General features: G+C 48.5%; 59 protein-coding genes (1 of these 59 running past the window's edge). 22 read left to right on the forward strand and 37 right to left on the reverse strand.

Going from position 1 to position 57,530, the window contains the following annotated elements:
• Positions 1-175: 175 nt before the first annotated feature.
• From XMD564_RS10580 to XMD564_RS10620, 9 genes are all read right to left on the reverse strand, one after another.
• Positions 176-688, reverse strand: coding sequence for a retropepsin-like aspartic protease (locus XMD564_RS10580; RefSeq protein ID WP_173483224.1), 513 nt, complete (start codon positions 686-688; stop codon positions 176-178).
• An 11-nt stretch (positions 689-699) separates the two neighbouring features.
• A complete protein-coding gene (locus XMD564_RS10585) occupies positions 700-3,036 on the reverse strand; it encodes a DNA polymerase II (RefSeq protein WP_371740272.1) in 2,337 nt (778 codons plus the stop codon).
• Positions 3,029-4,024: a diphosphomevalonate decarboxylase gene (gene mvaD, locus XMD564_RS10590; protein WP_371731727.1), complete on the reverse strand. Its 996-nt coding sequence runs from the start codon at positions 4,022-4,024 to the stop codon at positions 3,029-3,031. The genes XMD564_RS10585 and mvaD overlap by 8 nt, the downstream gene beginning before the upstream one ends.
• The gene (gene mvk / locus XMD564_RS10595; RefSeq protein ID WP_173489081.1) at positions 4,021-4,944 is read right to left on the reverse strand and encodes a mevalonate kinase; all 924 of its coding nucleotides are present in this window, start codon (positions 4,942-4,944) and stop codon (positions 4,021-4,023) included. The genes mvaD and mvk overlap by 4 nt, the downstream gene beginning before the upstream one ends.
• Complete coding sequence (locus XMD564_RS10600; protein ID WP_173484698.1) at positions 4,941-5,948, reverse strand: mevalonate kinase; 1,008 nt, start codon at positions 5,946-5,948, stop codon at positions 4,941-4,943. The genes mvk and XMD564_RS10600 overlap by 4 nt, the downstream gene beginning before the upstream one ends.
• A gap of 2 nt (positions 5,949-5,950) precedes the next feature.
• On the reverse strand, positions 5,951-7,117 hold the full coding sequence (locus XMD564_RS10605) for a hydroxymethylglutaryl-CoA synthase (protein ID WP_173483227.1): 1,167 nt from the start codon (positions 7,115-7,117) through the stop codon (positions 5,951-5,953).
• Positions 7,118-7,132: 15 nt separating this feature from the next.
• On the reverse strand, positions 7,133-8,158 hold the full coding sequence (gene fni, locus XMD564_RS10610) for a type 2 isopentenyl-diphosphate Delta-isomerase (RefSeq protein WP_173483228.1): 1,026 nt from the start codon (positions 8,156-8,158) through the stop codon (positions 7,133-7,135).
• On the reverse strand, positions 8,155-9,195 hold the full coding sequence (locus XMD564_RS10615; RefSeq protein ID WP_173483229.1) for a hydroxymethylglutaryl-CoA reductase: 1,041 nt from the start codon (positions 9,193-9,195) through the stop codon (positions 8,155-8,157). Before XMD564_RS10615 ends, fni begins: the two co-directional genes overlap by 4 nt.
• A gap of 203 nt (positions 9,196-9,398) precedes the next feature.
• Complete coding sequence (locus tag XMD564_RS10620) at positions 9,399-10,619, reverse strand: argininosuccinate synthase (RefSeq protein WP_173483230.1); 1,221 nt, start codon at positions 10,617-10,619, stop codon at positions 9,399-9,401.
• Between the two features lie 231 nt (positions 10,620-10,850).
• Between XMD564_RS10620 and rnt the strand changes: the two genes are divergently transcribed.
• The gene (gene rnt, locus XMD564_RS10625) at positions 10,851-11,486 is read left to right on the forward strand and encodes a ribonuclease T (RefSeq protein ID WP_173483279.1); all 636 of its coding nucleotides are present in this window, start codon (positions 10,851-10,853) and stop codon (positions 11,484-11,486) included.
• A 16-nt stretch (positions 11,487-11,502) separates the two neighbouring features.
• Here rnt and grxD read toward each other — a convergent pair whose 3' ends face one another.
• Positions 11,503-11,844 carry a Grx4 family monothiol glutaredoxin gene (gene grxD, locus XMD564_RS10630; RefSeq protein ID WP_173483231.1) on the reverse strand — a complete coding sequence of 114 codons (342 nt, stop codon included), beginning with the start codon at positions 11,842-11,844 and terminating at the stop codon, positions 11,503-11,505.
• Positions 11,845-12,013: 169 nt separating this feature from the next.
• On the opposite strand from grxD, the gene XMD564_RS10635 reads away from it, so the two are divergent.
• From XMD564_RS10635 to XMD564_RS10670, 8 genes are all read left to right on the forward strand, one after another.
• On the forward strand, positions 12,014-13,195 hold the full coding sequence (locus XMD564_RS10635) for an aspartate aminotransferase family protein (RefSeq protein ID WP_217363555.1): 1,182 nt from the start codon (positions 12,014-12,016) through the stop codon (positions 13,193-13,195).
• Positions 13,196-13,255: 60 nt separating this feature from the next.
• Positions 13,256-14,164, forward strand: a complete 909-nt coding sequence (gene argF, locus XMD564_RS10640; RefSeq protein ID WP_173483232.1) for an ornithine carbamoyltransferase — start codon at positions 13,256-13,258, stop codon at positions 14,162-14,164.
• 78 nt (positions 14,165-14,242) lie between these two features.
• Positions 14,243-15,184: a LysR family transcriptional regulator gene (locus tag XMD564_RS10645; protein ID WP_173484701.1), complete on the forward strand. Its 942-nt coding sequence runs from the start codon at positions 14,243-14,245 to the stop codon at positions 15,182-15,184.
• Positions 15,177-15,506, forward strand: a complete 330-nt coding sequence (locus tag XMD564_RS10650; RefSeq protein WP_173506362.1) for a YqcC family protein — start codon at positions 15,177-15,179, stop codon at positions 15,504-15,506. Before XMD564_RS10645 ends, XMD564_RS10650 begins: the two co-directional genes overlap by 8 nt.
• Positions 15,499-17,481 (forward strand): monovalent cation:proton antiporter family protein, encoded by a 1,983-nt coding sequence (locus XMD564_RS10655; RefSeq protein ID WP_173495626.1) that lies wholly within the window; start codon positions 15,499-15,501, stop codon positions 17,479-17,481. Before XMD564_RS10650 ends, XMD564_RS10655 begins: the two co-directional genes overlap by 8 nt.
• Before the next feature lie 49 nt (positions 17,482-17,530).
• Entirely contained in the window at positions 17,531-18,583 is a 1,053-nt protein-coding gene (locus XMD564_RS10660; protein WP_173508310.1) for a DUF3549 family protein, read from the forward strand.
• 9 nt (positions 18,584-18,592) lie between these two features.
• A complete protein-coding gene (locus tag XMD564_RS10665; protein ID WP_173508311.1) occupies positions 18,593-19,594 on the forward strand; it encodes a nucleoid-associated protein in 1,002 nt (333 codons plus the stop codon).
• Positions 19,595-19,597: 3 nt separating this feature from the next.
• Positions 19,598-19,864 (forward strand): hypothetical protein, encoded by a 267-nt coding sequence (locus tag XMD564_RS10670; RefSeq protein WP_173481997.1) that lies wholly within the window; start codon positions 19,598-19,600, stop codon positions 19,862-19,864.
• A 15-nt stretch (positions 19,865-19,879) separates the two neighbouring features.
• Here XMD564_RS10670 and XMD564_RS10675 read toward each other — a convergent pair whose 3' ends face one another.
• Both XMD564_RS10675 and XMD564_RS10680 read right to left on the reverse strand, forming a co-directional pair.
• Positions 19,880-20,686, reverse strand: coding sequence for a replication protein P (locus XMD564_RS10675; RefSeq protein ID WP_173483238.1), 807 nt, complete (start codon positions 20,684-20,686; stop codon positions 19,880-19,882).
• Entirely contained in the window at positions 20,604-21,398 is a 795-nt protein-coding gene (locus XMD564_RS10680; protein WP_173483239.1) for a DnaT-like ssDNA-binding domain-containing protein, read from the reverse strand. The genes XMD564_RS10675 and XMD564_RS10680 overlap by 83 nt, the downstream gene beginning before the upstream one ends.
• A gap of 141 nt (positions 21,399-21,539) precedes the next feature.
• On the opposite strand from XMD564_RS10680, the gene XMD564_RS10685 reads away from it, so the two are divergent.
• Genes XMD564_RS10685 through XMD564_RS10695 form a run of 3 tightly spaced genes read left to right on the forward strand, consistent with a single transcriptional unit; the run spans position 21,540 to position 24,521 of the window.
• Positions 21,540-23,048 (forward strand): thymidine phosphorylase family protein, encoded by a 1,509-nt coding sequence (locus tag XMD564_RS10685; RefSeq protein ID WP_173483240.1) that lies wholly within the window; start codon positions 21,540-21,542, stop codon positions 23,046-23,048.
• 7 nt (positions 23,049-23,055) lie between these two features.
• On the forward strand, positions 23,056-23,946 hold the full coding sequence (locus tag XMD564_RS10690; protein ID WP_173508312.1) for a ribose-phosphate diphosphokinase: 891 nt from the start codon (positions 23,056-23,058) through the stop codon (positions 23,944-23,946).
• On the forward strand, positions 23,946-24,521 hold the full coding sequence (locus XMD564_RS10695; RefSeq protein ID WP_173484710.1) for an alpha-ketoglutarate-dependent dioxygenase AlkB: 576 nt from the start codon (positions 23,946-23,948) through the stop codon (positions 24,519-24,521). The genes XMD564_RS10690 and XMD564_RS10695 overlap by 1 nt, the downstream gene beginning before the upstream one ends.
• Here the strand turns inward: XMD564_RS10695 and XMD564_RS10700 are convergent.
• Positions 24,501-24,935 (reverse strand): flavodoxin domain-containing protein, encoded by a 435-nt coding sequence (locus tag XMD564_RS10700; protein ID WP_173482003.1) that lies wholly within the window; start codon positions 24,933-24,935, stop codon positions 24,501-24,503. The genes XMD564_RS10695 and XMD564_RS10700 overlap by 21 nt on opposite strands.
• Positions 24,936-25,103: 168 nt before the next feature.
• Here XMD564_RS10700 and XMD564_RS10705 point away from each other — a divergent pair, with 168 nt between their 5' ends.
• The 3 genes from XMD564_RS10705 (at position 25,104) to ppiC (ending at position 27,319) form a co-directional block, all read left to right on the forward strand.
• On the forward strand, positions 25,104-25,775 hold the full coding sequence (locus XMD564_RS10705; RefSeq protein WP_173483244.1) for a DUF4395 family protein: 672 nt from the start codon (positions 25,104-25,106) through the stop codon (positions 25,773-25,775).
• Positions 25,776-25,848: 73 nt separating this feature from the next.
• Positions 25,849-27,000, forward strand: coding sequence for a SulP family inorganic anion transporter (locus XMD564_RS10710; RefSeq protein WP_173508313.1), 1,152 nt, complete (start codon positions 25,849-25,851; stop codon positions 26,998-27,000).
• 40 nt (positions 27,001-27,040) lie between these two features.
• Entirely contained in the window at positions 27,041-27,319 is a 279-nt protein-coding gene (ppiC, locus tag XMD564_RS10715; protein WP_173483246.1) for a peptidylprolyl isomerase PpiC, read from the forward strand.
• 2 nt (positions 27,320-27,321) lie between these two features.
• Here ppiC and XMD564_RS10720 read toward each other — a convergent pair whose 3' ends face one another.
• Positions 27,322-28,110 carry a DUF3530 family protein gene (locus tag XMD564_RS10720; RefSeq protein ID WP_173508314.1) on the reverse strand — a complete coding sequence of 263 codons (789 nt, stop codon included), beginning with the start codon at positions 28,108-28,110 and terminating at the stop codon, positions 27,322-27,324.
• Between the two features lie 234 nt (positions 28,111-28,344).
• On the opposite strand from XMD564_RS10720, the gene XMD564_RS10725 reads away from it, so the two are divergent.
• Complete coding sequence (locus tag XMD564_RS10725; protein ID WP_173482008.1) at positions 28,345-28,704, forward strand: hypothetical protein; 360 nt, start codon at positions 28,345-28,347, stop codon at positions 28,702-28,704.
• A gap of 9 nt (positions 28,705-28,713) precedes the next feature.
• Here the strand turns inward: XMD564_RS10725 and XMD564_RS10730 are convergent, their stop codons facing one another.
• Positions 28,714-29,256, reverse strand: a complete 543-nt coding sequence (locus XMD564_RS10730) for a hypothetical protein (RefSeq protein WP_173508315.1) — start codon at positions 29,254-29,256, stop codon at positions 28,714-28,716.
• Between the two features lie 152 nt (positions 29,257-29,408).
• On the opposite strand from XMD564_RS10730, the gene XMD564_RS10735 reads away from it, so the two are divergent.
• On the forward strand, positions 29,409-29,984 hold the full coding sequence (locus XMD564_RS10735) for a rhodanese-like domain-containing protein (protein WP_173508316.1): 576 nt from the start codon (positions 29,409-29,411) through the stop codon (positions 29,982-29,984).
• Positions 29,985-30,086: 102 nt separating this feature from the next.
• Entirely contained in the window at positions 30,087-30,617 is a 531-nt protein-coding gene (locus XMD564_RS10740; protein ID WP_173482011.1) for a hypothetical protein, read from the forward strand.
• Here XMD564_RS10740 and XMD564_RS10745 read toward each other — a convergent pair.
• Genes XMD564_RS10745 through XMD564_RS10760 form a run of 4 tightly spaced genes read right to left on the reverse strand, consistent with a single transcriptional unit; the run spans position 30,614 to position 33,419 of the window.
• On the reverse strand, positions 30,614-31,414 hold the full coding sequence (locus tag XMD564_RS10745; RefSeq protein WP_173482012.1) for an amidohydrolase: 801 nt from the start codon (positions 31,412-31,414) through the stop codon (positions 30,614-30,616). The genes XMD564_RS10740 and XMD564_RS10745 overlap by 4 nt on opposite strands.
• The gene (locus XMD564_RS10750) at positions 31,402-32,553 is read right to left on the reverse strand and encodes a methionine aminotransferase (protein WP_371740273.1); all 1,152 of its coding nucleotides are present in this window, start codon (positions 32,551-32,553) and stop codon (positions 31,402-31,404) included. The genes XMD564_RS10745 and XMD564_RS10750 overlap by 13 nt, the downstream gene beginning before the upstream one ends.
• Before the next feature lie 9 nt (positions 32,554-32,562).
• Complete coding sequence (locus XMD564_RS10755) at positions 32,563-32,937, reverse strand: hypothetical protein (protein WP_173506372.1); 375 nt, start codon at positions 32,935-32,937, stop codon at positions 32,563-32,565.
• Positions 32,937-33,419, reverse strand: coding sequence for a DUF2489 domain-containing protein (locus tag XMD564_RS10760; RefSeq protein ID WP_173484714.1), 483 nt, complete (start codon positions 33,417-33,419; stop codon positions 32,937-32,939). Before XMD564_RS10760 ends, XMD564_RS10755 begins: the two co-directional genes overlap by 1 nt.
• Before the next feature lie 341 nt (positions 33,420-33,760).
• Here XMD564_RS10760 and XMD564_RS10765 point away from each other — a divergent pair, with 341 nt between their 5' ends.
• Positions 33,761-35,239 carry a SulP family inorganic anion transporter gene (locus tag XMD564_RS10765; protein WP_173482016.1) on the forward strand — a complete coding sequence of 493 codons (1,479 nt, stop codon included), beginning with the start codon at positions 33,761-33,763 and terminating at the stop codon, positions 35,237-35,239.
• A gap of 9 nt (positions 35,240-35,248) precedes the next feature.
• The gene (locus tag XMD564_RS10770) at positions 35,249-36,094 is read left to right on the forward strand and encodes a universal stress protein (protein WP_173508317.1); all 846 of its coding nucleotides are present in this window, start codon (positions 35,249-35,251) and stop codon (positions 36,092-36,094) included.
• 62 nt (positions 36,095-36,156) lie between these two features.
• Here XMD564_RS10770 and XMD564_RS10775 read toward each other — a convergent pair whose 3' ends face one another.
• The 5 genes from XMD564_RS10775 to XMD564_RS10795 form a co-directional block, all read right to left on the reverse strand.
• On the reverse strand, positions 36,157-36,495 hold the full coding sequence (locus XMD564_RS10775) for a carboxymuconolactone decarboxylase family protein (protein WP_173482018.1): 339 nt from the start codon (positions 36,493-36,495) through the stop codon (positions 36,157-36,159).
• An 83-nt stretch (positions 36,496-36,578) separates the two neighbouring features.
• Positions 36,579-37,367 (reverse strand): sulfite exporter TauE/SafE family protein, encoded by a 789-nt coding sequence (locus XMD564_RS10780; RefSeq protein ID WP_173482019.1) that lies wholly within the window; start codon positions 37,365-37,367, stop codon positions 36,579-36,581.
• A 28-nt stretch (positions 37,368-37,395) separates the two neighbouring features.
• Positions 37,396-38,712, reverse strand: coding sequence for a sulfatase (locus XMD564_RS10785; protein ID WP_173508318.1), 1,317 nt, complete (start codon positions 38,710-38,712; stop codon positions 37,396-37,398).
• Positions 38,709-40,646 (reverse strand): TRAP transporter fused permease subunit, encoded by a 1,938-nt coding sequence (locus tag XMD564_RS10790; RefSeq protein ID WP_173482021.1) that lies wholly within the window; start codon positions 40,644-40,646, stop codon positions 38,709-38,711. The genes XMD564_RS10785 and XMD564_RS10790 overlap by 4 nt, the downstream gene beginning before the upstream one ends.
• A 64-nt stretch (positions 40,647-40,710) precedes the next feature.
• Entirely contained in the window at positions 40,711-41,691 is a 981-nt protein-coding gene (locus XMD564_RS10795) for a TAXI family TRAP transporter solute-binding subunit (RefSeq protein WP_254442903.1), read from the reverse strand.
• Between the two features lie 99 nt (positions 41,692-41,790).
• Here XMD564_RS10795 and XMD564_RS10800 point away from each other — a divergent pair, with 99 nt between their 5' ends.
• On the forward strand, positions 41,791-42,711 hold the full coding sequence (locus XMD564_RS10800) for a LysR family transcriptional regulator (RefSeq protein ID WP_173508319.1): 921 nt from the start codon (positions 41,791-41,793) through the stop codon (positions 42,709-42,711).
• Between the two features lie 6 nt (positions 42,712-42,717).
• On the opposite strand, the gene lipA is transcribed toward XMD564_RS10800, so the two are convergent.
• The 12 genes from lipA to XMD564_RS10860 form a co-directional block, all read right to left on the reverse strand.
• A complete protein-coding gene (gene lipA / locus XMD564_RS10805; RefSeq protein WP_173482025.1) occupies positions 42,718-43,695 on the reverse strand; it encodes a lipoyl synthase in 978 nt (325 codons plus the stop codon).
• Positions 43,692-44,282 carry a lipoyl(octanoyl) transferase LipB gene (lipB, locus tag XMD564_RS10810; RefSeq protein ID WP_254442908.1) on the reverse strand — a complete coding sequence of 197 codons (591 nt, stop codon included), beginning with the start codon at positions 44,280-44,282 and terminating at the stop codon, positions 43,692-43,694. The genes lipA and lipB overlap by 4 nt, the downstream gene beginning before the upstream one ends.
• A gap of 68 nt (positions 44,283-44,350) precedes the next feature.
• Positions 44,351-44,623, reverse strand: a complete 273-nt coding sequence (locus tag XMD564_RS10815) for a YbeD family protein (protein WP_173482027.1) — start codon at positions 44,621-44,623, stop codon at positions 44,351-44,353.
• A 40-nt stretch (positions 44,624-44,663) separates the two neighbouring features.
• Complete coding sequence (locus tag XMD564_RS10820; RefSeq protein ID WP_173482028.1) at positions 44,664-45,812, reverse strand: D-alanyl-D-alanine carboxypeptidase family protein; 1,149 nt, start codon at positions 45,810-45,812, stop codon at positions 44,664-44,666.
• A gap of 30 nt (positions 45,813-45,842) precedes the next feature.
• Positions 45,843-46,709, reverse strand: a complete 867-nt coding sequence (locus XMD564_RS10825) for a septal ring lytic transglycosylase RlpA family protein (RefSeq protein ID WP_371739866.1) — start codon at positions 46,707-46,709, stop codon at positions 45,843-45,845.
• A 3-nt stretch (positions 46,710-46,712) separates the two neighbouring features.
• Entirely contained in the window at positions 46,713-47,696 is a 984-nt protein-coding gene (gene mltB, locus XMD564_RS10830) for a lytic murein transglycosylase B (protein ID WP_173484716.1), read from the reverse strand.
• 29 nt (positions 47,697-47,725) lie between these two features.
• A complete protein-coding gene (rodA, locus tag XMD564_RS10835; protein WP_173508320.1) occupies positions 47,726-48,865 on the reverse strand; it encodes a rod shape-determining protein RodA in 1,140 nt (379 codons plus the stop codon).
• Positions 48,865-50,754 carry a penicillin-binding protein 2 gene (gene mrdA / locus XMD564_RS10840; protein WP_173482031.1) on the reverse strand — a complete coding sequence of 630 codons (1,890 nt, stop codon included), beginning with the start codon at positions 50,752-50,754 and terminating at the stop codon, positions 48,865-48,867. The genes rodA and mrdA overlap by 1 nt, the downstream gene beginning before the upstream one ends.
• Before the next feature lie 5 nt (positions 50,755-50,759).
• The gene (rlmH, locus tag XMD564_RS10845) at positions 50,760-51,227 is read right to left on the reverse strand and encodes a 23S rRNA (pseudouridine(1915)-N(3))-methyltransferase RlmH (protein WP_173482032.1); all 468 of its coding nucleotides are present in this window, start codon (positions 51,225-51,227) and stop codon (positions 50,760-50,762) included.
• Positions 51,228-51,232: 5 nt separating this feature from the next.
• Positions 51,233-51,562, reverse strand: coding sequence for a ribosome silencing factor (rsfS, locus tag XMD564_RS10850; protein ID WP_173482044.1), 330 nt, complete (start codon positions 51,560-51,562; stop codon positions 51,233-51,235).
• A 10-nt stretch (positions 51,563-51,572) separates the two neighbouring features.
• On the reverse strand, positions 51,573-52,226 hold the full coding sequence (gene nadD / locus XMD564_RS10855) for a nicotinate-nucleotide adenylyltransferase (protein ID WP_173483268.1): 654 nt from the start codon (positions 52,224-52,226) through the stop codon (positions 51,573-51,575).
• Entirely contained in the window at positions 52,226-53,479 is a 1,254-nt protein-coding gene (locus tag XMD564_RS10860) for a glutamate-5-semialdehyde dehydrogenase (RefSeq protein WP_173484717.1), read from the reverse strand. The genes nadD and XMD564_RS10860 overlap by 1 nt, the downstream gene beginning before the upstream one ends.
• A 201-nt stretch (positions 53,480-53,680) precedes the next feature.
• Between XMD564_RS10860 and XMD564_RS10865 the strand changes: the two genes are divergently transcribed.
• Complete coding sequence (locus tag XMD564_RS10865) at positions 53,681-55,501, forward strand: hypothetical protein (RefSeq protein ID WP_173508321.1); 1,821 nt, start codon at positions 53,681-53,683, stop codon at positions 55,499-55,501.
• A gap of 73 nt (positions 55,502-55,574) precedes the next feature.
• On the opposite strand, the gene parC is transcribed toward XMD564_RS10865, so the two are convergent.
• Positions 55,575-57,530 carry the 3' portion of a DNA topoisomerase IV subunit A gene (parC, locus tag XMD564_RS10870; protein WP_371731451.1) on the reverse strand. The gene runs 285 nt beyond the window's last position, so only the last 1,956 of its 2,241 coding nucleotides appear in the window; its start codon lies beyond the right edge, outside the window; its stop codon occupies positions 55,575-55,577.

A 57,530-nucleotide genomic window follows, 5' to 3' on the forward strand; every position in this document is an offset into this window, starting at 1 on the left:
CGCACATTAATCCAGTGCATCTAATAAGTTACTCAAGTGTACTGCGTCTGCTATACCTGGCTAAGAGGGGCAGTTATAGCTACTTTTCAGGCCACCTAGCAAGGCGTTAATGTCAGCTTTGGGTCGTGAGCCGACGTCAGACATGAACCGAAACCAGCCAAAAAAGCATTACCACTTACGGAACACGAAGCTCCAGCTTTCCGTCGCTTTGAACAAGGTCTAGGTGTTTTAGAAAACTCATCCCTAACAGAACAATCTGACTATCTAGCTCAGGCACAATCATTGCAGGTACGTTACCCATGGAGAGCCCCCCTAAGCTAACCTCCTCTAACTGAGTTAAATCAACGGGTACTCGTCCATTAGCGGTTATCGCAAAGCTTTTGCCCTGACGGGGTAACGAGAGCTCATTGGCCAGGGCATCAGAAAGTGACACATAGGTCGCACCGGTATCAACCACAAAAGAGACGGGGTAACCATTGATGGTACCTGGTGCTCGATACTGCCCTTTTTGATCGGCAATAAGGCGAACCTGATCGGTGCCGTTCGCCAAAGATAGTTGTGAATTGGGATTGTCGCGCTGTTCAAGATAGGCGTTAAAGCCATAGGTAAGCATCACCAGAATAAGAATCCAGGTCATATGCGCAGAAAAACGGGCCATTTTTCGCTGTGTACTCGGAACCTTATTCACACAAAACCTCTCTAGAAAAGCGCTCTCTGTTTATCTATCAGATCATTAAAGCTGGCACCAAGAAAGGGTAATACTGTGTCAGCGACCGGCTCTAACTGTTTAGAGACATAGTGTTGATAATCAATGATTGAACTACGACAGATGGTTGGTTCTGGACCGTTAACTGTTATGACGTACTCAATAGGGTCCCCTCGCCCTAGACGCAGGTTTAACCCCTGCTTCTCTAGGTATGATTGCATTTTTTTGGCCGCTTTCACATGCGGTGGATTACTGGCCTGATAGGCATCTAGAGGTCGTCTTAGTCGACGACGATAGGTCAATAGGTGATCCGCGTTGCCGCTGAGTAGTTGCTCAGTGGTTTCGACGACTAGGTCACGCCAAGACTCGTCATTGAATATTCTGGACAACAACTCTGTCTGGAATCTTTTCGCCAAAGGTGTCCAATCGGACCGAACCGTCTCCAACCCTTTAAAGAGCAATTGATCTTCACCACCCGATCTCTTAAGACCCGCATAGCGTTTCTTAGTGCCCTTCTCAGAGTGGCGCATGGTTGGCATCAAAAAGCGTTTGAAATGACTCTCATATTGCAGCTCAAGAGCACTCTCTACACCGTATTGCTGTTTAAGGTGATCTCGTAGCCAGTGGTTGGCTTGATTAGCCAGTTCAGTGCCGTACTGCGCTATATCACTCTGTTGGCAATCATCGCCCAACCAGACAAAGACTGAATCGGTATCACCATAAATCACCTGATGACCCTGTTCAGATTCAAACCATTGTGCGGTTTTTTGCAGGAGCTCATGGCCCCTCAATGTAATTGCTCCCGATAGGTTCTGATCATAGAAGCGACACACATTGGACCCTAATACCCCGTAGCAGGCATTCATCTGTATTTTGATCGCTTGTGACAACGCAGAGTTACCTTGCGCCTTAGCTCGATCTCGGGCTAACCAAAGCTCTTTGATGATCGCGGGAAGAATCGCCACATCAGAGTTGAACTGCGCACCAAAAAAGCCCGGTACTAATGACGCCTCTGAGGCCTCACCCGCCAGAGCGAGTGCTAAAGGGTCCACTGAGAAGGTACGAATGATACTGGGATAGAGGCTCTTAAAATCGAACACTAACACATCACGATAGAGACCGGGTTTAGACTCCATGACAAACCCACCAGGCACAGAGAGGTCACTGCGACCAGAGGCATAAGGAGGTGCAACATAGCCTGCGCGATGCAGCTTAGGCAGATAGAGATTATCGAATGCCGCTTGGGAACCACCCACTTTGTCCAAGGCCAAACCTGTAAGACGAGTGCGTTCGATCAAATACTCAAGCAACTCAGCTTTTTTGAAGATCTCTAACACCAATCGACAATCTTCAATGTTATAGGTTGCTAATGCTTGTTTATCCTCTCTAAAGAGCTGCTGAATCTTCTCGCCACGATCATAGGGGTTATCAATCGCTTTACCACGCCCCAAGAGTGACTGAGCGACACTCTCCAGGCTGAAACTATCAAATTGCCAGGTGGCCCCTTTTAAAGTCTCAATGCCGTCGATGGCAACACGACCAGCAATACGACTGAACCAACGACCATTTTGACCAACATCGACCTGCATTTCACTGCTATCGCGTCCAAGCTTGAGCCCTACACGATTGGCCTTAGCTCGCCGAGCGAGCACGCGCAAATCAAAGCCAATCAAATTCCAGCCGACGATCAAATCAGGATCCCACTCTGCCACTATCTCGACAAAACGCTGAAGCAGAGCTCGCTCATCCGAGCAGCCTTCACACCAGGTCAGATCGGGCGCCTCACCATTAAACAGCACGAGACTCTGATCGCCCTGCTGCAAGCCAATCGAGAGCAACTGATTAGCATTTAACGTGGTTTCAATATCTAATGAGAGAAGCTTTAAATCAGGTGTAAAGTCACAGGGGCGCAACTCTAGCCCTTTAACACTTTCTACCTGAACAGCCCCGGTGCGAATAAACCGTTCCATCAAATAGCGATCAACCGGCCTGATATCCTCTTCCATGAGAGCAATCTGCACCGCCTCGAGTCGCTTTAACACTTCCCAGTAAACTTTTAGGCTTTGGCAGTAGAGACCCATGACAGGTTTTAAGGAGAGGGATTTCAGTTCTAAATGACGCAGCGTCCAACCCGATATATCTTTCAGACAGGACTCAATAGCAGCTTGATCAGTGGCAAACACAAAACAGACCGCCTCTGCATTCGAGACAGTAACCGCATGAGCACCCTCCACCCCAGTCAACCAGAAGGTGTATTCAATGCCCTGCGGGCCATCGCGCTGGGTTCGGGTGAGAGGGAAGCCAGTGGTTGGCATAACCGCGCTAGACACCGAAAGGGGTGACTACCTCCAGTTCAGGGAAGTGAGTCAATAGGTCAGTTAAAGACTCTTTCTGGAAAAGAAGCTTCAAGTTAGGGCCTGCATCCATGGTGAAATAGACCTCCAACCCCTGCTCACGAAGGTGCCATACCTTGTGCATCGCCTCTAACGACTCTGGCTGCCAATAGACTAGCGGAGGCCAGCTCGAAGCAAAGGTGGCATGCATCGACATGGCGTTATGCTCCGCAGTAGAACCCAACAGGGTAAAGTCTTTATCTGAGATCGCCTGATGCAGTTTCGACAGATCGGCATTCGCTTGTGCAGGCCAACTGTTATAAAGGTGAGAGGTCTCTTTGGTGCGCTGCATCCCAGATCGGCTATCAACGGACTTCTCGCCGATATCCACTTTGACCAGACCGATTCGAAGATCATCCCAGGTCGCATCAATTGGATGAGCATGACTGTCCAAACCATCTTCGCGATGCCCCATATGCCACTCTACAAATCCATTAAAGATGGATCGACAGGCACTGCCACTTCCCATACGAGCAATCATTGATAGCGCTTCATTGGAAAGCTGCAGTGATAGTGCATCGTTCAGCGCCAACGTCAGTGCAGCAAAGCCGGAGGCTGAGGAAGCAAGACCTGCTGCAGTAGGAATGTTATTTCGAGTCTCCACTCTGAAAGCGAGGGACTTGCTACCACGAAAGAGATCGATGAACTGACTAACGCGACCTGCAAACTGTGAATCCTGGTGCATCTGTTGGCCGTTTAACCAAACCTCATCAATCGGCTGATCAATTGGCGTCACTCGAGTTCTAGAACCCAAATCATTCAATGAGACAGAGAGGGATGGGTTGATCGGCAAATTAAGCTCAGCATCACGCTTGCCCCAGTACTTACACAGAGCGATGTTACTCGGAGCAAAGTGTTCCGATGATGCAGAAACAGCCCCCAACTCGGGTAGCACTTTAGTCAGCACTTCTTGCTTAGTAATCACATTGACTCCTGTTTCAGACCTTCACTGTGTATCGAGACGGGCAGATGTTGATAAGGGATCTCTGAAGGATTGGTCAAACCTAACGAGATAACAGAGTCACCCAAACCAGACCCTGAAATCTTAGCACCCAGAACACCAGACTGCTGACGCATTCTAAATTGCAGGTCTGCCAAATTAGCATCACACACGCCTAGCGCATCCATTAGGCCTGAGTATTGATCCATCAATTGCCCTACTCGGATCCACTCTTGTGACTCTATCGCCTCTTCTGCTGCGCGAGTCACCTGCCCCATCAATTGATAGATCGAGGCGTATATAGCGGGATCGGCCTCAGCTCGCTGATTAACCAAGGCAATCACATCAGGCGTTTTCATCTTGTAACCGACATAAAAGAGATCAATGTCAGGAGTGCCTTTCAGTGGACGAACCTTGGCACCGTTCATTTCATAGGCGATCAAACCACCCCATATTGAAGCGGCCAAATCAGTGCCGGAACCACGACCAAATTGAACCCTGTGAACAGCCTCTAGAGCCAGCTTGAATACCTGATCATTGGTAACCGGCTCACCACAGAAGTTTAACAGACAAGCAAGGGTTGAAGCCGTGACTGCGGCAGATGAACCCAAACCAACTTGGTCAGAAAACTGGCTGGAGACTTTTAAATCAAACCCCTGTTTTAACTTCGACTGACACAGCTGAATTGCAGCGACCATAAAGCTAAACGTTGAATCGTCTGTTAACTCACTCAAAGCGCTCTGATAACGACCCAGTTCCGACTCGATAGTGACGACCTCATCCACTCGCGGGATCAAAGAGACAGACAGCCTGTTACCAACGGCCAGTGCAATAGCAGGTTGGCCATGCAAGATGGCATGCTCGCCCATTAACATCAGGTTACCGGGTGCCGAATAACAGATCATACATCGTCTCCGAGAGTGACACCCAAACCATCCGACTCAACTCGCCCCCAGCGCATCAAAGTCGGTAACTTCAAAGCATCCGGTGTTTGATTGGGCAGATACGCCAGCACAAGCCCACCGGTATCACCCGACACCGCACCAGCACCTGCGATTTTAGCCGCACCGCCTAACCTCTCGATCTGCTCAATCAATGCGGTGACTCGGGCGGGCACCACCCCGATACGGTTTAATAGGCGGTGGTTATCTTGAATCGCAGAGAAGAGCTGATCGAGATCGGTTTGAGCCGTTTCGATGCGGTTCGTCACCGCAGCAAACTCGCTCCATATATCCGACTGCTCAAACTGGGCGCGGACACGCTCGACACAGACACCGGTACTTGTAGCGGGAGTTCCAGTGAATATCCAATACCAATCCTGATTAAATATTTCCGGTAATTCCCCTAATCGACTCGCTTGATCTTGCTCGACTTTGACCAAACCACCCATAGTAACTGTAGCCGCATCAATCAAACTGCCACGACCGTGTTGTAACCGTTCACAGTGTCGCACTTGCTCAATCAAGGTTGGCAAATCTTCGTGTTTGGAGAAGAGTTTCAAAAGCGCCGCAAGCAGAGCGGCAGATGAGCCCATGCCCGCACCAACAGGAATATCCGATTGAATATCAAATTTGCCGCGTGGAATGCGTTCAAGGTTACCTAGTATGCGAGCCACATCAACGGTGTAGAAAATCAACTCTGCCGGTCGAGAGAAGATCTCGCTGATGGAGCGCTCACCTCGAAGGTAGCCATCAAACGCTGCGTCCAATTTGTGACGAAGAGTGGACAACTTCTCCAGCGCCATCTCATGTGCTCTGTCTGGAGCAAACCAGCTAAGACGCGGCAGTAGATCGGGAGTGAAGTTAACGGTTAAACGCTGTTTTACCGAGAATGCGAGAGCTGGGGCACCGTACACAACAGAGTGCTCACCACTTAAAATGATCTTTCCGGGAGCACTCGCAACCGACATGACTAGCGTTCTACGTACTCACGTTTGTGATCGCTAATCGCCGCCAAACGGAAGCGACCCTGTGTATCGGGCTCAATCACATGTTGCCCACCATCACGTGGATCTGGGTAACGGTAAAGGGTGAGATACTCTTCGTAGCTCAACTCAGTCCGATCCTTTAACAGTTCAGCGTGGCGGCCTGTATTCAACGCCGATTGGTAGCCAGACACCACCTTAGCGGTAAAGAACTCACTGACTGAACCCGATCCATAACTGAACAGCCCGATGCGTTTATCGGTTAAATCTTCGTTGAGTTGCTCAAGAAGGGAGCAGAGCCCAATATACATTGACGCTGTGTAACAGTTACCGATCAAACGGTTGTAGATGAGTGTTGGTTCAATCTGAGCAGCAAGCTCTTCCGGAGTTTGACCCGTCTTATTGACACGAGCTAACTGTGAGTGAGCTTTCTGTGCCATCTTGCCGAACGGCAGGTGGTAACAGAAATAGTCGATATCACCGTAGCGAACTGAACTCTCTTCACAGAAGTTTTCCCAGCTACGTTTTAACGATGTTAGGTAAATTTTGGTCGAGTATTTGCCATCAACCAGCGCCGTTGTTCGGTAGTTGGGACGCCAAAAATCCATCACATCTTCAGTATGAGTACCCGATTCTGGTTCAATCTCTAGAACTCTTGGATTTGCTTTAATCAGCATTGCAACCGCACCACAACCCTGGGTGGCTTCACCTGGAGAGTCCAGATCGTAACGGGCCACATCGGAGGCGATCACAAGCACCTGTTTACTTGGGTTACGAGCAACCAGTGCACAGGCCATTTGAACGGCCGCTGTTGCACTGTAACAAGCGTGTTTGAGCTCAACGACGCGGCAACGACTGTTCAATCCCAACAGACGATGTACATAGACTCCCGCCGCTTTGGATTGATCAATACCGGTTTCAGTCGCAAACAGAATCGTTGAGATAGCATCGGTTCCAATGCGCTCAACAATGGGAAGTGCAGCGTTCGCAGCAAGCGTGACGATATCCTCATCATGCGCCGCCATCGCCATCTTCTCTTGACCAATACCATCGTAATACTTGTTAGGATCAGTGCCTTGACGTTCAGCCAGCGTGCGCAAATCGAGGTAGTAGCTCGATGTATAAAAGCTGATTTCGTCGATACCTACGGACATACTTTGATCAAATCCTTAAAACTGTTCGATGATAAGCGCTCGCTGACCCTTAAGCGCTGTCGTACTGGGCACACCTAAAAGAAACAGTGCCGTTACATATTCACGTTTGATACGTTCAATTACGTCGACAACCGCTTCAGCGGATTGCATTGCCGGTTGCAGTAGAGGCGCTGCAAATCCCCCCAGCGAGGCGCCGAGTATAACAGACTTAGCTAGATCAATCCCATTGCGTAGACCACCACTGGCAATCAACGTACTCTTATCCTGCCAAGGCTGACATTGATCTAACGCCACTGGAGTTGGTAATCCCCAATCTTGAAATAACAGCCCAAGATCATCCTGATCACGACGATGATGTTCGATTCGACTCCAAGAGGTTCCACCACTGCCTGCCACATCGAAATAGCGAACACCTGCTCGGTAACCAAGCTCCACATCGGCGGCCGACAGGCCAGAACCCACCTCTTTCAACCAGACTGGAACGGACAAACCCTCGACAACCTGTTGGATCTGATCCGTCAGATTCGCGAAATTACGATCACCCTCTGGCTGAATAGCCTCCTGCAAAGGGTTTAAGTGAAGGTAGAGAGCATCAGCCTTAAGCAGGTCAACCGCAGCCTGACACTGCTCCAGTGAAAAACCATAGTTGAGCTGCACAGCACCAACATTGCCAATCAATAACGCATTGGGAGCAACCGATCGAAGATCAAAACTACTCTTAGCCGACTCATCACTGAACATCACTCGCTGCGAACCCACCGCCATCGCCACACCACAACGCTCGGCTGCTTCTGCAAGATTACGGTTAATGGTTCGGATCAACTCATGATCACCACCCGTCATCGATGAAATAAGCATCGGGAAGCTTAGCGATTTACCCAACAATTCAATGGACGGATCGATCTTTTCGAAATCGAGCTCTGGCAACGCCCTGTGCGTTAACTTGATACGATCGAAGTAGCGCGCATCACGATCGGTCTCTGCATCCTGCAGAATCGCATTGATGTGCTCAATTTTTCGATCGTTGGTCAGCTGACTCATTTGCGTTCCATTTGCAGGTGCGACTGCATCAGCTCACCTGGGTTAGTCTGCGCAGCAATCAGCGACAGCTCACCACACAGAACCGTAGCACCACAGATAGCCGCCAATCGACGTGCATTAGCACCCGGCTCACGATCATCTCGACAGCCAAGGCGTTCTAGGTTCTCTTCTACAAAGTCGATCCCTTTGCCGTTACCGACACTGCCGACGATTAGGTTGGGTAGCGTACAGCTGAAGTATAAATCGCCGTTGCGAACCTCAGCGTGAACCACACCTTGTGATCCCTCAATGATGTTGGCCGCATCCTGACCTGTCGCCAAGTAAAAGGCGAGCAGCATATTAGCGTAGTGCGCATTAGCACTGCGTAAACCGCCGGCAATCATTGTTCCGATCAGGTTTTTCTTGATGTTCAGATCAACAATTTTCTCTGGCGTAGAGTGAAGGCGGCGCTCAACGATATCCCGTGGAATCAGGATTTCACAAACCACATACTTACCACGACCAAGAATGCCATTAACGGCGGTCGCCTTTTTATCGGAGCAATAGTTACCGGATATAGAGCTGTACTGAAGGTGTGGATACTCTGTCAAAATCCAAGGGATCAGATGATCAGCAGCATTGGTCACCATATTGTGACCAGAAGCATCGCCCGTCGTAAACTCTAGGCGTAGGTAGATAAGGTTACCAACCACCTGAGAATTCAGATCAATTAACTTGGCGAAACGACTCGATTTTGCCACTACCTCATTGAGGTCATCCATTCGAGCTTTTAGAGACTGGATCGCTTGGTGCGCTGCATAGGCATCTTCCGCTTCAAGCAAAATCGAGCGGGTCATACGCTCATCAATCACACTGACTTTAATCCCCTCTTCACAGAGAGTAGAGATGCGTGCACCACGACCAACGGATGGCCACAGAGGGGTTTCGTAAGTGGCTAGAGGAACACTCAACTTCTCTTCAATCAGATGACCTGACAGTTTCATCGGACCGACCCAGCGCATTGGGATCGGAGCTTGAAGAATTTTGTGTGTTTTCATCCGCTGAAAATCCAATAAAAAAGGGTTGTAGCAACAACCCTTTAGGTTCAAAAACTAACTAAGAGCAATTTTATCGATCACATCTACCTGATGCAATTGATTGAACTCATAACAGAGCAACTGAGATCACTGAAAAAACAAAAAACCCGAGTCATCTTAACGATGATTCGGGCTTCGATTTAGCAAACTAGACTAGTTGACGATTAGTCGAACTTACGACCTTTGCTAGCAGCGATACGCATACGAAGTGCATTCAACTTAATGAAGCCAGCTGCGTCTTTCTGATCGTAAGAGCCTGCGTCATCTTCAAAGGTTGCAATGCTCTCGTCGAACAGACTCTCTTCAGAGCGACGACCAACAACCGTCACGTTACCTTTGTACAGCTTCACACGAACTTCACCGTTCACGTACTTCTGACTCTCGTCGATCATCGTTTGAAGCATCTTACGCTCTTCTGACCACCAGAAGCCGTTGTAGATGACTTTAGCGTAACGTGGCATCAACTCATCTTTTAGGTGAGCCGTTTCACGATCTAGAGTAATCGATTCAATCGCACGGTGTGCAGGCAGCATGATGGTTCCACCCGGTGTTTCGTAACAGCCACGTGACTTCATACCTACGAAACGGTTCTCTACGATATCAAGACGACCGATACCGTTTTCACCACCCACCTTGTTAAGGTAAGTCAATACGGTAGCTGGAGACATCTCTTCACCGTTGATCGCAACGATGTCACCCTGACGGTAGGTCAATTCAAGGTAAGTTGGCTGATCTGGAGCCTCCTCTGGAGAGACAGACCAACGCCACATATCGGCTTCAGCTTCTGCCCAAGGATCTTCAAGAATGCCGCCTTCGTATGAGATGTGAAGCAGGTTCGCATCCATAGAGTAAGGTGATTTTTTCTTTTTGTTAGAGAAATCGACTGGGATGTTGTGAGTTTCACAGTAAGCCATCAACTTCTCACGCGAGTTAAGATCCCATTCACGCCAAGGTGCAATGACGTGCACGCCCGGTTTCAGTGCGTAGGCACCCAATTCGAAACGTACCTGATCGTTACCTTTACCGGTCGCACCGTGTGAAATCGCATCAGCACCAGTCTCGTTAGCGATCTCAACCAGACGCTTAGCGATGAGTGGACGAGCGATTGAAGTACCCAGTAGGTATTCACCTTCGTAAATAGTGTTCGCACGGAACATTGGGAATACGTAGTCACGAACAAACTCTTCACGAAGATCTTCGATGTAGATCTCCTTGACGCCCAAGGCTTCAGCTTTAGCTCGCGCTGGCTCAACCTCTTCACCCTGACCGATGTCAGCAGTAAAGGTTACAACTTCGGCATTGTACTCATCTTGTAACCAACGAACGATTACAGAGGTATCCAAACCACCAGAATAAGCTAAAACGACTTTTTTAATGTCGGACATTGACGACTCCAACTCCATGCTCACCCGATCTGGGTAGAGGTTAATACGGCGCACTGAACTCATGAATCAGACAGCGCTAAAATTTATGGGGGGAAATTATAGCGAACATTTAAATAAATATCAGTAGATCTGAGTTTTAACTCTGCCCTTATCCTTTGGATTTGTTAAACTCCATAAAACCCCATCGAAGAGTAAGGATCTACTGTGCCAAATTCGAAACAGCGTCACCCAATGGCAGACCGTTTCCGTGGTTATCTTCCCGTTGTTGTTGATGTCGAAACGGCTGGATTCAATGCTCAAACCGATGCTCTCTTAGAGATTGCAGCGGTCACTCTGACCATGGATGAAGAGGGCTACCTGATCGTAGATCAGTCAATTGAGGCGCACGTAGAGCCTTTCGAAGGGGCAAACCTAGAACAATCGGCGTTGGATTTCACCGGCATCGACCCTTGGTCGCCGGATCGTGAGGCCGAGCCAGAACTCATGGCGATGGAGAAGATCTTCAAGCCTATCCGCAAAGCGGTTAAAGCGCATGACTGCAAACGAGCCATTTTGGTTGGACATAACGCCCACTTTGATCATAGCTTTGTATGCAATGCAGCTGATCGTTGTGACATCAAGCGCAATCCATTCCACCCATTCTCCACTTTTGATACCGCCACACTGGCGGGTCTAGCGTATGGCCATACGGTCCTCGCTAAGGCGTGCGATCTCGCCGGAATTAGCTTCGACAACAAACAGGCGCACTCCGCTCTCTACGACACAGAGAAAACGGCCGAGCTATTTTGCATGATTGTCAATCAGTGGAAAGAGATGGGGGGATGGGACATGATGCTCGCCCTCAGAGAAGAGAGCGAGCTGGACTAACAAGCGTCAGCGGGGATTAACCCTCAGCGTTGTCACCCTCTTCAGATTTAGCCGCTTCAGAGACCAATGTCTGTAGTTCACCGCTCGCTGCCATATCACAGATAATGTCACACCCGCCGACTAGCTCACCATTAACCCACAACTGAGGGAAGGTCGGCCAGTTAGCGTACTTTGGTAGTTCTGCACGAATGTCAGGGTTCTCAAGGATGTTTACGAAAGCAAAACGTTCGTTACACGACATCAACGCTTCAGATGCACGTGATGAAAAACCACACTGAGGAAAGCGAGGTGTGCCTTTCATGTAAAGAAGAATGGCATTGCTTTCGATCTGTTCTTTAATTGTCTCTAAAGTGCTCATTAACTCACCTCTTAAATCTCATTGAACGAATGGGCGCACTATACAGTAAATCTGAGTAAAAAACTCGGTTATAACCACTCTAAGATTGCTTATTTTGTAAGCACAAAATAATATTAGTCTCCAGCGACAGCCACGGCTGTCTTTTTGCGTTTTATGGAGAACACTTTCAATGACCATGACCCCTGTAATGCCCACCTACGCTCGGTTACCTGTTGCTTTCACCCACGGTGAAGGCGTTTGGTTGTACGACACTGAAGGGCGACGCTATCTGGATGCACTCTCTGGCATCGCAGTTACCGGTCTTGGTCACGCTCACCCTGCCGTCACTCAAGCACTCAGCGAACAAGCCGCTAAACTGATTCACACTTCCAACCTGTACGAGATCTCTCTGCAACAGCAGCTGGGTGAAAAGTTATGTACAGAGACCAATATGGAAGCGGTCTACTTCTGTAACTCCGGTGCGGAATCGAATGAGGCTGCAATCAAGATTGCTCGTAAATACGGTAACGACCGCGGCATCACTAACCCGTCTATCATTGTGATGGAGCAGAGTTTTCATGGCCGCACCATGGCAACGCTGTCAGCCACTGGAAATCGTGCCATTCAAGCCGGGTTCGAACCACTTCTGAGTGGCTTCGTGCGCGTGCCATACGATGATGTTGAAGCGATTAAGAAGGTCGCATCAAACAACCGGAGCATTGTAGCAATTCTTGTAGAGCCCGTTCAGGGTGAAGGTGGCGTGCACGTCCCTACCGACGGCTACCTAAAAGCACTGCGTGAGATTTGTGATGAGAATGAGTGGCTGCTCATGCTTGATGAGGTCCAAACAGGCAATGGCCGGACTGGCAAATACTTTGCATTCCAACATGAAGGTGTACAGCCTGACGTATTGACCACAGCAAAAGGTCTAGGCAACGGGGTTCCTATTGGTGCCTGCTTGGTTGCAAAACATGGCAACCATGTATTCGGTCCTGGTAACCACGGCTCAACCTACGGTGGTAATCCATTGGTATGTGCGGCGGCGCTTGCCGTTTACAACACCATCCAAAATGAAGAACTGATGGCCAATGCGATGGCTCGTGGCCAACAGATTCGTGATGGCTTGGCCTCTCGCTTTGCCGACCTTGAAGAATTTGTTGAGGTACGAGGCAAAGGGTTGATGATCGGTTGTCAGTTCAATACTGACATTGCTGGCTTAGCTAAACTTGCCTCTGACAATCAGCTATTGCTCAATGTGAATGGAGGAGGTAAGGTTATTCGATTGCTACCACCTCTAATCATCTCTGAGTCTGAAGCAGAGCAACTGATAGAGACTGTATCTGAGCTAGTTCATCAGCTACTTGCAAAGTAATCAAAACTAACTTTATTTAGGATATCGTCAGCCATGCATTTGGCTGACGTTTTAATTTTTATGGGAACAAGACACTTTCTAACTCTTCTAGACCTAACGCCTGAAGAGCTTAACAAACTGATCAATCGTGCGATTGAACTCAAACGCATGCGCAATGCGGGAGAGATCTACGAGCCACTCAAGAATCGCGTTATGGCGATGATCTTTGAAAAGTCGTCTACACGAACACGTGTCTCCTTCGAAGCAGGCATGGCACAGTTTGGTGGTCATGCGATGTTCCTATCCCCTCGCGACACCCAGCTGGGACGCGGTGAACCGATTGAAGACAGCGCTCGAGTCATCTCTAGCATGGTTGATGTAGTGATGATTCGCACCTTCAGCCACGAATTAGTTGAAACCTTTGCAGCCAACTCCAAGGTGCCGGTCATTAACGCGCTGACCGATGAGTTCCACCCCTGTCAGCTACTTGCCGACATGCAAACCTATCAAGAGATCCGAGGTTCTATTAAAGGTAAGACCGTGGCATGGGTTGGTGATGGCAATAACATGTGCAGTAGCTACATCAATGCGGCTCGCCAGTTTGATTTCCATTTAAACGTCGCTTGTCCTAAAGGTTTTGAGCCAGATGCAGAGCTACTCGCCGCAAACCCTGGTCGTGTAACAATTACTCATGATCCTAAAGAAGCCGTTAAAGATAGCGACCTGGTTGTAACCGATGTTTGGGCATCAATGGGACAGGAGGAGGAAGAGGCTCTTCGTCTGAAGCGTTTTGATGGATTCCAAGTCAATACAGCATTGATGGATCTCGCTAAACCGGATGCTCTATTCATGCACTGCCTGCCGGCTCACCGCGGTGAAGAGGTCAGCGACGAAATGATGGACGACCCACGTTGCGTTGCATTTCAAGAAGCTGAAAACCGCCTACACGCCCAAAAAGCACTTCTGGAGTTCCTTCTAGTAGGCATTTAACCCTTTGAGTAAGCAGTCCATGGGCTGCTTACTTGATATGGTCTATACTGGCCTCAATGCAATTAGCTGGAGTCAGCCATGATCGATCTTCGACATCTTAAAACTCTTGTGGCATTAAGAGATGCCGGTAGCCTTGTCGAAGCTGCAGAGCGGGTTCACTTAACCCAATCGGCCCTTTCACACCAAATCAAAGATCTCGAAGAGCGCCTAAACTGCTCGCTGTTCATCCGCAAAACCAAACCGATTAGTTTCACCTCTGCTGGTCAACGCATACTATCGTTGGCAGATGACATTCTACCGATGATCCGAACAGCCGAGCGTGATATTGCTCGCTTAGCGGGTGGTGAAGTTGGTCGTTTGAATATCTGTATTGAGTGTCATAGCTGTTTTGATTGGCTCATGCCAACCATCGACTCATTCCGCAAGAATTGGCCTGAAGTTGAGATGGATCTCTCAACCGGTTTTACATTCCAGCCACTGCCAGCACTGGCTCGTGGTGATATTGATCTTGTCATCACATCGGATCCAGAGCCAAGAAACGGCATTCACTACGTTCCACTGTTCAGTTACGAATCGATGCTCGCCCTAAGCCGCCAACATCGACTCAATGCTAAAAAGCAGATTGAGCCGTCGGATCTATCGGAAGAGACCTTGATCACCTACCCCGTCGATCAAAACCGTTTGGATCTGTTCACACGATTTTTAGACCCAGCAGGTATCGAACCTCAAGAAATTCGCACGGCGGAGTTAACCGTTATGATGGTGCAGCTGGTTGCTAGTGGTCGAGGCGTGGCTGCGCTGCCAAACTGGGCACTGCACGAGTATCTTGAAAAGCAGTTCATCGATGCCAAGTCTTTAGGTGAAGAGGGTTTGTGGTGCACACTCTATGCGGCTATCCGCGAAGAGCAGAAAGAGTCAGACTTCATGCTGGACTTCCTAAGCACCGCGCAAGAGATCAGCTTTAAACGACTCAACGGCATTAAAGCCGCGATCACCAAGTTCGAAAACAACGATGAGTAAAGCTCAAGCCGTTACACTCTCGATTGAAGCGATCAGAAAAGAGATGGTGCGCTTATCACTCTGGGAAGCATCGCCACCGCCCCAGGAAGCTTTAAGTAGTCAGCAACCCTTTTGCATCGACACGCTTGAGTTTACTCAGTGGTTGCAGTGGATTTTAATCCCTAGGCTTGAAGCCCTTTTAAAAACTAAAATTCCTCTGCCTGACTCCAGTGCCATCCACCCCTATGCCGAAGAGGCACTGAAGAGTCGTACAGAGAACGCCCAATTAATCGCTCAGATTCAACAACTCGATAGAGCACTCAGCGGGGATACTAATGGCTGAAAGCTACGGTCTATTTGAACAGATACTGCTTATTTTCATTGGTGCCGTTGTTGCCACCACCCTGTTCAGACGTTTAAAACTGCCAGCCATTTTGGCCTACCTAGCTATGGGTGCCCTGATTGGCCCGTTTGCGCTTCAAGTTGCACACCCCGACCAGATGGCGCTTCTTTCAGAGCTTGGCGTTGTATTCCTTCTGTTCATGTTGGGTCTTGAGTTCTCATTGCCAAAAATGATTGCCATGCGCAAAACCGTTCTTGGCTTAGGTTCAGCCCAAGTCATTACTACCTCCGCTATTTTCATCGGCTTATCGCTACTAATGGGGATGGAGTTGGCACCCTCCATCGTTCTAGCCGGTGCGTTAGCCTTATCTTCTACAGCCATCGTGACCAAAGAGCTCATTCGACTCCAGCAGCTAGGACAACCGCATGGGCAGCTATCCTTCGGGATTCTGCTATTTCAAGATATTGCCGCGGTCGTCTTTCTGATCTTAGTTCCTGCGCTAGGAACCAGCACCGCTGAAGCTAGCGAATCAATCATCTGGCCACTACTGCAAGGCGCTGGATTGCTACTTTTACTTCTTATTCTTGGGCACAAAATTCTTCCCGCACTGTTTAATGAGATTGCCCGTGAACGCTCGGATGAGCTCTTTGTCCTAGTTGCACTGGTCACTGCTATGACGGCAGCTTGGATTACTCACGCAGCGGGCCTATCAATGGCTTTAGGTGGCTTCTTAGCGGGCATGATGTTGGGCGAGAGTCACTTTAAGCATCAACTTGAGAATGACATACGCCCATTTAGAGATGTGCTGCTTGGCCTCTTCTTCGTCACTGTGGGTATGCAGCTTGATCTGTCTGCGCTGGTTGAAAACATCCACTGGGTTATTCTAACGACTCTGATGCTGGTCACGGCGAAAACCCTCGTCATTTTGCTGCTAGGTCGTCTATTCGGTAATAACGCAAACACCTCCCTGAAAGCAGGCATCAGTCTAGCTCAAGGCGGTGAGTTTGGCTTTGCCCTACTCGCGGTTGCTCTGACCTATCACGTGATCGACAGTGACCTAAACGCTGTCTTAGTCTCCACCATTATCATTTCGATGGTCATTACACCTAGTCTATTAAATAAAGCCGATTGGATCGCAGAGCGCTTTTTCCCAACCGAAAACAGCACTGAGTCTGTGCCAGAGCACCAACATGCTGATGCCGCCAGCCAACATCACGAACTCGCCGACCATGTCATCATTTGTGGCTATGGTCGTGTTGGACAGATTGTGGCTCGTTTTCTGAAGCAGATGGGGATTCAATACGTAGCCATCGATCCGGACCCGATTCGCATTAAAGAGGCCTCTTCAGCCGGTGAGCCTGCCTATTACGGCGATGCCAAACGTGTCGATATTATGCGAGGCTTAGGAGCTGCGAAGGCTCGCCTTATTATTCTGACGCTGCCTAACCCCAAGTCGAGCCTTGAGACGTTAAAACAGATCAAGCGCGAATTCGGTGATATCCCAGTACTCGTTAGAACCCAGGATGATTATCACTTAGAGCAGTTTCAGATATACGGCGCAGCAGAGGTGGTACCTGAGGCCCTTGAAGGCAGCCTAATGTTGGTCTCTCACGTCCTCACACTGCTGGATGTTCCCGCAGATATCATCAAGGAGCGCATTCGTACCGTAAGATCACAACGTTACCGAATATTGCATGGTTTCGTGCACGGCGGACAATCCCTGAAAGCGGATTTAGACCCAAGCCGAGTGATTCAAAAGCACGCGGTTACTCTCTCTGAAAACGCCTATGCTTGTGGCAAAACCCTAGACGCCCTCGACCTAGAGTTGGAGATCAGCTCACTGATTCAACAGGGTGAGGAGATCGATAACCCATCGGGAACTCTGCTGCTTAATGAGGGTGACACTTTGATTCTGAACGGATCGCCTAGGGAGATTGAACAAGCAGAAGAGAGGATTCTGCTCGGCAACCTGTGATTCGCTCGCCGACATGGTAAAATCGCGCGCTTAGAAAATGGAGTCAGCGATGAGCGATCAACAGGTAACTTTAACCGCACTATTCAAACAGGCCGGAACCGCGATGCGTATCTACGATCTCGGCCGTCGTATCAGGGCATTCAGTGCTGACGAGTTTGAACGCATCGAGACTCAGGCCACCCCTTACCCTACTCCCTACCTGCAGCACGCTTGGATTGCGCTGCTACTTTGGAATCCTAAGTCTGCTGATGAGAATGCCGTCTGGTTTTTGAAGTTACCGCTTGATGAGCAAGGGTTTCTGCTCAGCGCTGTGCGTGATGATATCGTCAATCGCCTACTGCAAAACGTTCAATCCAGTATCGACGGTGTTCCAACAGAAGACAGCCTCAAAGAGAATCCTTTTGCGTTTAAACCAAGCGATGAAAAGATGGCACTATTTCATGCCAAAGCAGCACTGGATAACCAACAAGCAGCATCAGCCTATTACGAGCCTGTGCAGCAATTTATCAGCCAACCCAACCTTGATACTGGCTGGGAGAACTTGTCACTTCAAGGCTTGGCTGATTTTGTTGTAAGACTTGAACAGTCCGGTAACGAAGCAACTCTTGTGAGCGCACTGAATCAGCTTCCAGAAGGCTTACACGCACAAGTTCTTGGGTTGCTTGAACACGCAAAGCCTAGCAGCGACCTATCCGAAAAGCTGTTGCATCAGCTAACAGAGGCATTAAGCGAAAACAGAGACCCTGTGCTTATCTCGCTTCTTATCCGTGCGCTCTCTAGTGCTAAAACAGAAAGCCATACGCATCAGGCGATTGAAGCTGTTCTCAATAGCAGAGCAGCACAGAGTGCTGAGCTGCTCGCTGCGATCGCTACCCGTTGTGAAAATGCGCTGCTTGAGCCAACACTTCTAACTCTGTTTTTAGAGGCTCTAGCTAAGTGTGATGCCGGGCAGAACGCCTTCAGTCGTATCCTAGCAGACTTGATGTACCTGCCGGTGCATCGAGTCTTGATGGTTCAAGCGCTTCGCTCATCCTCGGTGTCCGATGCACTGAAACAGGCAACCGATCAAATGTTCGGCCCACACTTTCGCCAACCACAATAGGCTCTTGCAATGAACAGTGTTCGCGCTATCGCTCACCGATTAACTCGTCAAACTGGTGATCAGTCATTTCACCTAAAAGAGCAACCTATTGGGTCAGAACTGAATGCCCGAAAACTGCTGAACGAAATCGATCAGGTCTTCACCCGCAGGGCCACCAAGCGTTATGGCCGTTTTGCGGATGAGGCAACGAGCTTCAAAGGACTCCTGCTGAACTGGCAAGAGAAGGGTCTGGACCTGACTCAATTCAGCTCCAAAGTCGTCGAGCTGTTAGCCGTGATGTTCGAGAGTGAGGATTTAGAGACGGATGGATACTGGGCATTCATCGAGCAAGATGAAACCGACCTGCACGAACTCTGGATAGCTCAATTAAAACAGACCGACGGATGGTGTTTTGATGAGAGCAATGAGTTGATTGAATCAGAACAGCTTGAGTTTTCAAAAATGGGGCTCTGTTGCTGCATCGATCTAAAGCGCCTGTTTGACCCTAGCGCCAGTCGCTACCTTACCCTAGGCTTCGGTTTTGGTGACCGCTCTGCCACTCGAGCTTTGGCTGAGTTTATTGGCTTCTTCGATACTGTAGATACCCAAGCTGACACAGAACGCTTCATGGAGGTGGTTCGTGACTACAGTGCCAATATGCCGGAAGAGTCTGGTAAACGTTATCAGAAAGAGGTCGCCGAGTTCTGTATAGAACAATCCAAAGCGGGTGAGTCCGTAAGTTATCGTGACCTAACTGCCTCTGTTGAAAGTGACCAAGAGGTTGGGTTTGATCAATACATCGCCTCTGAAGCCCCAGAACTTAAAGAGCAGTTCATTCCCGATCGCGCCAGTCTGAAAAAATACGTTCGCTACACCGGCAGAACGCGTGAGGTATCGATCAGCTTCAGCAATGAATCGCTCGGAAAATCGATCTCTTTCGATCCAAACAGTGAAACTTTGACAGTAAAGGATCTACCTGCGAACCTGATCAAGCAGCTCAAAGAGCAACTCGAGCCAGAGACTAAGGAGTAACCGATGCACTTTTTCATCATCATCGCGGGGGTCGCTTTCTTCATCTATTGGAAGTTTTTTAGACCACGCCAATTAGAAGTATTTATCGTTTCGGTCATTGCCACAATGATCACCATGACGCTGGTCGCGATTGTGTTTGATGATGTGAAATTGGGCTTTCTCTTTTCAGTATCGATTCTGGGGTGGAGTAAACTGTTTGACCAACTGATCAGCGATCAAAATGCCTCGAAAATGTCGAAGCACCTTAAACGCTTTCTTGGAAGAAAATAGTTCTCTTGAATCTGACTATTGAGTAGTCGGCAGCGTCCAACCACGATCTTGAGCCGTTGCTAAACTCTGCTGGTACTGTCGCGAACGGACATTAGAGCCCTCAGGCAAGGTCAAGTAATAGAGCAATTTGCAGGCTTCAGCCTCATCGATCTGATGGGTTTTAGCAAACTCGAGCATGGTGGTTGCATGCGTCACTTCGCTTTTGGCTTCAATCGCAACAGGCACTGGTTGATCAATCGTCTCACCAGCACGCACCCGCTTTGAAATCATATCGTAGTAGTATCGAAAACGTGGGTAGATATTGGCTTCCGCCTCCCCTCGAATCTCATACCAACCGGTCTGCTTGGCCGCCTCATAGACAGCAGGGTGAGACCAATCGTGATGATGATCGCCCGCGTATCGACAAGCCTCTTGGTAAGCTTCATAACTGCTAGGAAGACCAAAGTCTGCTCCAACCTCTTTTAGTATGTTGAGGAACTCTGAGATGGATGGCATCCAAGCTAAGGTCTCTTTACAACGATTAATAGCCGCTACCAGTTCATTTTCACCATAGCCAGAGATGCTCATTGCCCACTCACGTTTGGCAATCATAATCTCCTGCTCGGTTTCAAAAGCACTTTTGAATTTATGGCCATAGATCGCCATGAAACGAGCAAACACCATGTTGACCATCGCTTTGGTCTCTTGGCTGATCAGCTCGCGTTGCGGCGCCTCATGTTCCGGCGTACTGAGTGAGCGATTACCAGTCGAGGTTTTTGAGGTCCATGACGGCTGCGGTAACCCGTTTTCGGTTTTCCCGAGTATCTCGTCGACTTTTTTCATGCTGCCCACCGGCTTGTGAAGATTCGTTAAAACGTTCAGCTTTAGCCGAACGGCTCTCTTGATCACGAACGGCACGTTTTACCCAGGCTAAGAATTTCTGGTTCCAAACGCTCTGGTGATCAAGTTTATCCAGATAGTAGAGTGTAAATTCATCAAGATGCGATTCCGCAAATCGAGCTTCAATACCATGCTGCTGAAGCAACTGATAGAAACTCTCATCAGGCCTCCAAGAGACATCCATACGAATTTGAAGTTTGCGTTTTTGTTCAGCCGCTTCGAAAATTTCGTCCAACTCATTGGTTGATCGACGCCAGCCACCACCAAAACTGGGCGGCACGTTCCGTCTAGAGTTTGGCAAACGATGAGTTTGAGGTCGAGCAGCTGTCGCCTGGATGGCTGCAGGCGCTTGTTTTGTCGCAGGCGTTGCTACGGATTGAGAAGCTCCCTTTTCAAAACTAATCAGCAGTTGATCATCAGATACTTGCAGACCAAACAGGGATTCAGATGCCAGCGTGTAAAGATGCTCAAGCAACTGTGCCTCACTCCAGAAGGGGCAGCGCTCCTGCAACGCAGACAATGAGAGAGTTAACTCATCTGCTTTGACAATAAGGCGGTACTGTTCAATCAGACCCAACAGCAGCGCACCATCCACACCATACTTGGATGCTAGGGATGGGGAGACAGATAGAGGCTGTTCGGGTAGATCGTTCATCAATACACTCTCAAAGTTGATCAATTATTTTAACAGCGCCGATTGATCCATAACAGTAGAAACCTCATTACTGTTTGAACTCTTGTGGAAAGTATCCCGTTTTTAAGTAGACTGAATTTAGTCTTAGTATAAGAGTGACCTATGTTTCCAGAGAAAATGAATCCCTTAAGGGCACGCCGTTTAGGGATTGATACACACCACGAACCCAACATCTACCTTCGTTCAGACAGTTCTGTCTGCAAATCGGAAGGGTTTAACAGCCTAACGCGCGTCCTCGTCTCGACAGAACAGAATCACATGATCGCCACGTTGAATATCGTGACGGGAGACCTAATTGACGAGGGGGAGATCGGACTCTCTGAATCGGCTTGGGAGAAACTTAAACTGATAGGACATGAGTCCATATGGCTGTCTCACCCAAGGCCTGTTCATTCGCTGTCGCATGTGCGATCAAAGGTCTATGGCCATAAATTAAATGAAGAGCAGTTTAGCGAAATTATTAATGACATCGTTGATGAACGTTACGCTGATGTTTACTTAGCCGCCTTTATTACCGCCTGTGGTGACGACAAGTTAGATGATGAAGAGATCACCTCTCTCACGCGCGCAATGATCAATGCTGGAAGCACTATTGATTGGGGGCTAGATCAGGTCCTAGACAAACACTGTGTGGGTGGTTTACCCGGCAACCGCACCACGCCCATTGTGGTCTCCATATTAACGGCTGCAGGCTTAACCATTCCCAAAACCTCTTCACGAGCAATCACCTCGCCGGCCGGTACCGCTGACACCATGGAGACGCTCACAGATGTCAGTCTCACCTTAGATCAGATGCGAGAGGTCGTTCACTCGGAAGGAGGTTGTTTAGCCTGGGGAGGGTCCGTGAGGCTGAGCCCTGCTGACGATCTACTCATTCAAGTAGAACGCGCACTCGATATCGACAGTGAAGGACAGCTGATCGCCTCTGTTTTATCAAAAAAAGTAGCCGCAGGCGCGACCCACGTTTTGATCGACATTCCAGTAGGGCCAACCGCTAAAGTTAGAGATGATGAAGCCGCCGATAAGCTAGCAAACAGTTTTAAACGAGTGGCTGATAACTTAGGTGTCACCTTAGCCATTGTTAAGACAGACGGGACTCAACCGGTCGGTGAGGGAATTGGACCCGCTCTTGAAGCGCGAGATATTGTCCGAGTTTTAAAATGTGATGAGCAAGCACCTCAGGATCTGCTAAATCGCGCGGTCTACCTTGCCGGTGCAATGCTCGATTTAAGCGGTAAAGTATCACCTGGCGAAGGTGAAAAGCTCGCCAGAGAGTTGGTTACAACGGGGAAAGCTTGGGAGAAATTTGTTGCCATCTGTCAGGCGCAAGGCGCTTTTAAAGAGCCACCTATAGCCCACTATCGTTACGAAATGTTAGCGGAGAAGGATGGCACTCTCGCCACTGTTGATAATCGTATCCTAGCCAAAGTCGCCAAGTTGGCCGGTGCGCCAGCTGATGCGGCGGCGGGGGTTGATCTACACGTTAAAGTAGGCGATCTGATCAAACGTGGGCAGCCCATGCTAACGATTCATGCTGAACACATTGGCGAGCTAAACTACGCGGTAGACTATCTGCAATCACACCTACAAATTTTAACCTTTGGTGAATAGGTGACTTATGAAAAACTCCATTCTATTTAATCTATCTCCAAGCCACCCTATTCCGGAGAAACTCGCTGAAGCTACCGGTCTACCACTAGGTCAATTTGAAATCCGTCACTTCCCTGATGGGGAGACGTTTCTCAGGGTTGATACCGACGTAGCAGAATCCAACGTGGTTATTTTCTGCGACCTATACCAACCCAATGAGAAACTGTTTCCACTACTCAGTTTTGCAGAAAATGCTCGCGAGCTAGGCGCTAGCAATATCTGTCTGATCACACCCTATCTTCCGTATATGCGCCAAGACAAACGTTTTCATACTGGCGAATCGATCACCTCTAGACACTTTGCTAAGCACCTATCCCTCGCCTTTGATGCACTGATAACGGTCGATCCACACCTACATCGTTATCCAACACTGGATGCGGTTTATACACTCAACGGAATGGTCTGCACGGCGCAAACGGTGATTACCGAGTTCCTAAAAGCGCAAACCGACAACTTATTATTGATCGGCCCTGATGAAGAGAGTGAACAGTGGGTAGCTGCCATCGCAAACGCATCTAATCGCCCCTATCAGATCCTGTTGAAAGAGCGATCAGGTGATTACGATGTCTCTGTGACAGAGCCTGAACTGGCCCAATACAGAGGCTATTGTCCTGTATTAGTCGATGACATCATCTCCAGCGGCAGAACCATGCTAGCGACCATTGAACACTTGGAGTCAGCGGAGATGGGTAAACCTTTGATCATCGGAGTCCATGGTATTTTCGCTAAAGATGCATATGCACTATTGAAAGATATTGCCGAAATTCACAGCTGCAACAGCATTGTCCATGAGACGAACTCATTAGATCTGACACCGGTCATAGCTACGCAATTGATGGGCTATCTTGAACAGCTGTAATGGGTAGTGATTTAAACGTTAAACTGATCGAGGGTTTTCTCAGTTCTAAAGAAGCAGATGCACTGCTCACAGAGCTCACAGACACCTTAGAGTGGCGCCAAGAGAGTATTACCCTTTATGGAAAAAGCCACCCTATTCCAAGACTGCAGTGCTTTGTAGCATCAAAAGGTGTCAGTTATCGTTACTCTAATCTGACAATGGAGGGTAGCGGCTTTCCGAACATTCTCGAATCCATTAAAGACAAAATCGAGTCAACGGCCAACCACACATTTAATGCCGTTCTTTGTAACCTCTATCGAGATGGGCATGACAGTATGGGGTGGCACAGTGATAACGAGCCAGAACTGGGCGAACAGCCTGTCATCGCGTCACTGTCACTAGGGAGCTCTCGCACCTTTCGATTTAGAGATCTAAAGAGTAGAAAAGAGACCGTCGACTTTGAACTCAGCCACGGCTCTCTGCTGATCATGAACCCTGGAGTTCAAGAGTATTGGGAGCACTCAGTGCCAAAACGTCTTCGCGTTAAACAACCGAGAATCAATCTAACCTTTCGACTAATCGATCCAGCTCGCTAGCCAACGCATAACAGGTTCTGCTGGCTCAGGATCTTTATTGGCATCAACATAGAGCGGCTCAACCAACGATTGAGCCTTCAGATTTGAAAACACTTCAAACAGTCGTTTGGCCGCCCCGTTGAAATAGTCATAACTTGAATCCCCTAACCCTACCAATGCAAAGCGCTGATGGGTTAAATCGGGCTCTTCATCTAATAGATCACAGTAGAGCGGCATCAAACCGTCTGGGATGTCTCCCATTCCTGTCGATGCCGTCATAATCAGCAGGGAAGCTGATGGATCAAGATCAGAGAGCTCGGGTGTATCTAGCCATTCACACTGATGTCCCTGAGTGGTCAGAAATTCCTGACACTCATCAGCCAATTCAATAGTTGAACCATAAACGGTACCGACGATGATTTGAAACTTAGACATCCAATAACCCTGCTGGAGAGCCGCTTATATTAGTAAAGTTAATAAATAACCAAGAGATCTATAACCAAACTAGTTAAGAAAAACTTAACCTAAGCAGCATCTATTATTAACGCTTATACCTAGCCTATTATTAGGAACAGTTAATATAAAAACAATAGAGGATCACTGATGAGAAACCCACTGTTTCACCCAATGAGTTACGACATGGTCAACGACAATGTTGTTAGAACACGTGCCGCTTTTCTATTCTTAGTACCCGTCTCTATATTAGTCATCTTCTACAACACGATCAATGGTTCGGCTTTCATTGTTGATCCCAGCACACTGGAAGATACTTGGGAAACCAACATGGCTGGGCAGATCATCTACTCCGCTGAGGTCGTTCGCCAGGTCTACGACTGGACCCCACAAACTTACCTATTGCTCTATGTCCTTTGGGAGATGGTGCTAAGTCAAAGCAAACGCACCGCCTGGCTCTGCCCCCTGTTCTGGATTGCCGGTGCTATGAACCGTCACCACAAGCCAGTCTACCGCCCATACCAGCCTAAGAAGTTTGCTTGGAAGATTGGTACCGCACTGGTTGCCGCCTGCCTGCTGTTCTTCAACCCGGTACCGGTTGCCGAATTTGTAAACAGCCTCACAGGAAGTGAACTGCTGACAACCACACAAAACTGGATGCCTCGCTGGACCCCTCTGGTGACCATTCCTCTCTGTCTAACCTTCATGTGGCTTGAAGCCGCTGCAGGTTGGTGTGCAGGCTGTTGGTTCCACTCGGTGCTGGTAAAAGTTGGTATCTTCAAAGAGCACTGTGACACCTGTGTTGACAGCAGCAACGACTAAAAGACGATAGCTAGTTCACTCAAAACCTTATAAATTGTGAGGATCTTATACGATCTATATGGTCCTCACTGACATGCCACATCGATCACGTTTTAATTCGGTACTCCCTTTCACTGCTCTGCGTGAGGTCTTTAAAGAGGGGTACCGTTTTGATCATTTCATCAAAGACCTACTCGCCGGTTTAACTGTCGGTATCATCGCCATTCCGCTCTCTATGGCACTCGCCATTGCCAGCGGTGTACCTCCACAGTACGGTCTCTATACAGCGATCATTGCCGGTATATTGATCCCTTTAACCGGTGGCTCTAGATACAGCGTTTCAGGCCCAACGGCTGCATTCGTAGTCATACTCTATCCCGTTGCTCAAAGTTACGGCTTGAATGGACTTCTACTCGCAACGCTTCTGGCCGGTTTGATCATGCTCACGCTCGCTTTCGCGAGGTTAGGTCGGTTGATTGAGTATATACCCGAACCGGTGACTCTCGGCTTCACCAGTGGCATTGCCGTCGTTATCGCAGTATTGCAACTCAATGATTTCCTAGGCCTTCATATAGCTGAAATGCCTGAATTCTTCTTTGCCAAGCTTGTCACCCTGTTTGACCATCTTCCTGCCATTCACACCGGGGAGCTCGTTGTCGGGGTGGTGACACTGGCCTCATTGATCATTTGGCCAAAATTTAAAACGCCCATTCCAACCTATCTACCAGCTGCCATTGTCGGAACCCTAGCGGCTTTTCTCTGGGGCTTTAACGAGATAGAGACTAGCTGCTTCTCGCTGACCGTCATCTTTGACATGGTGATCGCCATTTGCGTGGGCGTCGTGCTAGCGGCACTGCTCTTCATGCGAGACATAGCACAGATGACCCAAGTAAAAGATATCAGTGGGGTGCGTAAACATGTCCCTAGGCCGCTCTCTGAAAGAACCGCCGTCTACAAAATCAACGGTCCGCTTTTCTTTGCTGCCGCTGATCGAGTTTTTGACCAACTGGAGCACCTAAGCCAAGGAAAACAAAAAATCATCTTATACCTAGATGGTGTATCGATACTGGATGCCGGCGGGCTGTCGGCACTTGAACGTTTCATTGAACGTCGAATTCAGGATGGCTGTGAAATCGTTTTGGCAGATCTGCAGTTTCAACCGTTAAAAACTGTCTCTCGATCTGACCTGACACCTCTACCGAACCAGTTAAGTTTTACCGCCACCTTAGCAGAAGCGCTAGAGTAGATCTGATAGAATTCACAGCATAACTATTTCGAGAGAGACTATGGCCACCGCATCTGCAGTACACATTTTGGTAAAGACCAAAGAGGAAGCTTTGGCGATATTAGCTGAGCTTAAAAAGGGTAAGAAGTTCGATCAGCTCGCTAAAAAACACTCTATCTGCCCATCAGGCAAGAGAGGCGGTAGCCTCGGTGAGTTTCATCGTGGCGATATGGTCAAAGCCTTCGATGATGTGGTCTTTAAGCGCCCGATCTTAAAGGTACACGGCCCTATCAAAACCCGTTTTGGCTACCATCTAATTAAGACCCTTTACCGTAACTAAGGTCAAAGCCTATCTAACCAACCAGAAACAGTGTCGACCAACTCAGATTTATGTGTTTTGAAGTAGTGCTCTGCCCCTTCAACAACCAGCTGTGCCGACTTTGGATTACCTGCTTTTTCCAGCATAGCCAGACGCTCTGGCGCTTTTCTGATAACAGCCGGGAAATCTTCACTGCCATAAAGGTCTAAGACTGGCATTGGCATTTTATCGAGCTGAAAAGGTTCTACCATCGGTTGTTTGTAATCGGTGGCTCCCATCCCGATTCCGACATAGGCATCAAATGAGGCTAAGCTCGCTTCAGGTTGATTCTTAATCCAACGCTGCGCCATGTGTGAACCACAACTGTGAGCGAGCAAAACAACTTGACCACCCTGCTCCTTAGCAAACTCAGTCGCAGCCTGGAAACGTGGGGCAGCTTCATCAAAGATATCGACGTAGTCAAAATACTTAGCGCTCTTTTCCAAAACCGGAAGTTGAATGCTGAGGGTATTCCAACCCGCTTCAACCAAACCCACTCGCAAAGGGTTTACAACGCTCTCCCAGTCGGCGTGATAACCACGTCCATGAGCGATGATCACTGTCCCTTTTGGCTCGTCGGCCTCCATAAAGATCGCTAGAAACTCCCGATCACCGTCACTGAGTTCTATAGGGTCGCCATCAAAGATGACATCAACTATTTCATCCACCATCCGTTGTTCACGTTCAAGATCAGGGACTCGTTGAGCATGAGCGACAGTGGCAATCATCGATACCCACAGTGTAAATGCTAACGGGAAGGTAGATAGGCGCATGACAAACTCCTAAGATGAATCAGACAGGTTAACTGTATTAAAGCAGAATACGAAAAGGTGTAAATATTGAGTCACTTTTAAAATAAATTAATAACTTAGGGAACTTTTCAGGAAAACCTGTCTCTATATAGATAAGTGTCACAATGTTCATTAATGGTACAAAAGCAAAGTCCAATGAGAATCATCGCAACCTCTTTAATCTGCTCAACACTGCTGGTAAGTGGATGCTCTAGCGTGAGTTACGACACGGCTCATAAGCTACGTATCAATGGCGATGTAGTCACTGCCCAATGTGAATCATCCATGTCAACGGTCACTGAGCATGAGAAGTTAAAATGGGGACGTAACATTGCAACGCCTATTTTGACGGTAGCGACCGTTGGATTGGCACCCATCATCATCGGTGCCAACGCAGCCTTGGACTATGTCGATCGCAAAAATGCATCCAACATGTTGGAGAGTTGCGGCAAGAATCCACTCAATGAAGAGCAGATACTTGCCGATGTTGGTACTAACGCCATGGTAAACGTCGCATTAGGCGCGGTTGATGTGGGTGGTGTGCTATCACCTGTTAGCTCAAACGCCGCAAACTAGCTCTAGCTTCTACTCTGCGCCCAATCGATACGCATCGTGGCAGGCCACACACTGCGACGTAAGATCGGCCATTTTCAGAAAAATCTCCTGGCTATCTTCGGTAATTTCCGCATCCCTGAGCGTCGTAGCTAATGCATTGGCTTTAGTGTGCATCCCGTGACCCAACATCTGCATACCAGAAGGCATATACTCTCGAGCTGAATGCAGGCCATTAGCACCGTGACTGTTGCCAAAACCAAGGTGCTGCTCAATCGCTTCTGCAGCCTTAACATAGTCTCCAGAGGCCACATTCATTAGGGCTAGGTTTACCCCTCTCAGGTGGTCTCGCATGTTCTGCAAAGTGAGATGGTATTCAGCTTCAGGGAACAACACGAGTTCTCTCTGGTCATTGACGATAGGTGTAGCCTCCTCTTCAGACATGCCGAGATGCTTCATCATCATCTCGTGATCATGTTGAGTCATTTTGCTGTGATCAACGGACATCTCTGCCATTGAGTGGCTAGAAGCCGTCATCAAAAACAGGGCTAATGAGAGTGGAGTCAGTTTTTTCATGCCAGGACCTACGAAGTAATTATTCGATCAAAGAATAATAGCAGAGGTTAAAAATTAATAAGACTTTTCCAAAGCAGAAGAGGATAATGGTAATAAGACTCTTGTTTATGGTTATAAAAAGTAAGAGTCGCTATTAACACTGAGGAAAGATCATGAAAAAGCTTTTAAGCATCGCTACCGCTGCAGTATTTGCGGGTACCACATTCACTGCAATCGCCAGCGACGAACACATCCAGCTATGGGACAAAATGAACGCTTACACCGTTGAGCTTGAAGATGGCCCAATGGAGATCACTCGAGTTAAAACTCCACCTGCGTTGATTAAGGGTTACCTACAACCAGTGGTTCCAGCAGAAGGTGTAACGCCAGTTGGTGAGATCGATGTGATCGAAGCGATTGGTAAAGAGAACAACATGATCGTTGATATGCGTATGAAAGATCACGTTCTTCAACTAGGTACCATCCCTGGATCTATCAACATTCCATACACTGAAGTTGCCATGAACATGGATCAATTCGGTTGTGAGAAAAAGGGTGAGGGTTGGAGCTGTGCAGACGTTACAACTAAGATCTACGCTTTCTGTAACTCAAGCACCTGTCCACAAAGCCCAAGCGGCATTCGTGCCATGATCCGTGAAGGCTACCCAGCAGAACTGATCTACTACTACCGTGGTGGTTACCAAGATTGGACCATTCATGGACTTACAACGGTTGAGGGTGAACTCTAATTGAGAGAGTGAGCTGATAAATATTCTAAAGAGGCCTTAGAGCCTCTTTTTTTATTCCTGTTCAATGAATAAAATAGGCTAAATTTTGATCAGGAACATGAATTGAAAACCTACTCTCTAAAAGCCCTTATTATCTCAGCCGTGTTATTGGTCAGCGGCGCTCTCAAAGCCGATGATTCTGCTAGAGCCTTCTACCAACTTGCAGAGAGACCGGTCACACTGATTGATATGGGCTTTTACAGACTCAACCTTGATCTAGATAAGCAGTTAATCCCGAATATTGCAGATCTTCTTAATACCCGAGACGAGCAGATTGGCATGCGCGCCTACATCTCCTCTTCACCTGAAACCGATATTATTTTAATCGTTGAGACACGCCTTAAGGGTGCGTTTGATGATTCCCGAAGTACGCGAAAAGCAAAAGCACTGTGCGACAAAATTACCGCTGAATCCGCACTCTATTTCTTTAGAAATCCTTTAATCGATTACTTTCAGACATTTGACCCATTTGAAGAGCCACTACCTAAGGAGTTAGCGGGTCATCTTGAAAGCGCACTTCGCCTCAGTGCGATTGTACCCACCAAAGAGGGGTTACCTGAGTATCGTTGCATGCGCCCGCTTAAACTTCGTTAAAGTTCAACGATTCTGCGCTTAACACCGCTCAAGGTGAACGCATCACGATCGGCGGCCGCCGGGAAGCGAGATCGATACTCCATAAGATCGTCTTTATTCAGCGAAACAGATTCGATCGTTGCTTGAAACGGTTCACTCTCTTTTAACAACTCCCCATCAAAAGAGATCACCAGGCTGTCGCCAGAATACTCCAGTCCATTTCCGTCCGTACCGACTCGATTGACTCCAACAACATAGGCTAGGTTCTCCACGGCTCGCGCCTGAAGCAGAGAGCGCCACGCGACTCTTCTAGCAGCCGGCCAGTTAGCCACATAGAGAAGCAGATCATACTCATCACAATTTCTTGACCATACCGGGAAACGAAGGTCATAACAGACCAGCGGCATAATTCGCCACCCTTTGTAGTGAATAATGACGCGCTCTTCACCGGCCGAGTAGTGATTTGGCTCATCACCCATAGTGAACAGATGGCGTTTGTCGTATTTAGCGACACGCCCCTCAGGGGTGATAAAGAGGAAGCGATTTCGATACTCCCCTGCAACAGAAACAGAGAGACTGCCTGCCAGAGCTTTTCCGCTTTGAGACGCGAGTTCAATCAACCATTGTAAGTTCTTGCCATCAATGGGTTCTGCACAGGTTTCAGGTGACATGGTAAAACCTGTCAAAAACATCTCAGGCATAACGACAATATCGCAGCTATCTAAAGCTAATACCTGCTCTTCGATAGCCTTACGGTTGGCCTGAGAGTCCTCCCAAGCAAGATCGATTTGAAGATAGCTCAGCGTTAAATTCGACATAGGCGTTCAATCGCTTTATCAAGGGTGTCATCAGCTTTGGCGAAGCAGAGACGAATACAACCTGTCTGCTCACCGTTTGAGTAGAACGGAGAAAGAGGAATGGCTGCGACACCCACCTCATCAATCAAACGCAGTACGAATTGATCATCAGGCTCATCGCTGATCGCTGTGTAATCAACCAACTGAAAATAGGTACCACTCGAGTTGAGCAGTTTAAAACGGCTGTTTTGCAGCCCCTTAGCCAATCGATCGCGTTTTTGCGTAAAGAATTCAGGCAATGTTCGTGGGTAGTCTGGCTCTTCAACCATAAAGTCCGCTATCGCATGTTGAATCGGTGTGTGGCTTGTGAATGTAACGTACTGGTGAACCTTGCGCAGCTCTTTGGTTAATGGCGCAGGCGCAACACAATACCCAGTGCGCCAGCCTGTGACGTGATAGGTTTTGCCGAACGAGGAGACAATGAACGAACGCTCAATCAACTCTGGATGAGTATTCACACTTTGATGCACCTGTCCGTCATAGACCAGGTGCTCGTAGACCTCATCACTGATGATCAATATGTCGGTGCCTCTGACAATGTCTGCCAGCGCATCTAAATCGGAACGCTGCCAAATAGATCCCGTCGGATTATGTGGCGTGTTAATGATGATCATACGGGTTTTAGAGGTGATGGCTGCTCTTACCTCGTCCCACTGCACCGAAAAATTGGGCGGTAGCAACTTAATATGAACGGGCACTCCACCATTAATCTCAATGGAAGGCTGATAGCTATCATAGGCGGGATCAAAGACGATCACCTCATCACCGGGCTGAATCACGGAGGTAATCGCTGAATAGATCGCCTCTGTAGCACCTGGCGTTACAGTCACTTCATTGGCCACATCCAAATCACGACCATAATAGTTTTTCACTTTGAGTTTAATCTGTTCCAACAGTTTGGGAACACCGGCCAAAGGGGCGTATTGATTGTTGCCTGAGGTAATCGCACGACCAACACCGTCTAGTAACTTCTGTGGGCCTAGGTAATCTGGAAAGCCCTGTGACAGGTTGATTGCCTGTTTTTCAGCCGCTAATGCAGACATTGTTGTGAAGATGGTTTCACCGACAGAAGGCAGTTTAGTTTTGGGGTAGTTCAGCACGCTTGGCTCCTAAAACTCTCGTATTGTGGGCTCTTTTTTAATCGCTTTTTTTAACCGTTCGAGAACCTGTGCAATGCGCTCTCGACCTTTTCGATCATATAGATAGTTGGCGAGACCTTCACTCGCTTTTTGTTCGCCATCAAGTCCTTCATGTATCCTGAGGCAATCAATCCTTGCCTCTTCCAGTAGTGGATCTGACTGTATTGGCAAGCCTAGAAAGAGATCCCACTCGGTCACTTTGGCTTCCCCAGAGAGCACACGTTCAAGTAGATTGATCACCGATCCTCTTGTTGGGCGATAACTGGGTGTTCTGCCAAAGGTCAGTGCCGCGACCAACAGTAGAGTTGCCAACAGAGTAAAGATAAATACTGGCAGTATGGACATCAGTGCACCCTATGCATCTCATGATCAATCAGACGTTGAGCCGCGGCGTGGATTCGCTCTTGGCATTCAACCTCTACTTTCAGCATCTCCATCTGAAATTTTCGCTGTGACTGTTTATCCAAGGCTTTCCAATCTTGAAGGATAGGAATGTGGGAAGTTTTACCATAGACCTCTTCAATCACTTGGTAGTCAGGGTCTTGATGCAGCGATGCGTCATAATTATCAATCATCACTTTTAGACGCATGCACCCCTCTGTCAAAGTGATCTTGTCATCGTGCAGTATGGCATTAGAGATGATACGAATGCTCTCTGTTAGGTAACGTCGATTGGCTGCTGCCTCTACCGCCAATTTCTCCTCTTGCTCGGCTAACTGACGCGTTATCTCTCGCTGTTCACGCAACTGTTTGGTAATAAACCAGGCCAGCAGTGCAATGGCTATCACACCAATTAAGATCAGGGTGTATACTAGACTCTCGTTCATGTTCACTAATCCATTACCATGTTAATTCTCGATTCAAACGCACAGCTAGGAACTCTTATTGAGGAGCTCTACTTAAAACCAACCGGGATGACTGCAGAGCAAGCTGCTGAGTTATGCGGTCTTGATACGAAAGAATTTAGCGCTATTCTAGCCGGTGAGCTGCCAATGAACCACAAAAGAGCACTCGCTCTTTCTCGTGGTTTTAATACTCATATCAGTTTTTTTCAGAACTACATCCCTAGCAAATCCGATCAATAACTCAAAACCGGCCGACCACCGACAAACGGCTTGAAAGCTGATAAAATTGCGGACTTTCGTTTTTCAATACCCTGAAGGTCCCAATGAGCCCATCACTACACTACAACTGGTTCTCTAACGTACGTGGCGACATCCTCTCTGGTTTGGTTGTTGCTTTGGCTTTGATTCCAGAAGCGATCGCCTTCTCGATCATTGCAGGCGTTGACCCAAAAGTCGGCCTATACGCCTCTTTCTGTATCGCTGTCATCACCGCATTTGCCGGTGGACGCCCGGGCATGATCTCGGCCGCCACGGGGGCCATGGCCCTACTGATGGTCACCTTGGTGAAAGAGCACGGCCTTGAATACCTACTGGCAGCAACCCTCTTAACAGGTGTTATTCAGATTGGTGCCGGTTATCTTCGCTTAGGCTCGTTGATGCGTTTTGTATCACGCTCGGTAGTGACTGGGTTTGTAAACGCTCTGGCGATCTTGATTTTTATGGCGCAGTTACCTGAGCTGATTGATGTCACTTGGCACGTCTATGCAATGACAGCAGCAGGCTTGGTGATTATCTACACCTTCCCCTACCTAACCACTAAAATCCCATCACCACTTGTCTGCATCCTTGTTTTGACCGCGGTTTCAATGGCACTGGGACTGGATATTCGTACGGTAGGCGATATGGGTGAACTACCTGACACACTCCCTATTTTCTTATGGCCAGATGTGCCTCTGACACTAGAAACACTGTGGATCATTCTCCCCTACTCATTGCCACTTGCAGTCGTAGGTCTTCTTGAGTCTCTTATGACCGCCACTATCGTTGATGACCTTACTGACACCTCAAGTGATAAAAACCGTGAGTGTAAAGGCCAAGGCCTTGCCAACATCGGTGCAGGCCTGTTTGGTGGCATGGCAGGCTGTGCGATGATCGGCCAGTCAGTGATCAACGTGAAATCAGGCGGTCGAACACGCCTATCAACACTGATTGCAGGTGTGGTTTTGCTCATTCTCGTTGTTTTCCTAGATGAGTGGGTCTCTCAGATTCCGATGGCAGCGCTGGTGGCCGTGATGATCATGGTCTCTATTGGTACCTTCTCTTGGGAGTCGATCTTTAACTTACGCAAACACCCAATGTCGACCAACATCGTTATGTTGACGACGGTCGCCGTCGTTGTGGCGACTCACAACCTAGCCTTTGGCGTCTTTGCCGGTGTGCTGTTAGCCGCCCTATTCTTTGCCAACAAAATTGGTCAATTCCTCTACATTGGCAAAGAGGATGGCGAGGGCGAAAACCATCGTGTCTATCGTGTTGTCGGCCAAGTATTCTTCAGTTCAAGTGATAAGTTCACCGCTGCGTTTGATTTCAAAGAGGACACGGATCGTGTCACCATTGATCTATCACGTGCACACTTCTGGGATTTAACTGCCGTCGGCGCACTGGATAAGGTGATTCTTAAATTCCGTCGTGAAGGGATTGCGGTTGATACCGTTGGTTTGAACGAGGCGAGCGCGACCATCGTGGATAAATTCGCCGTACACGACAAACCTGATCAGATCGATGAGCTGATGGGACACTAAGGAGTATTTATGACTCAAGTTGTAGCCTGTATTGATGGCATCGGTGAACGCTCAGAAGCCGTGTGTGACACGGCCGCTTGGGCGAGCCGAATTCTTCAAGCACCTCTTAAGCTTCTGCACGTTCTAGATAAACGTGAATTCCCAACGGAAGAGAAGAGTCAACTCAGTGGCACCATTGGACTGGGTGCCCGTGAGTCTCTTCTAGAAGAGCTCGCCTCTCTTGATGAGCAGCGTGGGCGCATTGCCCGTGAACAGGGTCGTGTCATGTTGAATGCCGCTCTAGAGAGAGCCAACCAAGATCGTGCTTTCGAACCCTCAACCTCACAACGTCATGGCGACCTGCAGCAGACCCTTGAAGAGGAGCAGTCAGATACTCGTCTGCTCGTGTTAGGCAAAGGCGCGCATGGGGATGCAATGGGGGTTCATATCGAACCGATCATTCGCGCACTGCATCGCCCTATTCTGATTACAGATACAGCACTGGTTGAACCCAAGCGTTTTATGATCGCTTACGATGGTAGCAAAACCGCTCGTAAAGCTCTGGATATGGTTGCCAAAAGCCCACTGTTAAAAGAGGCTGATTGTGAGCTATTAATGGTAGGGCCAGCGACATTCGACTTTAAACAGGAGTTGGAGATCGCTGAAAAGGTCCTAGTGGAGGCTGGCTTTAATGTGAATGCCACATTAGCGGCAGGTGAAGCAGAAGAAGTTATTCTGGAGCATGAGTCTAAGACGGGTTCAGAGCTGCTGGTAATGGGCGCTTACGGACACTCGCGTATCCGCCAGATGCTGGTTGGCAGTACCACTACCTCACTTCTAAGACGAACACCGACGCCCGTCCTTCTGTTGCGTTAGTCTTATCTGTTTTTGATAGCATTGCCTAGGAGGTTTAATACCCTCTTAGGCAATGTACATAATTACTTTTGAGCTTGATACTGCTCGAACGCCTCGATTGCTTGTGCACCATAGACCATTGAAGGTCCACCGCCCATCAACATAGCAACCCCAATCATATCGTCAAGCTCTTCTCGAGTAACACCAGCGTTGGTCGCGGCATTCATATGGTAGGCGATACAGCCATCACAACGGATCGCAATTGCAATGCCCAGCGCAATAAGCTCTTTCGTTTTAACATCCAACACCCCCTCTTTCATGGTGCCTTGATGCAACGCAGCAAAGCCTTTTCGCGCACCGTTCGGCAGCTTAGCGGCAAATTCATTAAGGTGATCGCGATATTCTGGGTAGTTATGACTCATAGCCTGCTCCTAAATTAAGTTAGAAGCAGAATAGAGAAGTGGGTAGGAAAGGTATTGAGATAGGTCAGTTAAATTAGAATTCTCTAAATTAAGTGCATAGATTCTAATAGGGCTTCAACTAAACCGATCAGGGCCAGACCAATAAAGAGTCCCGTTATCCGTTTAATCGACTCTTCACTAAAACGTGAAAAGAGCTTAGAGGCCAACGGCAAAGAGACCACACAGCCGACCATCAAGGAGGCCACCAGTGCATAATCCATGACACCGCGGCTACCAAAGGTGATTGAGACTGCCAGTGATAGAATCAGTCCAACAGGAATCGACGTCGCTACGGCAGATTTTACAGAGAGCCCGCCAGATGAAGAGAGTGCTGGAACCACTAGGACTCCGCCACCCACACCCGTAAGACCCATCAAAAAACCAGTGATACCACTGAGCCAAGAGAGGCTGAGTCTGCTTAAATATTCTTTAATCCGTTTAGTAAACATCGAAGCGAGAGAGAGCAGGCCAGCAAGAAGAACGAGTAGCATCAGCACTCGATCCACTGTCACTCTCATCTCTGGATCCGAAACGAGTGTTAAGCTCAAGGCACTGAGGATGGTGACCGGCAAGCATAGGTAGAGAAACTTTCGACCAACCGTCCAGTTAACCCCACCCTGCTTCGCATGACCAACTGTCATCAACACCTTCGCTAAAAAGGCAAAGAATGAGCCACTGGCAACCGCCAATGTTGGATCCAGATTAAACAGAACAATCAGGGAGGGAACCACCAGAACGCCAGCGCCAACACCCGATAAAAAGATCAGCATCGAGAAGAAGAATCCTGCCACAATTGCATAAGGATCCAGACTACTGAAGAGAGAGAGTTCCATCACATTGTCCTAAATTAAAAACCGCAGCTTATCGCTGCGGCATATCTGCTCGACCATAACTCAAACTAACAGAAGCATCGTCAGGGATGCTTGGAATAGTATCATTCCAATCCATCCAAACTTGACGCATCTCAGCCAGTTTATCTGGATAGTTCTTAGCTTGGTTCGCACGTTCGCGTGCATCGTTGACGACATTGAATAGATACTCATGCTCATCAACTTTCAGGTATTTCCAATCGCCCATACGGTAGGCACGCTGATCACGGTGATTCATACGCCAGAAGAGAGGACGTTCAAAGCTCTCAACTTGACCCGTTAGAACAGGTGTCAAATCTACTCCGTCCGTTGCGTAGCTTGGGTCCGCTTCGCCGCCACCGATCTTCATCAGAGTGTATGACCAATCCATTGTCATACAGTGCTGAGTCGTTTTCTGGCCAGCCTTAATGCCCTTAGGCCAACGAACCACCCAAGGGACACGAATACCGCCCTCTGTTAGGTCCATTTTACCGCCGACCAGAGGCCAGTTATCGGAGAAACGCTCACCACCGTTGTCGCTGGTAAAGACGATCAAGGTATCCTCTGTTAGGCCCTGCTCTTCAAGCGCAGCCATGATGTTCCCGATCCCCTCATCCATGTGGTGAATCATACGTTGATAGGTATGAATGTTACCGCCATCAAGATGGAAAAGATTGGTGATGTTTTTAGAGACCTCTTCGTCGTCGCGCGTCTCCCAAGGCCAGTGTGGCGCCGTGTAGTGAAGACTTAGGAAGAAAGGTTTACCGTTTTTCGCATCATCTGCTTTACGGTTTACAAACTGAACCGCACGCTCTGACAATAGATCCGTCAAATAACCCGGCTCATGGTGCTCCTCTTCATCAATGTAGAGATCATGGTCACCCTTACCACTGACATGGCTAAAGTAATCCACACCACCCGCCATAATGCCATAGAACTCATCATAGCCCGATTTGAGTGGACTGAAATGAGGTGGATAGCCAAGGTGCCACTTGCCGATTAGACCTGTGTTGTAACCCGCCTTTTTTAGCTGTGAAGGCAAGGTTGGGATTTCTGGTGGTAAGCCTAGACGAGGGTCACCCTTTGATCGACTGTTGATTGGTTCTTCCAATGCACCGCGTAAACGGTACTGGTATGCCATGGTCATCAAGGCAAAACGTGTCGGAGAACAGACGGGGGAGTTCGCATAACCGTCGGTAAAGATCATACCCTCTTCTGCCAAGCGATCGATGTTTGGAGAGATCATGCCAAACTGTGCTTCACGACCACCGTAACAGCCTAGATCTGCATAACCCAGATCATCAGCAACAATGTAAATAATATTGGTCATAGTGCCCCACCTTCCTTAATAAGGCTGTTAAATCCAAGAATACGACGGTGAGCAAGCAGGATAAGAACCGCTCCACCAAGACCGACTAGATCCCAGTAACCGTCAGGAACAAACATCAACACGACACAGCTGATGCGCAGTGCAATTTCGAAGATATTCAGTTTTGATTTATCAAAACCGATCAGTGCACTTGAAAGAACTGGAATGCTGACAATCAGTTTCAACATCAACCAGGCCCAAGGCAGCCAAGCGAACTGAATATTCTCTTGATCGACACTCAACATCATAGGGTTGTAAGCAAACATGAAAGGTATCAAGAAGATCATGATACCGATTCGAGAGGCATCAACGGATGTCTTAATCGGTTTACCCCCTGAGATGGTGGCTGCAGCATAGGCCGCTATTGCAACGGGTGGGGTGATGGCTGAACCCACTGCGATCATGAACACAAACATGTGAGCCGTTAGCGTGTCCAAACCGAGCATCTGCATCGCTGGAATCGCGATTGTTGCTACCGTTACATAAGCGGGTAGCGTTGGCATACCCATACCCAAGATCACACACCCGACTGCCGCAACAATCAACGAAATCATCAATGAATCGGTCACCACTGAGTTTAGAAGTACCCCAAATTTGACCGGCACACCCGTTGCTGAAAGCGCTGAGATAACAATTGAGACCGCCGCAATCGCCATTAAAAGGCCTGCGAAGGTGGATCCACCATCCGACAGACACTTAATCAAACGAGCAGGCTGTTTACGAATCTCAGGGTTAATGAAACTCAATGGGAATAGCAGTGCTAGAGCGGTAATCGAAGCGCCCGATGGTGACATACCTCGAATCAGTAGAACCACGATCACAAGCAGCGGGCCAAAAATCATTAGAAGATTAAGGTAGTCCTGTCTCTCTGGAACTGGAGTATTGGCAATATCCTCTTCGTTAGGCTGAATTCCCAAACGCTTAGTCTCGAAGTAGATCATCGTGCAGACACTGACGTAATAAGCTACAGCTGGTACTAATACAGCTACGATAACCGTCAGGTAGCCAACACCTGCAAAGTCCGCCATGACCAGTGCAGCGGCACCCATGATAGGTGGCATAATCTGACCACCAGAAGAAGCCGATGCCTCTACAGCGCCAGCAAAACTTTTCGTGAAGCCACGACGCATGATCATTGGGATGGTCACGACACCGGTGCCGACAACATTAGCTACTGCACTGCCCGACACGGTACCAAACAGGCCAGATGACATGACCGCTGCATAGGCAGGGCCACCCGCAGTGCGACGCATCCAGTAGAATGCGATGCGAATCATCGACTCACCGGCACCAACGCCCTCTAAAACGGCACCTAGAATGATGAATGGGAATACTGTTGTAATAACGATTGAGAAGGTACTTCCCATAATGCCTGTATCAAGCGAGAAGAGTAGATTCTGCGCCAACATCTCTTCGATACCGCTGTTAACAGTACGTAAAGGCCCCGGCCAAAGGTGCCCTGTCCACATATACGCAATTCCGATCACCCCAAGGATTGCAACCGGAATGCCCCAAATACGCCAACAGAAAAATAGAGCACCTGCAGCCGAGCAAACTGCGACCCACATCTCGTATGAGCCAAATAGGAACATTGCATCATCAATATCGCGCGCGACGAAATAGAACTCGAAGCTACCCCAGAAGAGGCCAGCAGTAGCTGCCAATCCTGTAAGAAGAACCCACCATGGCGTTTTCTTGCTTGAATCAGCCAGATCAACCAACACCATCGCTACACAAAGTGCGAAGAAGGTAGGTCGGAACCAGTGCATAGGGAAAGGCCCTAAACGGAAATCACCAATAGCTGGAAGGATATTTGCAAGGCCGTAGAAGGCCACCACAATACCCAAAACAAAAGCGATCGACTTTTGCACAGTAGCTGCGAGAGAAGTATTCATAATTAAGACTCTAAATAAGCGAGGCAAAGCTGCCCCGCTTTATAGGTAACGAGTAACTGAATAGTTACTTAAGGTTTGCAGGAACTTCAATACCCTGCTCTTCGTAGTACTTGATAGCACCAGGGTGAAGTGGAGCAGTTACACCTGTAAATGGGCTGTACTTAACTAGGTGGTTAAGTAGACGGTTGTCTTTACCCATCTGCTCACGTGACTCCATGTAAACCTTAGTCATTGTGTAGGCAAGATCATCAGACATCTTCTCGTTCACACCGATAAACATCAGTGTTAGGAATGCGCCTGAATCAGTCTCATTAGCTTGATCTGGGTAGGTACCCGCAGGAACGACAGAAGCTTCCATACCCAATCCAGCTTTAGGCTGTGTACCTTCAGGAATTCCTAGGATCCGAATTGGACGCTTAAGGCTTAGCTCAGCAACAACCTGCGAGCCTACTGGGAAAGAACCTACGTAAACGTCAAACTGGCCATCCTGGAAAGCCTGAGCTGCAGCACCCCAAGGTGCTTTGATGCCCTCGTATGCATCTTTAGCTAGGCCACCCGCTGCTGCAAGAGAGGTGATCTGAGCGTTAGCAGCACCCGCTGGTGGACCGATGTATACGCGTTTGCCGGCTGCATCCTTCCACTCGTTGATGCCGTTATCAGCCCAAGTGATCGCGTGGTAAGTACTGCCAGGGAAGCCGTAGAGTGCACGCACAGTTTTAGCCATTTCAGCGCCTTTCTCAGCGCCCATCTTCTTGTAAGGGCCTTTACCTACTGTTAAAGCTTTAAAAGCGCCTGGTGGAATAACGGCTGAATCTAGTTTGCCCGTAGCTACTTTTAGTAGTGACTTAGTCAGTGTCTGACCCATCGCTAGCTGAACATTGACATCCTTATCAGCAAGGTAAGAGGCCATAGTCTGAGGCATTAGACCGACAACAGACTGAGCAGTTGCTGCTTCCATACTGATATCTGCTGCTTGTGCAGTAACTGACGCGAGGCCTAATGTAGTCGCAAGGACAGTTTTACGAAGTGCGTTCTTGAACATCATTTAACTCCAAGGGTTATTATTTTTAGAACTTAGCCAGTCTAGTAGATTGCTTATAAATGTTTAAAATGCATTTTTAAATAGCCAAATTAAAAAAAACGTATGGATCCAAAACACCTCTATTATCTATCGGTGGTCCTTGAGAAGGGCTCTTTGACAGAAGCCGCTAAACATTTAGCACTGACTCAGCCAACCCTGACTCGCACCATGGCGACACTGGAGATGCAGGCTGGAACACAGCTGTTCAGCCGAAGTCGATACGGCGTTAAAGGAACTCCTGTTGGTGTCGCCTTGGCTCGTGAGGGTCGAACGATCAATCGAAGCATGGAGGCGGCACGATTTCATGCATCGCGTTACAGAATTGGTTTGGACAAAGAGATTCGCATTGGCATTGGTCCACTACTGTCGGCAACCATCATGCCAGACGCCATGAACTCACTGTTAGAGCGGCACCCTAAGGCCTCATTGACGATTGAAGTCTCTCGCCCAACGGCTGTCATTGATCATCTAATCGATAATCAACTGGATATTGCGATTGCACCCTCTGCGTCTGACAAAATGATACCTGGCTGTGACCGACAGGTCCTCTTTAATGATGAAATCGCCATCTACTGCAGTAAAAACCACCCTTTAGCCGACAAATCGGATTTAACGATTGAGGATTTAGCGGCAGCGAATTGGTTAAGTCTTGGCCACGGGTCACCTTTTGAACGTGAGGTGATGGAACTGCTTAAAGAGTCTGGTCTAGCAAAAATACGTACTCAGATTGTCTTTCGTAATGAGGGGTATCTTCTGTTAGAGACTCTTCGTCAAGGGAAGCATCTGGCGGTATTGCCCAACGTGCCGATGCAGGTATTTAAAGATTCTGAAGAGTTTAAGCGGATAGAGTTCAAACGAGAGCTATCTCAACCGAGAAATATCTATCTTTGGGCGCGTGAAGAGATGCTGGAGAATAGCATCTATGAAAGTATTAAAGAGGTGATGCTGGCACAAGCAAAGACACTCATCGCCAGCACTCAGTAGGATTAATTAGCCTACCTTTTCACCTTTGGCTTGTAGGTCAGCATGGTAAGATGAGCGGACCAATGGTCCACTGGCAACATGACTAAAGCCCATCTCTTTTGCCAACGCCTCAAACTCTGCAAACTCATCAGGTGTGACAAATCGATCAACCGGAAGGTGATCACGGCTTGGCTGTAGGTACTGCCCAATCGTAATCATGTTGACGTCATGTGCACGAAGATCCTTCATCACCTCAACAATCTCTTCGTTCGTTTCGCCGACGCCGACCATCAAACCAGACTTGGTACGCACTTCTGGACGCAGTACTTTGTAGCGTTTTAGAAGCTCCAATGACCAAGCATAATCAGCCCCTGGGCGAACCTGTTTGTAGAGACGAGGCACTGTTTCTAGGTTGTGGTTAAAGACATCGGGCGGAGTATCTTTAAGGATCTCCAATGCGATATCCATGCGGCCACGAAAGTCAGGCACCAGGGTCTCTATTTGAATAGAGGGCAGACGTTCACGGGTTTCACGAATACAGTCAGCAAAGTGCTGTGCGCCACCGTCACGTAGGTCGTCTCGGTCTACAGAGGTAATGACCACGTAACGAAGACGCATATCCGCAATCGCTGTGGCTAACTCAATAGGCTCGTCTGGCGATAAGGCATTAGGACGGCCATGTGCAACGTCACAGAACGGACAACGGCGAGTACAGATATCGCCCATGATCATGAAGGTCGCTGTACCATGAGTAAAACACTCACCTAGGTTTGGGCAGCTCGCCTCTTCACAGACCGACGCAAGTTTATGCTTACGCAGGGTATCTTTGATGCGCTTAACTTCAGCATTAGAGCCCATGCGGACACGAAGCCAATCAGGCTTACGTGGCATATCCTCTTTTTCAGTCGGTATTACCTTAACCGGAATACGTGCTAACTTTTCAGCGCCACGCAGCTTAACTCCCTGCTCCGCTACACCCTTAGGTTTGATTGTCTCTTCACTCATTCGCTATCCCATCCATGAATAGTGTGCCACTCTGCGTAGCCAATTGCGTTTGCCAGATATTGTACTAGTTCAGACCCAACCTTTTCTACTTTAGTCGCAGAAGGATCAAACCTTGATAACTGTGTCATCTGAAGCCCTGCATAGCCACAGGGATTAATTCGTAAGAAAGGCTCAAGATCCATATCGATATTGAGCGCTAAACCGTGAAAGCTACGACTCTTGCGTACGCGCAGTCCCAGTGAACAGATCTTGTCTCCATCGACATAAACACCCGGCGCATCTGGTTTTGCGGCGGCTATGACTCGATAATCCGCTAACAGAGAGACAACCGAATCCTCCATCAGTGTGACCAGATCTCTAACACCCAACTTATTACGTTTTAAATCAAGCAGTAGATAGATCACCAGTTGACCCGGCCCGTGGTAGGTAACCTGACCCCCTCGATCGACTTGGACGACAGGAATATCACCGGTGCCCAACAAATGCTCCGCTTTACCAGCTTGCCCCTGGGTAAAGACAGGCTCATGCTCTAACACCCAGAGCTCATCCGCTGTGTCTGCTGTCCGCTCATTAGTAAAAGCCTGCATCCTATCAAAGGCTTCTAGATAAGGCTGACGCCCTAAATAGCGAACGTTTAGAGGTAGATCAGATACCACTAAAGCACCATTTTGACGCGACCTGACGCCTTCAGATCGGTATGAATCTGCGCCAACTGCTCTTCACTGGTTGCAGTGATCAATACACGAACTGAGGTAAAGCGTCCTTTACTACTGGCATTGATCTCAACTTTAGACTCATCCAAATCCGGGTCGTAAAGCTTCATGGTATTAACTACGAAATCTCTATAGTCCGGCGCACTGTCACCGACCACCATGATTTTGTAGTCAGGACAAGGAAACTCAATTTTAGGAGGTGTAGGTTCGCTCATAGGTACCTCTAAAGTGAACGAAAGGTGGTTCAATCAGCGACTAACCGAACAACCCTTGGAAAAACAGAACAATGCTGTGCCAGATCGCTTTCACGAAGCCAGCCTCTTCAACCGACTGAAGCGCAAGCAAAGGCTCACGAGCGGCCTCTTCACCCTCTAGGGTCACTAGAAGATGACCTACCACTTCACCCGCTGCTAGAGGTGCTTCAATAACCTCTGGAAGGTCTAAAGTCGCGGCTAACTGATTCTCGCTGCCGCGGGGAATGGTTAACGACAGATCACCACCCAAGCCGAGAGAGACTGAATCGGTCATACCCTTCCAAACCTTTGGCTTATTCAGCTCTTGACCCGCTTTGTATAGTGGGTAATTTCTGAAGAAACGAAAGCCGTAAGCCAACAGCTTTTGACTCTCTTGGGCACGAGCTTGATCAGACGTCGTTCCTAGAACCACAGAGATCAGACGCATATCATCACGCACGGCTGACGATACCAGGCAGTATCCCGCCTCTTCCGTATGACCCGTCTTGATACCATCGACCGTTGGATCGCGCCACAACAGACGGTTACGGTTAGGCTGTTTGATATCGTTGTAGGTAAAGTACTTCTCTTTGTAGATGGCGTACTGTTCAGGGAAGTCCTGAATCAACGCACGACCAATCAACGCTAGATCTCGTGGTGAAGAGTAGTGACCCTCAGCAGGTAAACCGGTCGCATTTTTAAAGTGGGTATTGGTTAGACCCAAACGCTCAGCATGCTGGTTCATCAAATCAGCAAAGGCCTCTTCACTCCCAGCTACATACTCAGCCAAAGCAACCGACGCATCATTCCCTGACTGGATGATGACTCCACGAAGCAGATCCTCCAAACGAACTTGAGTCCCTTCACGAACAAACATCCGTGACCCTTCCGTTTTCCAAGCTTTAACGCTGATTGGCACAAGGTCGTTAAAGCTGATGTTACCCTCAGACACTTCGTGCTCAACGATGTAGCTGGTCATCATTTTAGTCAAACTCGCTGGTGCAAACTGACCATCTGCACCTGACTCAGCAATGATGTCACCCGTCGAGGCATCCATTAAGACATAAGCTGTTGCCGCTAATTGGGGTGGTGGAGGCAGAACGGCTGCCTGAATTTGAACCGTCGCAACCGCGACAAACAGTAGAACTAGGAAACGAATCTTTGAGAGCATCTTTACAACTTTTAAATAGGTTAAAACAGTTTAGGGGGATTTTATCAGCAATGGCGATGAATAGCCCATCGACTCCAAACTTTGCACCATTGAGTCAATCGACAGTGTGTCAGTCAGCGGCCCCACGAGCACTCTATGAAACTCGACATCACCCTGGCGAACTCTCTTGATGACGGCTTGGACGCCATCCATCGCTGAAAGTCGACGCTGAACCGATAGAGCCGAGCTCTCTTTACCAAAGGATCCTACTTGAAGGAATGCACCGGTATCGTCAGGTTTTGGCTGTTGAAGAGACGCAACAGGTTGAGGCGTTTTCTCTACTGTTTCAGTGGTATCAGCATGACTTCGAGCATCAATGGCCTCGACCCTAACTCGACCGGTACCCTGTTTCAAAATTTCCAAACGCGCCGCGGCTGAGTAACTTAGATCGATCAAGCGATTTTCATGAAAAGGGCCGCGATCGTTAACGCGCACAATAACCGACTTACCGTTATCCAGATTGGTCACTTTTGCGAAGCTGGGAATGGGCAGGCTCTTATGTGCAGCAGACATCTTGTAGATGTCGTAGATCTCACCGTTCGAAGTTTTGTGACCATGAAACTTCAGGCCGTACCAAGAGGCGATACCCTCTGCTCTGTAACCAATGTGCGAAGGGAGCACATTATAGCTTTTACCCCAGACCTCGTAGGTCGAACGATTGCCCCCACGACTGTAAGGTATGTCGACAGGCACAGCATCGGCCACATTCGATACATCCGGTGGATTATCAGGGGCAAAATCTTTGCGAACTTTGTATCGACCGCCTGCCGTTTCACGATCGTAGGTAGGCGTGGAACTACAACCGACCAGAGCCAAGGCAAATAGAGCTACGATTGATTTCAGCGTAAATCTTGTCACCAGCTAACCTTTGTTGATCTCAAGACGAATAGCTTCGCTCAATTCACGTACCGCATTGGCATAAAGACGACTGTGATTGTAGCGAGTGATGACATAGAAGTTGTGCAGTCCGAGAAGATAGTGATCACCTTGATCGCTGCTCATACGCATCAGTGTTGCAAGTTGATCGTCTGCTAGCTCACCCTTGGCAATCACTCCACGTTGACGCCACTCATCCAGTGTAAGCTCTGGTTGAAGGCCCTTGTTAAACCACTCTGAATCAACACTGCCATTCAAAAGGACGTCACTGACAATGGGCTCACCGGCACGCCAGCCATGACGAGCAAAGTAGTTCGCCACACTGCCAATCGCATCAACAGGGTTACCCCAAATATCGCGCTGTTGATCGCCGTCAAAATCGACGGCATAGGCTAAGAAGCTAGAAGGAATGAATTGACCATACCCCATAGCGCCAGCGTAAGAGCCTTTCAAAACACCGGGCTCAATACCTTCTTGGCGTGCTAAGCGAAAGTAGTCACCCAACTGCCCTAGGAAGAAGTCGGCACGTTTAGGGTAGTCAAAACCCAAGGTCGACAGCGCATCCAATACTCGATAATTGCCAGTGATACGCCCAAAGCGTGTCTCCACACCCATGATCGCTAAAACAATCTCAGGCGGAACGCCATACACTTCTTCAGCTCTTAACAGCGTCTCTTTGTGCTCTTTCCAGAACTGAATGGCTTGGTTGATACGACGCTGCTCAATAAAAATCGCTCGGTACTCGCCCCAATTTAGGCGGCGCTCTGCTGGACGGCTGATCGCATCAATAATGCTCTGCTGATACTTTGCTCGACCTAACACATCACGAATGTAACTCTCTTCGAAACCGTCAGCCTTCAGATCATCAATCAATATCTGAGCTCGTGGATGGGCCTCATAACCAGCAAAAGAGGCTGTTGATACCGCTAAACAACCCGCTAACACCATCGTTTTAAAACGTTTAAGCATGCTTATCTCCAAGCAGTCATCTTATTATTCTAGCGTCGCAACATCGATTTATGGGTATGAATCGACATCAGAATTCCGAAACCTATCATCAACGTCACGATAGAGGTACCACCATAGCTCACCATTGGTAGAGGGACCCCTACGACCGGCAGAATACCACTGACCATGCCGATGTTGACAAAGACATAGACAAAGAATGTCAGCGTGATACTTGCAGCTAGCATACGGGAAAAACTGTCAGGTGCCTTAACAGCGATCATTAAGCCACGACCTACAATTAAAAGGTATAGAGCGAGTAGCACCAATACCCCTTTCATTCCCAGCTCTTCGCCGATTACTGCAATGATAAAGTCTGTATGAGATTCAGGAAGAAAGTCCAGTTGAGACTGAGTACCACTCAAGAAGCCTTTACCTGAGAGGCCACCCGAACCGATCGCCGTTTTAGACTGTATGATGTTCCAGCCCGAGCCAAGAGGGTCGCTCTCTGGATCTAAAAATGTCAGCACCCTCTGTTTCTGATAATCCTTCATGATCATCCAGAGCCCAGGCAGTGAAGCCGCTACAATCCCAGCACTCAGAAAGATCCAGCGCCAGTAGATTCCCGAAAAGAGCAAAATAAATACACCAGAGGCACCGATCAGCAGCGAGGTACCAAGGTCCGGTTGCTTCATAATCAGTGCAAATGGGATCGCAATTAAGATCAAACTCACTATGATCGCTTTGAAGTTGGGTGGCAGTGTGTAGCGAGCGATGTAACCCGCCACCACAATAGGTAGTACCAGTTTCATTAACTCTGAAGGCTGAAAACGAAAACCGGGCAGCGCCAACCAACGTTGAGCCCCTTTAGCACCGACCCCAAACAAGATAACGCCAACCAACAAGGCCACACCAAGCAGGTAGAGCCAGGGCCCTACCCTCATGATCACCCTAGGGGGGACTTGCGCGAGAAAAATCAACGCGGCAAATCCTGCAGCCATGCGGATGGCCTGACGCTCAACATAGGCCCAGTCTTGCCCTGATGCACTGTAAAGAATGACCAGCCCTGCTACACAGAGCGCTAGCAATAGTAAAAGCAAGGGTAAATCTAGGTGAGTGTAATTCCACAAGGAGCGCTGCTTGCGAAGTCCTGACTGATCTGGCGAGACGGAGCGGTGGAAATCTTTAGACATTAATCATCTCCCAACTCACTGGTGTAATCGCCCAGTAACCAAGCATCAATCACTTCACGCGCGACCGGTGCTGCAGCTCTAGAACCACCCTCGCCGTTCTCGACGACTACCGCCACTGCAATTTTAGGATCATCAGCCGGTGCAAAGGCAACAAAGAGTGCGTGGTCTCGCTGACGTTCTAGCAGAGCCTCTGAGTCATATTCAGCATCTTGAGCAATGCCGACCACTTGGGCCGTACCTGTTTTGCCTGCCATGGTATATGGCGCTCCCGCACCGGCTTTTCGAGCCGTACCGTAGGGAGCATTCACCACATTCACCATGCCTTCAATAACCTTTTCAAAGTACTCGGGGTGATTGAGTTCAACATCGGGTAGTGTCGGCTTCTGTTGTAGCTGTTGGATAATCTCTGTCTGTTCCGCAGTTAGCTCATTTTCAGCGATGAAGCTCTTGATCATCTGTGGACGCACCCACTTACCGCGATTGGCTAACACTGCTGTAGCTGTCGCGAGCTGCAGTGGCGTAGCTATCATATAACCCTGCCCAATACTTAGATTGAGTGAATCACCGGGGTACCAAGGCTGTTTTTCGCGACGCTTCTTCCACTCATTGGATGGGAGAATAGCTCGGCCCGCTTCAGGCAGATCCAGACTGGTGACCTGTCCAAAACCGAAACGCCCTAAATAGTCACTGTAAACATCAATCGATGTTTTAGAAGCCGTATCATAAAACCAGACATCACAAGACTCAGCCAATGCGTGATTCAGATCGACTCGACCGTGACCAGATTTCTTCCAATCTCGCCATTTCCGACCATTTTCAGAGAGTTGATAGAAACCTGGATCCCAAACTTTGTGATCAATCGGTACCGATTTAGAATCAACTGAGGCAAGCGCTGTGAAGGGCTTTAGCGTTGATCCCGGTGGGTAGGCTCCACGGATGGCGCGATTGTAAAGGGGCTGATCTTTATCATCGCGAAGCGCATTGTAGTTATCGAATGAAATACCCGTTACAAACTCATTGGGGTCGTAAGAGGGGTTGCTCACCAATGACAAGATTTCACCGGTTTGGGGTTCAATCGCTACAACCGCAGCTCGCTTACCCTCCAACAGTTTCGCTGTAAACTGCTGCAGCTTTAAATCGAGACTTAACTGGATATCCAAACCTGGGGTTGGGTCCTCTTGCTCCAAAACACGCATGACTCGGCCGCGCACATTGGTTTCAACACGCTGCAAACCGACCTGTCCATGCAGTAGCGGCTCGTAATATTTCTCAACCCCAAGTTTGCCAATATAGTGTGTTGCAGCATAGTTATTAGGGTCTAAGGTTTTGAGTTCACGCTCATTAACACGCCCAACATAACCAATGGCATGCACCAGTGAATCAGGGTGAGGATAGTAACGAACAAGATCAGCTTCAATCTGTAGCCCCGGTAGACGATAGAAGTTCACTGAGAGCTTAGCGATCTCCTCTTCGGTTAAGCGAGATTTGAGAGGAACGGTGGAGTGTGGACGACGACGGTGCTTAAGGCGCTTTTTAAAGCCTTCTACCTCTGCCGCAGAGAGCTCTACTAGAGAGGCGACATCCTCTAATAGCGAATCCACATCATCGACCTCCTCTTTAAGGAGCGTCAAACTGAAGCTAGGGCGGTTTTCTGCCAACAGTTCGCCATTACGATCGTAGATAAGACCTCGTCTGGGGGCGACTGGCTGAAGTTTAATGCGATTGTTTTCTGATAACAGAGAGAATCGATCGTGCTCAACGACCTGCAAGAAGTAGATTCGACTGACCAGAATGGCCATCAGCACTAAAACGAAAAGAAACGCGACGACTGCTCGGTTAACAAAGAACCGATTCTCTTTCTGGTAGTCGTTAAATCGTCTCTGATCCATCTAACTCACTTATGGTAGGGATGACCTTGAAGTAAGGTCCAAGCTCGATATATCTGCTCAGCAAGAATAATGCGAACCAGCGGGTGCGGTAAAGTCAGCGCTGATAGCGACCACTTTTGATCGGCAGCGGCGATGCATCTTGGATCAAGACCATCGGGACCACCCACCAAAAGCGTTATATTATTTCCTTCCATCCGCCAGTTTTCAGCCTGTTCTGCAAGCTTTTCTGTCGACCAGTTCTTGCCATCAACACAGAGAGCGATCACTCGATCCCCTTTTGGGATGGCCGCCAACATGGCGTCACCTTCAGAGCGCATAGCCCGTTGGATATCAGCCCCTTTGCCACGATGGCCAGGCTGTAATTCAACCAGTTCTAGCTGAAAATCAGAGGGAAGACGCTTGCAGTACTCTTGGTAGCCGTCCGTGACCCATTTTGGCATCTTAGTGCCGACTGCAAGCAATCGTATGCGCATAAGGCTTAGGCGTCGCCTACTGACCAGAGGCGTTCAATGTCATAGAAATCACGAGCATCTGGCATCATCACGTGCACAATGATGCTACCAAGATCGACCAATACCCAGTCACCAACCGTTTGACCTTCAATACCCATAGGCAAAAGACCCTGCTCTTTCACCTTGTCGATCACCTCTTGAGCAGCGGCTGCTACTTGACGCTTAGATGTACCACTTGCAACCATCATGTAGTCAGTGACGGTAGAGCGGCCACGAACATCGATTAGGTTGATATCTTTTGCTTTCATTCCCTCAAGCGCATCTTGCACTAGGGCGATCAATTGATCATCTTGCATGTAAATTAAATTACCTTTCATTGGCGTCATAGAGACGCTCATTTCTAATAAAATTCCAAACGCTGTCTGGAATTAAAAATCTGGGGTTTGAGCCCCGCTTAATAATCTTTCTAACCTGAGTCGCAGAGACATTCATCGGAGTCAACTGATGCATCGCCAAATGACCTGAAGGACGAAGGCTTAACGCTTCTAAATCCTCAACCCTATGCTGATCAATAAAGCACTGAAGCTCTGAATCAAACTCAGGTTCATAACCGGGTCGAGCAACGATCAACAAGTGACCGAAATCCGTTAACTGCTGCCAATGGGACCAACTCTTAATGCCCAGCAGAGAGTCCATCCCCATCACCATTATTATGGGCAAATCCTCACCCACTTCGGCACGTTTTTTCATCAACGTGTTGATGGTGTAGCAAGGCTCATCACTGATCAATTCACAATCATCAGCAACCAGTGCAGGCTCCGATTCTACCGCTAGCCGAACCATCTCAAACCGCTGCACGGCAGAGCCGCCGGTTGATGCTTTATGGACTGGCTCACCGGTTGGGACCAGATTAATGTGAGGCACGTTGAGCACCTCCTGAAGTTCTAGCGCAGTTCTGAGATGTCCATAGTGAATAGGATCAAAGGTACCACCAAAAAGAACCAGAGGAGGTTTCTGCATTACTTACGAACCTGCCCTTCTCCGTAAACAATGTATTTCTGAGACGTCAGCCCCTCTAGACCGACCGGCCCACGAGCGTGAATCTTATCCGTAGATATACCGATTTCAGCACCTAGGCCGTATTCAAAGCCATCGGCAAATCGAGTAGAGGCGTTGATCATGACAGAGCTGGAGTCGACCTCACGCAAAAATTGACGCGACAGCGTGTAGTTTTCAGTAATGATCGCGTCGGTATGGTGAGAGCCGTAGTGATTGATGTGCTCAATTGCACGATCTATACCCTCAACAATTTTGATTGAAAGTATCGGCGCCAAGTACTCAGTCGCCCAATCCTCTTCAGTCGCTGCATTGGCTTGAATAATGGCACATGTCTTGTCACATCCACGAAGTTCTACACCCGCCTCAGCGTAGGCCTCAGCTAGCTCTTTAAGAACCTCATCAGCAACCGATTCATGCACCAGCAGTGTCTCCATGGTGTTACAAGTACCGTAGCGATGAGTCTTGGCATTGATGGCAATATTGATAGCCTTAGCTAGGTCAGCCTCTGCATCAATATAGACATGACAAATACCGTCGAGGTGTTTAATAACAGGCACGCGCGCATCGTTCGAGATACGCTCGATCAACCCCTTACCGCCACGAGGCACGATAACATCCACAAACTCTGGCATAGTAATCAACTGACCAACGGCTTCACGATCCGTGGTTTCCACCACCTGGACAGCCGTTTCAGGCAAACCAGCCTGTTTTAGGCCCGCCATAATCGATTTAGCAATCGCCTGATTAGAGTGAATTGCCTCAGAACCACCGCGAAGAATCGTAGCGTTACCCGACTTTAGACAGAGACTGGCGGCTTCCATTGTGACATTCGGGCGTGACTCATAGATGATGCCTATTACGCCTAGAGGAACACGCATCTTACCTAGCTGAATTCCGGATGGCAGAAAACGCATGTCGGATACATCACCGACAGGGTCTGGTAGAGCGGCAACCTGACGAAGACCCTCGATCATGCCATCGATACGCTCTGGAGTTAGCGCTAGACGATCCAGCATCGCATCATCAAGCCCACGAGCCTTTCCAGCCTCAAGGTCTTTCTGGTTAGCTTGAGTGATCGCATCACGATCGGCATCAATAAGTTCAGCCATTGCAAGCAATGCACTGTTTTTCTGTTCTGTATTAGCACGTGCTACGACACGTGAAGCTTCGCGCGCATTCGCACCAAGCGTCTGCATGTAATCCGCTACATTCATCAGGTCTTTACCGATCAATTTATTGAGAAGTCTAGTATAGCGTGACAGCGATAAAGAACCCACCAATAACAAGAAATTACACCAGCAAAAATCGCTTTTAATGCCTATGAAATAGTTACAAATTTTAGGAACCAACTGGTCGATCGGTCGAAGACAGACTGGTATTATGAAACTCTTATTTTGTGTACTGGAAACAAAGGCATGCTTGAACAAGACGGCGAACAATACAAAGGTTACCTACGTTGGTACCAGCGCCCAGCCTTTGCTGCAGCCATCGCTCTGGTTTTGCTCTTCTCTTCGACCTTGGTTGGCTCCTATCTGTTGGCCAAAAATGCCGCAGAAAACGAAGCACTAAAACAGGCCAAAATTTGGAGTAACAGCGCCTCCATGCTGGTTGCGCCTCTAATTCTCTCTAAAGATTTAGTCAGCCTTAACTTTGTCACCAATCAGATTGCAGACGACCCTTTCGTAGCAGGCATTCAAATCACCGATAGCCAGACCATGAGACTAGCTGCAGCTGGCAAGCAAGAGGGTGTCCACACAGCAAAATCCATCGCACCTAATAACGAAGCCATTGCTCAATTAGAAGTGTGGATCGACCCGACTCCCGTTCAGCAACAACTCAATTACCAGACGGGACTGATCAGCAGCGGCGCTATTATCGCTTTTCTGTTATCACTGTTTATCTATCGCCGGCAGAGCAAACTTCTTGAAGAGGAAGTGGCTTATATTGAACAAATTGAGCAACATTTTGACGATCAAATCACAGACTCAACGGAAGCTCAGGAAACAATCGACGACAGCGATGAAGAAGTTTATGAAGACGATGTAGAGGCAGAAGCGCTAATCGAACAAGAACCAGAGCTAGACGATCAAGAACAAGACACTGAGATCAACTCCCTAGATAACCACCTTGGATCCGAGGCGGAGACAGAGATTGAATCGACTATTGAGACTGAAGTGGACACTGAAGTAGATTACGATGACATAGGCAATTTCGGATCCGCGTACGATGACCCGATTGTTGAAAACAGCACTTCAGATGAGCCTAGCGAACCTAACTTTGAAGAAGTTCACGAGCCAAACACTGATGAGGCAGACATTCCGCCTTGGGAACCTAGCGAAAATGAGACAATGGTAGAGACCAATGAACCTACCAACATTGAACCCCCTATCGTCAAAATGCAGATAGATGAGACCGATAAGGATGAGATCGATCTGGTTGAACTTCTAAAACCAGAGAGACGCGAACCGAGCGTACCGCCCTTCAAGCCTCTATCAAAAGAGCCCGAACAAGAGCGTGAAGAGCCCAGCTTTGAAACGTTGATGTTTGATACAACGCCAGAGCGCCAAGAGCCCGTGAAGAAACTGGCGCGCAAACTGCCTATCATCAATGAAGAACAGCTCGATCTATACACCATTGAACAGGAGCTTGATCTGTTAACACCAGCCAGTGAAGCGGCCTACGTTGTCCTGATCGACTTTACCAGCCCCCACTCGGCGCTGATCTCCAATGAAGAGCAGTTACAGATCAAACGCACTTACCGAACACTGGCGAACTCCGTTGCCAATATTTACGAAGGCGAGGTCTCCGCACTTGGCGAAGACATACTGATTCAGTTTGATAATGCCAGCGAGGATGACGAGCATGGCGTTAATGCGGCTTGTGCAGCCATGCTATTTGCCCAACTTGCCCGTTCGTACAATAGAAGTCGTTCAGATCAGCAGGAGCCGATACTGAACGTCCACACCGCAATTGTAAGAGGTCAACAGGGTCGTCAGGATAGAATGGCCGACGAAGCCCGCTTCTTAACTCGCTCAACCAAAACAGATCGATTGATTAGCCATACAGCACTCTCAGAGGCACCCGATCTAAAAAGCGGTGTTCTATCAACCGCTGAGATCAAACGCGAAGATGAGGACAAGGTGCTGATCCTATCGTTGAGTAAAAGCTATCAAGATCTGTTAGAAAAACAGGGGCGTTATCTTCTGGCAAAACTGGCACAGCAGGCCGCACAGTAATCTTCATAAACCGCACATTATTGATTCAACAAAAAAGGGAGCCAGCGGCTCCCTTTTGATATTTAGGTAGTCATTACTCTACCGATAGATGGCTCACTCGCTGATAGCCCCTTGGCAGTTTATTGCCTCGACGACCGCGCTCTCCACGGTAGTGTTCTAGATCGGCTTTGGTCATTTTAAGGTACTGCTTACCCGCATGAACCAGAAGTTCCTGATCTTCATTAAGAACAGCCACAGCAACCATCAACTCTTCACGAGCTTGAGCCCTTGCCGACGGGATGTTAATGATCTTATTACCTTTACCTCGTCCCAATACAGGCAGCTCAGAGACTGGGAACACCAGTAGACGCCCTTCAGAAGTTACGGCAGCGATCAAACCATTTTCGCTATCAGAAATGGAAGCAGGCGCTACGATATTGGCCCCTTTGGGTAGCGTCAGTACCGCTTTACCGTTTTTCGTCTTACTGGTCATATCACCTATCGACGTGACAAAGCCATAACCAGCATCTGAAGAGAGAAGAACCTTATCACTCTCTTTACCCGCGGTTAGTGCCTCTATCGAAGCACCCTTTTGCAGACTAATGCTACCGGTAACAGGCTCGCCTTGCCCCCGAGCTGAAGGCAGGTTATGAGTCTCTAATGTATAACTGCGCCCCATACTGTCTAGCAGGATCGTCGGCTGGTTCATGCGTCCAGCAATCGAGAGTTTATAACCATCACTCGCTTTGTAATTCAGAGTAGCCGGATCAATGTCATGCCCTTTAGCAGCACGGATCCACCCCTGTTTAGAGAGGACGACGGTAACAGGATCAGAGGTAAGCAGATCTTTATCACTGAACGCTTGAGACTCTTCACGCTCAACCAGAGGAGAGCGGCGATCATCGCCAAACTCTTCAGCAGCCTGTTCAATCTCCTCTTTAATGAGATTACGCATCAACTCATCAGAACCAAGAATAGATTCAAGTTTTTTACGCTCTTCATCTAACTCAGACTGCTCTGCACGGATCTGAAACTCTTCCAGTTTCGCCAAATGACGAAGTTTGAGATCGAGGATGGCGTTAGCTTGGACATCCGTTAGACCGAAGCGCTCCATCATAACCGTTTTAGGCTCATCCTCGTTGCGGATGATTGCGATCACTTCATCGATATTAAGATAAGCAATGATCAAACCATCGAGGATATGCAGTCGATCTAATACTTTCTGCAAACGGAATTCGAGACGGCGTCGAACAACCTGGGTACGCCAAGTAAGCCACTCCGTTAAGATCTGACGAAGATCTTTAACCTGTGGACGGCCGTCAATGCCGATCATGTTGAAGTTAACTCGGTAGCTTCGCTCTAGATCGGTGGTTGCAAACAGGTGAGCCATCAACTGCTCAATATCGATACGATTTGAGCGTGGCACAATCACGAACCGAGTCGGATTCTCATGGTCTGACTCATCACGCAAATCGCTAACCATTGGCAATTTTTTCTGCTGCATTTGAGCTGCAATCTGTTCAAGCACCTTAGCACCAGATACCTGATATGGAAGAGCCGTAATGACAACGTCACCATCCTCAATTTCATAAATAGCACGTGCTTTTACAGAACCACGACCGGTCTCATAGATCTTTTTAAGATCAGCCGTCGGTGTAATGATCTCAGCAGCGGTTGGGAAATCAGGGCCTTTTACTTTCTGACAAAGACGCGCAACACTGGCATCAGGATTGTCGAGCAGATAAGTACAAGCCCGAGCGACTTCGCGAAGGTTATGGGGAAGAATATCAGTCGCCATACCAACGGCGATACCCGTAGAACCATTCAAGAGTACGTTAGGTAGACGCGCTGGCAGAACCTCAGGCTCATCCATCGTGCCATCAAAGTTAGGTACCCATTCAACCGTTCCTTGACCTAACTCTTTTAACAACACCTCGGCATATTTAGAGAGTCGCGCTTCAGTGTATCGCATTGCTGCGAAAGATTTAGGGTCGTCAGCAGAACCCCAGTTGCCTTGACCATCTACAAGCGGATAGCGATAACTGAAAGG

The sequence above is a fragment of the Marinobacterium sp. xm-d-564 genome, assembly GCF_013283345.1.
GTDB lineage: Bacteria > Pseudomonadota > Gammaproteobacteria > Pseudomonadales > Balneatricaceae > Marinobacterium_E.

Bases quoted from the DNA above. Each gene is read 5' to 3' on its own strand.
- lipB (WP_254442908.1), bottom strand. From the start codon at position 44,282: ATGCAGGCTTTTACTAATGAGCGGACAGCAGACACAGCGGATGAGCTC.
- XMD564_RS10705 (WP_173483244.1), top strand. From the start codon at position 25,104: ATGAGAAACCCACTGTTTCACCCAATGAGTTACGACATGGTCAACGAC.
- XMD564_RS10675 (WP_173483238.1), bottom strand. From the start codon at position 20,686: ATGAAAAAAGTCGACGAGATACTCGGGAAAACCGAAAACGGGTTACCG.
- XMD564_RS10745 (WP_173482012.1), bottom strand. From the start codon at position 31,414: ATGTCGAATTTAACGCTGAGCTATCTTCAAATCGATCTTGCTTGGGAG.
- XMD564_RS10790 (WP_173482021.1), bottom strand. From the start codon at position 40,646: ATGAATACTTCTCTCGCAGCTACTGTGCAAAAGTCGATCGCTTTTGTT.
- XMD564_RS10660 (WP_173508310.1), top strand. From the start codon at position 17,531: ATGAGCGATCAACAGGTAACTTTAACCGCACTATTCAAACAGGCCGGA.
- XMD564_RS10800 (WP_173508319.1), top strand. From the start codon at position 41,791: ATGGATCCAAAACACCTCTATTATCTATCGGTGGTCCTTGAGAAGGGC.
- XMD564_RS10685 (WP_173483240.1), top strand. From the start codon at position 21,540: ATGTTTCCAGAGAAAATGAATCCCTTAAGGGCACGCCGTTTAGGGATT.
- XMD564_RS10605 (WP_173483227.1), bottom strand. From the start codon at position 7,117: ATGTCCGTAGGTATCGACGAAATCAGCTTTTATACATCGAGCTACTAC.
- rsfS (WP_173482044.1), bottom strand. From the start codon at position 51,562: ATGCAAGATGATCAATTGATCGCCCTAGTGCAAGATGCGCTTGAGGGA.
- mvk (WP_173489081.1), bottom strand. From the start codon at position 4,944: ATGATCTGTTATTCGGCACCCGGTAACCTGATGTTAATGGGCGAGCAT.
- XMD564_RS10795 (WP_254442903.1), bottom strand. From the start codon at position 41,691: ATGATGTTCAAGAACGCACTTCGTAAAACTGTCCTTGCGACTACATTA.
- XMD564_RS10665 (WP_173508311.1), top strand. From the start codon at position 18,593: ATGAACAGTGTTCGCGCTATCGCTCACCGATTAACTCGTCAAACTGGT.
- grxD (WP_173483231.1), bottom strand. From the start codon at position 11,844: ATGAGCACTTTAGAGACAATTAAAGAACAGATCGAAAGCAATGCCATT.
- XMD564_RS10710 (WP_173508313.1), top strand. From the start codon at position 25,849: ATGCCACATCGATCACGTTTTAATTCGGTACTCCCTTTCACTGCTCTG.
- XMD564_RS10645 (WP_173484701.1), top strand. From the start codon at position 14,243: ATGATCGATCTTCGACATCTTAAAACTCTTGTGGCATTAAGAGATGCC.
- rodA (WP_173508320.1), bottom strand. From the start codon at position 48,865: ATGTCTAAAGATTTCCACCGCTCCGTCTCGCCAGATCAGTCAGGACTT.
- XMD564_RS10865 (WP_173508321.1), top strand. From the start codon at position 53,681: ATGCTTGAACAAGACGGCGAACAATACAAAGGTTACCTACGTTGGTAC.
- XMD564_RS10735 (WP_173508316.1), top strand. From the start codon at position 29,409: ATGAAAAAGCTTTTAAGCATCGCTACCGCTGCAGTATTTGCGGGTACC.
- XMD564_RS10690 (WP_173508312.1), top strand. From the start codon at position 23,056: ATGAAAAACTCCATTCTATTTAATCTATCTCCAAGCCACCCTATTCCG.
- XMD564_RS10635 (WP_217363555.1), top strand. From the start codon at position 12,014: ATGACCATGACCCCTGTAATGCCCACCTACGCTCGGTTACCTGTTGCT.
- XMD564_RS10680 (WP_173483239.1), bottom strand. From the start codon at position 21,398: ATGAACGATCTACCCGAACAGCCTCTATCTGTCTCCCCATCCCTAGCA.
- XMD564_RS10860 (WP_173484717.1), bottom strand. From the start codon at position 53,479: ATGAATGTAGCGGATTACATGCAGACGCTTGGTGCGAATGCGCGCGAA.
- mltB (WP_173484716.1), bottom strand. From the start codon at position 47,696: ATGCTTAAACGTTTTAAAACGATGGTGTTAGCGGGTTGTTTAGCGGTA.
- lipA (WP_173482025.1), bottom strand. From the start codon at position 43,695: ATGAGTGAAGAGACAATCAAACCTAAGGGTGTAGCGGAGCAGGGAGTT.
- XMD564_RS10730 (WP_173508315.1), bottom strand. From the start codon at position 29,256: ATGAAAAAACTGACTCCACTCTCATTAGCCCTGTTTTTGATGACGGCT.
- XMD564_RS10620 (WP_173483230.1), bottom strand. From the start codon at position 10,619: ATGTCCGACATTAAAAAAGTCGTTTTAGCTTATTCTGGTGGTTTGGAT.
- ppiC (WP_173483246.1), top strand. From the start codon at position 27,041: ATGGCCACCGCATCTGCAGTACACATTTTGGTAAAGACCAAAGAGGAA.
- XMD564_RS10815 (WP_173482027.1), bottom strand. From the start codon at position 44,623: ATGAGCGAACCTACACCTCCTAAAATTGAGTTTCCTTGTCCTGACTAC.
- XMD564_RS10600 (WP_173484698.1), bottom strand. From the start codon at position 5,948: ATGTCGGTTGCGAGTGCTCCCGGAAAGATCATTTTAAGTGGTGAGCAC.
- XMD564_RS10755 (WP_173506372.1), bottom strand. From the start codon at position 32,937: ATGTCCATACTGCCAGTATTTATCTTTACTCTGTTGGCAACTCTACTG.
- rlmH (WP_173482032.1), bottom strand. From the start codon at position 51,227: ATGCGCATACGATTGCTTGCAGTCGGCACTAAGATGCCAAAATGGGTC.
- XMD564_RS10780 (WP_173482019.1), bottom strand. From the start codon at position 37,367: ATGGAACTCTCTCTCTTCAGTAGTCTGGATCCTTATGCAATTGTGGCA.
- XMD564_RS10700 (WP_173482003.1), bottom strand. From the start codon at position 24,935: ATGTCTAAGTTTCAAATCATCGTCGGTACCGTTTATGGTTCAACTATT.
- XMD564_RS10765 (WP_173482016.1), top strand. From the start codon at position 33,761: ATGAGCCCATCACTACACTACAACTGGTTCTCTAACGTACGTGGCGAC.
- fni (WP_173483228.1), bottom strand. From the start codon at position 8,158: ATGAGTCAGCTGACCAACGATCGAAAAATTGAGCACATCAATGCGATT.
- rnt (WP_173483279.1), top strand. From the start codon at position 10,851: ATGGCAGACCGTTTCCGTGGTTATCTTCCCGTTGTTGTTGATGTCGAA.
- mrdA (WP_173482031.1), bottom strand. From the start codon at position 50,754: ATGGATCAGAGACGATTTAACGACTACCAGAAAGAGAATCGGTTCTTT.
- XMD564_RS10720 (WP_173508314.1), bottom strand. From the start codon at position 28,110: ATGCGCCTATCTACCTTCCCGTTAGCATTTACACTGTGGGTATCGATG.
- XMD564_RS10650 (WP_173506362.1), top strand. From the start codon at position 15,177: ATGAGTAAAGCTCAAGCCGTTACACTCTCGATTGAAGCGATCAGAAAA.
- XMD564_RS10820 (WP_173482028.1), bottom strand. From the start codon at position 45,812: ATGCTCTCAAAGATTCGTTTCCTAGTTCTACTGTTTGTCGCGGTTGCG.
- XMD564_RS10760 (WP_173484714.1), bottom strand. From the start codon at position 33,419: ATGAACGAGAGTCTAGTATACACCCTGATCTTAATTGGTGTGATAGCC.
- XMD564_RS10695 (WP_173484710.1), top strand. From the start codon at position 23,946: ATGGGTAGTGATTTAAACGTTAAACTGATCGAGGGTTTTCTCAGTTCT.
- XMD564_RS10785 (WP_173508318.1), bottom strand. From the start codon at position 38,712: ATGACCAATATTATTTACATTGTTGCTGATGATCTGGGTTATGCAGAT.
- nadD (WP_173483268.1), bottom strand. From the start codon at position 52,226: ATGCAGAAACCTCCTCTGGTTCTTTTTGGTGGTACCTTTGATCCTATT.
- XMD564_RS10670 (WP_173481997.1), top strand. From the start codon at position 19,598: ATGCACTTTTTCATCATCATCGCGGGGGTCGCTTTCTTCATCTATTGG.
- XMD564_RS10770 (WP_173508317.1), top strand. From the start codon at position 35,249: ATGACTCAAGTTGTAGCCTGTATTGATGGCATCGGTGAACGCTCAGAA.
- XMD564_RS10775 (WP_173482018.1), bottom strand. From the start codon at position 36,495: ATGAGTCATAACTACCCAGAATATCGCGATCACCTTAATGAATTTGCC.
- XMD564_RS10615 (WP_173483229.1), bottom strand. From the start codon at position 9,195: ATGAAAACACACAAAATTCTTCAAGCTCCGATCCCAATGCGCTGGGTC.
- argF (WP_173483232.1), top strand. From the start codon at position 13,256: ATGGGAACAAGACACTTTCTAACTCTTCTAGACCTAACGCCTGAAGAG.
- XMD564_RS10655 (WP_173495626.1), top strand. From the start codon at position 15,499: ATGGCTGAAAGCTACGGTCTATTTGAACAGATACTGCTTATTTTCATT.